This window comes from Angelakisella massiliensis, assembly GCF_900104675.1.
GTDB lineage: Bacteria > Bacillota > Clostridia > Oscillospirales > Ruminococcaceae > Angelakisella > Angelakisella massiliensis.
On record NZ_LT629944.1, the window covers coordinates 391,913 to 449,583 of the forward strand.

General features: G+C 53.3%; 48 protein-coding genes, 2 tRNA genes and 1 other annotated feature (2 of these 51 running past the window's edge). Of the genes, 34 read left to right on the top strand and 16 right to left on the bottom strand.

Features of this window, described 5'->3' with window-relative positions; all coding sequences use genetic code 11:
* The 4 genes from BQ5383_RS02370 to BQ5383_RS02385 all read left to right on the top strand — a co-directional run.
* On the top strand, positions 1 to 576 hold the end of the coding sequence (locus tag BQ5383_RS02370) for an ABC transporter ATP-binding protein (RefSeq protein WP_071429171.1). Its footprint begins 591 nt before the window's first position; the window shows 576 of its 1,167 coding nt (coding positions 592-1,167); its start codon lies off the left edge, out of view; the stop codon is at positions 574 to 576.
* The gene (locus BQ5383_RS02375) at positions 573 to 1,427 is read left to right on the top strand and encodes an ABC transporter permease (protein ID WP_235821921.1); all 855 of its coding nucleotides are present in this window, start codon (positions 573 to 575) and stop codon (positions 1,425 to 1,427) included. The genes BQ5383_RS02370 and BQ5383_RS02375 overlap by 4 nt, the downstream gene beginning before the upstream one ends.
* Before the next feature lie 12 nt (positions 1,428 to 1,439).
* A complete protein-coding gene (locus tag BQ5383_RS02380) occupies positions 1,440 to 2,240 on the top strand; it encodes an ABC transporter permease (RefSeq protein ID WP_071429172.1) in 801 nt (266 codons plus the stop codon).
* Between the two features lie 365 nt (positions 2,241 to 2,605).
* Positions 2,606 to 3,673, top strand: a complete 1,068-nt coding sequence (locus tag BQ5383_RS02385; protein ID WP_071429173.1) for a glycoside hydrolase family 25 protein — start codon at positions 2,606 to 2,608, stop codon at positions 3,671 to 3,673.
* 145 nt (positions 3,674 to 3,818) lie between these two features.
* On the opposite strand, the gene BQ5383_RS02390 is transcribed toward BQ5383_RS02385, so the two are convergent.
* From BQ5383_RS02390 to BQ5383_RS02410, 5 genes are all read right to left on the bottom strand, one after another.
* Positions 3,819 to 4,688: an AraC family transcriptional regulator gene (locus BQ5383_RS02390; RefSeq protein WP_071429174.1), complete on the bottom strand. Its 870-nt coding sequence runs from the start codon at positions 4,686 to 4,688 to the stop codon at positions 3,819 to 3,821.
* A 38-nt stretch (positions 4,689 to 4,726) separates the two neighbouring features.
* A complete protein-coding gene (locus BQ5383_RS02395) occupies positions 4,727 to 6,913 on the bottom strand; it encodes an alpha-galactosidase (protein ID WP_338061399.1) in 2,187 nt (728 codons plus the stop codon).
* A 296-nt stretch (positions 6,914 to 7,209) separates the two neighbouring features.
* On the bottom strand, positions 7,210 to 8,052 hold the full coding sequence (locus BQ5383_RS02400; RefSeq protein ID WP_071429176.1) for a carbohydrate ABC transporter permease: 843 nt from the start codon (positions 8,050 to 8,052) through the stop codon (positions 7,210 to 7,212).
* A gap of 12 nt (positions 8,053 to 8,064) precedes the next feature.
* A complete protein-coding gene (locus tag BQ5383_RS02405; protein WP_071429177.1) occupies positions 8,065 to 8,952 on the bottom strand; it encodes a carbohydrate ABC transporter permease in 888 nt (295 codons plus the stop codon).
* Positions 8,953 to 9,037: 85 nt separating this feature from the next.
* A complete protein-coding gene (locus BQ5383_RS02410) occupies positions 9,038 to 10,336 on the bottom strand; it encodes an ABC transporter substrate-binding protein (protein ID WP_071429178.1) in 1,299 nt (432 codons plus the stop codon).
* Positions 10,337 to 11,010: 674 nt separating this feature from the next.
* Between BQ5383_RS02410 and BQ5383_RS02415 the strand changes: the two genes are divergently transcribed.
* The 9 genes from BQ5383_RS02415 (at position 11,011) to BQ5383_RS02455 (ending at position 24,116) form a co-directional block, all read left to right on the top strand.
* On the top strand, positions 11,011 to 11,943 hold the full coding sequence (locus tag BQ5383_RS02415) for an alpha/beta hydrolase (protein ID WP_071429179.1): 933 nt from the start codon (positions 11,011 to 11,013) through the stop codon (positions 11,941 to 11,943).
* Positions 11,940 to 13,214, top strand: a complete 1,275-nt coding sequence (locus BQ5383_RS02420) for a condensation domain-containing protein (protein ID WP_071429180.1) — start codon at positions 11,940 to 11,942, stop codon at positions 13,212 to 13,214. Before BQ5383_RS02415 ends, BQ5383_RS02420 begins: the two co-directional genes overlap by 4 nt.
* A 13-nt stretch (positions 13,215 to 13,227) precedes the next feature.
* Entirely contained in the window at positions 13,228 to 13,908 is a 681-nt protein-coding gene (locus BQ5383_RS02425) for a DUF6320 domain-containing protein (RefSeq protein ID WP_071429181.1), read from the top strand.
* A 44-nt stretch (positions 13,909 to 13,952) separates the two neighbouring features.
* Entirely contained in the window at positions 13,953 to 14,624 is a 672-nt protein-coding gene (locus tag BQ5383_RS02430; protein WP_071429182.1) for a histidine phosphatase family protein, read from the top strand.
* Positions 14,625 to 15,058: 434 nt separating this feature from the next.
* Complete coding sequence (locus BQ5383_RS02435; protein ID WP_083389789.1) at positions 15,059 to 17,338, top strand: amylosucrase; 2,280 nt, start codon at positions 15,059 to 15,061, stop codon at positions 17,336 to 17,338.
* A 410-nt stretch (positions 17,339 to 17,748) separates the two neighbouring features.
* Entirely contained in the window at positions 17,749 to 18,318 is a 570-nt protein-coding gene (locus tag BQ5383_RS02440) for a TetR/AcrR family transcriptional regulator C-terminal domain-containing protein (RefSeq protein ID WP_071429183.1), read from the top strand.
* A gap of 844 nt (positions 18,319 to 19,162) precedes the next feature.
* Entirely contained in the window at positions 19,163 to 20,308 is a 1,146-nt protein-coding gene (gene fucO / locus BQ5383_RS02445; RefSeq protein WP_071429184.1) for a lactaldehyde reductase, read from the top strand.
* A 207-nt stretch (positions 20,309 to 20,515) separates the two neighbouring features.
* Positions 20,516 to 20,752, top strand: a binding site (T-box leader).
* Positions 20,753 to 20,809: 57 nt separating this feature from the next.
* Entirely contained in the window at positions 20,810 to 22,447 is a 1,638-nt protein-coding gene (locus tag BQ5383_RS02450) for a class I adenylate-forming enzyme family protein (protein ID WP_071429185.1), read from the top strand.
* Between the two features lie 115 nt (positions 22,448 to 22,562).
* Positions 22,563 to 24,116, top strand: a complete 1,554-nt coding sequence (locus tag BQ5383_RS02455) for a sodium:solute symporter family protein (RefSeq protein WP_071429901.1) — start codon at positions 22,563 to 22,565, stop codon at positions 24,114 to 24,116.
* Positions 24,117 to 24,501: 385 nt separating this feature from the next.
* Here BQ5383_RS02455 and rsmA read toward each other — a convergent pair whose 3' ends face one another.
* Together rsmA and BQ5383_RS02465 are read right to left on the bottom strand one after the other, a co-directional pair.
* Positions 24,502 to 25,371 carry a 16S rRNA (adenine(1518)-N(6)/adenine(1519)-N(6))-dimethyltransferase RsmA gene (gene rsmA, locus BQ5383_RS02460; RefSeq protein WP_139193323.1) on the bottom strand — a complete coding sequence of 290 codons (870 nt, stop codon included), beginning with the start codon at positions 25,369 to 25,371 and terminating at the stop codon, positions 24,502 to 24,504.
* 162 nt (positions 25,372 to 25,533) lie between these two features.
* Positions 25,534 to 25,610 (bottom strand) — tRNA-Arg (locus tag BQ5383_RS02465).
* 153 nt (positions 25,611 to 25,763) lie between these two features.
* On the opposite strand from BQ5383_RS02465, the gene BQ5383_RS02470 reads away from it, so the two are divergent.
* The 3 genes from BQ5383_RS02470 (at position 25,764) to BQ5383_RS02480 (ending at position 27,465) form a co-directional block, all read left to right on the top strand.
* Positions 25,764 to 26,819, top strand: a complete 1,056-nt coding sequence (locus BQ5383_RS02470; protein WP_071429187.1) for a transglutaminase domain-containing protein — start codon at positions 25,764 to 25,766, stop codon at positions 26,817 to 26,819.
* A 93-nt stretch (positions 26,820 to 26,912) separates the two neighbouring features.
* Positions 26,913 to 26,999, top strand: a tRNA-Leu gene (locus BQ5383_RS02475).
* Between the two features lie 250 nt (positions 27,000 to 27,249).
* The gene (locus tag BQ5383_RS02480) at positions 27,250 to 27,465 is read left to right on the top strand and encodes a hypothetical protein (RefSeq protein ID WP_071429188.1); all 216 of its coding nucleotides are present in this window, start codon (positions 27,250 to 27,252) and stop codon (positions 27,463 to 27,465) included.
* A 341-nt stretch (positions 27,466 to 27,806) separates the two neighbouring features.
* Here BQ5383_RS02480 and BQ5383_RS02485 read toward each other — a convergent pair whose 3' ends face one another.
* Complete coding sequence (locus BQ5383_RS02485; protein ID WP_071429189.1) at positions 27,807 to 28,670, bottom strand: MurR/RpiR family transcriptional regulator; 864 nt, start codon at positions 28,668 to 28,670, stop codon at positions 27,807 to 27,809.
* Between the two features lie 337 nt (positions 28,671 to 29,007).
* Between BQ5383_RS02485 and BQ5383_RS02490 the strand changes: the two genes are divergently transcribed.
* The 6 genes from BQ5383_RS02490 (at position 29,008) to BQ5383_RS02520 (ending at position 35,051) form a co-directional block, all read left to right on the top strand.
* On the top strand, positions 29,008 to 29,793 hold the full coding sequence (locus BQ5383_RS02490) for a glycerophosphodiester phosphodiesterase (protein WP_071429190.1): 786 nt from the start codon (positions 29,008 to 29,010) through the stop codon (positions 29,791 to 29,793).
* 236 nt (positions 29,794 to 30,029) lie between these two features.
* Positions 30,030 to 31,439: an ABC transporter substrate-binding protein gene (locus BQ5383_RS02500; protein ID WP_071429192.1), complete on the top strand. Its 1,410-nt coding sequence runs from the start codon at positions 30,030 to 30,032 to the stop codon at positions 31,437 to 31,439.
* Between the two features lie 81 nt (positions 31,440 to 31,520).
* The gene (locus BQ5383_RS02505) at positions 31,521 to 32,396 is read left to right on the top strand and encodes a carbohydrate ABC transporter permease (protein WP_071429193.1); all 876 of its coding nucleotides are present in this window, start codon (positions 31,521 to 31,523) and stop codon (positions 32,394 to 32,396) included.
* Entirely contained in the window at positions 32,393 to 33,229 is an 837-nt protein-coding gene (locus tag BQ5383_RS02510) for a carbohydrate ABC transporter permease (protein ID WP_071429194.1), read from the top strand. Before BQ5383_RS02505 ends, BQ5383_RS02510 begins: the two co-directional genes overlap by 4 nt.
* Before the next feature lie 73 nt (positions 33,230 to 33,302).
* A complete protein-coding gene (locus BQ5383_RS02515) occupies positions 33,303 to 33,980 on the top strand; it encodes a PHP-associated domain-containing protein (protein WP_071429195.1) in 678 nt (225 codons plus the stop codon).
* A 42-nt stretch (positions 33,981 to 34,022) separates the two neighbouring features.
* Complete coding sequence (locus BQ5383_RS02520) at positions 34,023 to 35,051, top strand: zinc-dependent alcohol dehydrogenase family protein (RefSeq protein WP_071429196.1); 1,029 nt, start codon at positions 34,023 to 34,025, stop codon at positions 35,049 to 35,051.
* Positions 35,052 to 35,561: 510 nt separating this feature from the next.
* Here BQ5383_RS02520 and BQ5383_RS02525 read toward each other — a convergent pair.
* A complete protein-coding gene (locus BQ5383_RS02525) occupies positions 35,562 to 36,491 on the bottom strand; it encodes a LysR family transcriptional regulator (protein WP_071429197.1) in 930 nt (309 codons plus the stop codon).
* Between the two features lie 148 nt (positions 36,492 to 36,639).
* Here BQ5383_RS02525 and citF point away from each other — a divergent pair, with 148 nt between their 5' ends.
* From citF to BQ5383_RS02550, 5 genes are all read left to right on the top strand, one after another.
* Positions 36,640 to 38,196 carry a citrate lyase subunit alpha gene (citF, locus tag BQ5383_RS02530; protein ID WP_071429198.1) on the top strand — a complete coding sequence of 519 codons (1,557 nt, stop codon included), beginning with the start codon at positions 36,640 to 36,642 and terminating at the stop codon, positions 38,194 to 38,196.
* A gap of 20 nt (positions 38,197 to 38,216) precedes the next feature.
* Positions 38,217 to 38,516, top strand: a complete 300-nt coding sequence (gene citD, locus BQ5383_RS02535) for a citrate lyase acyl carrier protein (RefSeq protein WP_071429903.1) — start codon at positions 38,217 to 38,219, stop codon at positions 38,514 to 38,516.
* A complete protein-coding gene (locus BQ5383_RS02540) occupies positions 38,513 to 39,403 on the top strand; it encodes an aldolase/citrate lyase family protein (protein ID WP_071429199.1) in 891 nt (296 codons plus the stop codon). The genes citD and BQ5383_RS02540 overlap by 4 nt, the downstream gene beginning before the upstream one ends.
* A 599-nt stretch (positions 39,404 to 40,002) precedes the next feature.
* Complete coding sequence (locus BQ5383_RS02545) at positions 40,003 to 41,304, top strand: 2-hydroxycarboxylate transporter family protein (protein ID WP_071429905.1); 1,302 nt, start codon at positions 40,003 to 40,005, stop codon at positions 41,302 to 41,304.
* A 182-nt stretch (positions 41,305 to 41,486) separates the two neighbouring features.
* A complete protein-coding gene (locus BQ5383_RS02550) occupies positions 41,487 to 42,233 on the top strand; it encodes a metallophosphoesterase family protein (RefSeq protein ID WP_071429200.1) in 747 nt (248 codons plus the stop codon).
* A gap of 260 nt (positions 42,234 to 42,493) precedes the next feature.
* Here the strand turns inward: BQ5383_RS02550 and BQ5383_RS02555 are convergent, their stop codons facing one another.
* The 7 genes from BQ5383_RS02555 to BQ5383_RS02590 all read right to left on the bottom strand — a co-directional run bounded on the left by BQ5383_RS02555 (position 42,494) and on the right by BQ5383_RS02590 (position 52,753).
* Complete coding sequence (locus BQ5383_RS02555) at positions 42,494 to 44,149, bottom strand: galactose/methyl galactoside ABC transporter permease MglC (protein ID WP_071429201.1); 1,656 nt, start codon at positions 44,147 to 44,149, stop codon at positions 42,494 to 42,496.
* A 15-nt stretch (positions 44,150 to 44,164) separates the two neighbouring features.
* Positions 44,165 to 45,673: a sugar ABC transporter ATP-binding protein gene (locus tag BQ5383_RS02560; RefSeq protein WP_071429202.1), complete on the bottom strand. Its 1,509-nt coding sequence runs from the start codon at positions 45,671 to 45,673 to the stop codon at positions 44,165 to 44,167.
* A gap of 203 nt (positions 45,674 to 45,876) precedes the next feature.
* Positions 45,877 to 47,193: a substrate-binding domain-containing protein gene (locus BQ5383_RS02565; RefSeq protein ID WP_071429203.1), complete on the bottom strand. Its 1,317-nt coding sequence runs from the start codon at positions 47,191 to 47,193 to the stop codon at positions 45,877 to 45,879.
* 182 nt (positions 47,194 to 47,375) lie between these two features.
* The gene (locus BQ5383_RS02570) at positions 47,376 to 48,356 is read right to left on the bottom strand and encodes a substrate-binding domain-containing protein (protein ID WP_071429204.1); all 981 of its coding nucleotides are present in this window, start codon (positions 48,354 to 48,356) and stop codon (positions 47,376 to 47,378) included.
* On the bottom strand, positions 48,343 to 50,061 hold the full coding sequence (locus BQ5383_RS02575; RefSeq protein WP_071429205.1) for a histidine kinase: 1,719 nt from the start codon (positions 50,059 to 50,061) through the stop codon (positions 48,343 to 48,345). The genes BQ5383_RS02570 and BQ5383_RS02575 overlap by 14 nt, the downstream gene beginning before the upstream one ends.
* The gene (locus BQ5383_RS02580; RefSeq protein ID WP_071429206.1) at positions 50,058 to 51,341 is read right to left on the bottom strand and encodes a response regulator; all 1,284 of its coding nucleotides are present in this window, start codon (positions 51,339 to 51,341) and stop codon (positions 50,058 to 50,060) included. Before BQ5383_RS02580 ends, BQ5383_RS02575 begins: the two co-directional genes overlap by 4 nt.
* An 812-nt stretch (positions 51,342 to 52,153) precedes the next feature.
* On the bottom strand, positions 52,154 to 52,753 hold the full coding sequence (locus BQ5383_RS02590) for a pentapeptide repeat-containing protein (RefSeq protein WP_071429208.1): 600 nt from the start codon (positions 52,751 to 52,753) through the stop codon (positions 52,154 to 52,156).
* Positions 52,754 to 53,138: 385 nt separating this feature from the next.
* On the opposite strand from BQ5383_RS02590, the gene BQ5383_RS02600 reads away from it, so the two are divergent.
* The 7 genes from BQ5383_RS02600 to BQ5383_RS02630 all read left to right on the top strand — a co-directional run.
* Entirely contained in the window at positions 53,139 to 54,077 is a 939-nt protein-coding gene (locus BQ5383_RS02600) for an AEC family transporter (RefSeq protein WP_083389790.1), read from the top strand.
* A 29-nt stretch (positions 54,078 to 54,106) separates the two neighbouring features.
* Positions 54,107 to 54,820, top strand: a complete 714-nt coding sequence (gene deoD / locus BQ5383_RS02605) for a purine-nucleoside phosphorylase (RefSeq protein WP_071429210.1) — start codon at positions 54,107 to 54,109, stop codon at positions 54,818 to 54,820.
* A gap of 151 nt (positions 54,821 to 54,971) precedes the next feature.
* Complete coding sequence (mnmM, locus tag BQ5383_RS02610; RefSeq protein ID WP_071429211.1) at positions 54,972 to 55,577, top strand: tRNA 5-(aminomethyl)-2-thiouridylate-methyltransferase MnmM; 606 nt, start codon at positions 54,972 to 54,974, stop codon at positions 55,575 to 55,577.
* Between the two features lie 383 nt (positions 55,578 to 55,960).
* Positions 55,961 to 56,626: a 3'-5' exonuclease gene (locus BQ5383_RS02615; RefSeq protein WP_139193324.1), complete on the top strand. Its 666-nt coding sequence runs from the start codon at positions 55,961 to 55,963 to the stop codon at positions 56,624 to 56,626.
* 37 nt (positions 56,627 to 56,663) lie between these two features.
* Positions 56,664 to 57,044: a YccF domain-containing protein gene (locus BQ5383_RS02620; RefSeq protein ID WP_071429213.1), complete on the top strand. Its 381-nt coding sequence runs from the start codon at positions 56,664 to 56,666 to the stop codon at positions 57,042 to 57,044.
* A gap of 19 nt (positions 57,045 to 57,063) precedes the next feature.
* Complete coding sequence (locus BQ5383_RS02625; RefSeq protein ID WP_071429908.1) at positions 57,064 to 57,426, top strand: arsenate reductase family protein; 363 nt, start codon at positions 57,064 to 57,066, stop codon at positions 57,424 to 57,426.
* Positions 57,423 to 57,671 carry the beginning of an MBL fold metallo-hydrolase gene (locus BQ5383_RS02630; protein WP_071429214.1) on the top strand. It continues 468 nt past the right edge of the window, so 249 of the gene's 717 nt are visible here — the first part of the coding sequence; the start codon lies at positions 57,423 to 57,425; the stop codon falls past the right edge of the window. Before BQ5383_RS02625 ends, BQ5383_RS02630 begins: the two co-directional genes overlap by 4 nt.

Genomic DNA, 57,671 nt, shown 5'->3' on the forward strand with positions numbered 1-57,671 from the left:
AGCCTGGGTATCACCTTCATCTATGTCACCCACGACCAGGAGGAAGCTCTCACCATGAGCGACCGCATCGCTGTTATGAACGAAGGTGTGCTGGAGCAGGCGGACATTCCCTCCCGGATCTATGAACATCCGGTGAGCAAGTTTGTAGCTGAGTTCATCGGGGAAACCAACATCATCGAGGCCTATCTGGACGCGGTGGACGGAGACTGCCTCCATGCCACCATGGAATGCGGCCATGCCACCATCTATGCCCCCGGCTTTGTGCTGGAGGAGATGGTTTACCTTTCTGTTCGGCCGGAGAATCTGAAATGCTCTCTGACACCGGTACCGGGCTTTGCGGTGCGGGGCATCGTGCGGGAGCACATCTATGTGGGCAATCTGATCAAAACCATCATTGAGCTGCCCACCGGACAGATGCTGCGGATGCTTTCTCTCCCCTTCACTCCCCTGGCTCAGCTGGGTCAGCTGGTTTATGTCTACTGGGACAAGGACAAAGCAGTGCTGATGCATACCAAGGAGGAAAAGCTCTACAACCTCATCGAATCCGGTATGCTGGGAAAGGAGGAGGCCCTGTGAAAACCTCCCTGAAGCAGCGGCTGCCGGCGCTGGTGATGGTGGGACCCATCGTAATATGGCTGGCGCTGTTTATTGTGATACCGCTGATTTATGTCTTTGCCATCAGCTTCATGAACCGGGGGCTGTACAGCGGCGTGGTGATGGAGTTCACCCTTGATAACTATATCCAGCTGCTGGATCTGGAATATCTGAATATTTTCTGGAAGTCCATTCTGCTGGCTGTGGAAACCAGCGTCATCTGCCTGCTGCTGGGCTATCCTTTCGCCATGATCATGGCCCGGGCGGACAAACGGATGAAGCCGGCGATGATGCTGCTGATCATGCTGCCTTTCTGGACCAACTCCCTCATCCGCACCTACGGCTGGAACACCCTGCTGCGCAGCGAGGGCATCATCAACAATCTGCTGCTGCGGCTGGGGCTGATCCAGAAGCCTCTGGAACTGCTGTATACCGACGGTGCTGTGCTGCTGGGTATGGTATATACGCTGTTCCCCTTTATGGTACTGCCCCTGTACAGCTCCATTGAAAAGCTGGATCCCTCCCTGATGGAGGCGGCGGGAGATCTGGGGGCCCGCCGGGTACGTTCCTTTCTGCGGGTGATGCTGCCTCTGACGGCGCCGGGCATTTTCGCTGGTACCATTCAGGTTTTCATCCCCACCCTGGGATACTTTTTCATCTCCGATATGATGGGCGGCGGCAAAACCATGTACATCGGCAATCTCATCAAAAACCAGTTTCTCTCCGCCCGCAACTGGCCGTTGGGCGCGGCCCTGTCCATTCTGCTGATCCTGCTGACACTGCTGCTGATGAAGCTGTACAGCCGGGTGGGCAAAATGGAAGATATGGTTTGAGGAGGTGGGCTGATGAAAAAGCATCAAAGACGCACCCTCTCGCCTGAAGCGGTCATTTATGCCTGCCTGATCTATCTGTTTTTGTATCTGCCTATCTTTGTGGTGGTGGCCTTTTCCTTCAACACCTCCAAGATGAACATCGTTTTTGAAGGCTTTACCTTTGAGTGGTACTGGAAGATGTTTGAGAACCGTTCCCTGATGGACGCTTTGAAAAACACCCTCATTGTCGCCGCCGCCAGCACCGGCCTTTCGGTAGTCATCGGCACCATTGCCGCGGTGGGAATGTACAAATTCCATTTCCGGATGAAGAACGTTGTCAACAACGCCCTCTATATCCCGGTGGTCATTCCGGAAATCGTCCTGGGTATCTCTCTGCTGGCCTTCTTCTCCCTGGTGGGAGTGCAGATGGGGATGGGAACGCTGATCATTTCCCATGTCACCTTTTCCCTGCCCTTTGTGGTCATCACCCTTCGTTCCCGGCTGGCAGGATACGACAAATCCATGGAGGAAGCGGCCATGGACCTGGGAGCCAACCAGTGGCGGACTTTTCGCCGGGTAACGCTGCCCATCCTGGCCCCCGGCATCATGTCCGGCGCGATGCTGGCACTGACCATGTCCCTGGACGATGTCATCGTCAGCTTCTTCACCACTGGTCCCAACAGCACCACCCTGCCCATTAAAATCTTCGGTATGGTGCGCAAGGGGGTATCTCCCGACGTCAATGCCCTTTCCACCCTGATGATTCTGGCAACCGTGCTGATTCTCATCACTTCCAACATCATTGAAAGGCGGATGGAAAAGCGCAACGGCTGACCCGGCTTTTCTTATCTGCGGACTTTGCAGCCTTTTGGATTTTTCTTTGCTCCCTGGGGGATGGCCCAAAACCTTCCCCAGGGGGCATTTATTATGGAGAAAAATTATGGTACTGTTTTTTCCTTTTTTTAACTTTCTAAAGGAATGGCGCTTAAATACTGGCTTTTTCCTTTTATCAGAAGTTATAAAAAAGCTGTATGCAGTCAAAAAGAACCAGATTTCACAGAGAAGCCTGAAATATTAACATATTTTTGATTGAAAACAGTGGCATAATGTGTTATAAAAAATAATATTGGGATAATTTGTCGTTTTAAGGTTTTCTAATACCGGACGTGAATCGCTCCGGAGGAAGAGGAGGTAAGAGAGTGGGTAAAAATTGTTTTTCCAGAAAAAGCGCAGCAGTGGTTTGCGCTCTGGCAGTAGCTTTCAGCGCATTGGCTTCCGGCGCGTCCTCTCCGGTTTCCGGAGAACTGCTGCGACCGCTGAATTCCTATCAGCAGGACGGTTATATCCAAACAGAAGATCTGCTCACAGTAGCGGAAGATTATACAGGAGTTTCCGAAGACTTTCTGGATGCCATCTCCATGCGGGAAGATGTGTCGGTCAGCCGCCTGAAGAAGTATGCGCTGGAATATAATTTGCCCGCCAAATATCTTCAGCGCTTTATTGACGACAGCTTTGTATTCAAGATGGGCGATTCTTATGAGTACATTCCGGTGGATTACTCTCTGTCCACCCATTCTTATGATTGGGACAACCTGTATACAGATCAGTGGGGTAAAGATTACATCGTAGACGGTGAATCTCATGCTCTGCGGATCATCGATGTCTCCTCCCATCAGGGAAAAATCGACTGGGACGCTGTTGCGGCAGACGGCGTGGACGGCGTATTTGTGCGTTTGGGATACAGAGGCTATACCAAAGGCGCCCTGAATATGGACGATTACTTCTATCGGAACCTGGAAGGAGCCCAGGCCGCCGGGCTGGATGTGGGGGTTTATTTCTATTCCCAATCCATCAACAGCAAAGAAGCCCGTGAAGAAGCGGAATTCGTTCTGGACGCTTTGGAGGGCTACGAGCTGCAGCTGCCGGTGGTTTATGACATCGAAGGAGCTCAAACCTCCGCCTATCGTACATACGGCGTGTCGGTCCAGACCAACACCAATATGGTCATGGCCTTCTGCGACACCATCTGGGAAGCGGGCTACGATACCATGTTCTATTCCTACACCAGCTTCCTGGCCAAAAATCTGGATCTCTCTCAGCTCCAGGGGTACGACCTGTGGATGGCCCAGTATTATCCGGTTCCCTTCTGTCCCTATAACTTCCAGATCTGGCAGTATGATTATCAGGCCCGGGTGGACGGCATCGACGCCCCGGTGGATATGAACCTGATGTTTACCGACTATGAGCCCAACTGGTGGAGCGTTTAAGGCAAAAAATCATTTTAAAAAATAGCATACCTCGCCGAAAGAGGCGTTTCCCACAGACCATGTGTCTTGGGAGACGCCTCTTTCTTGTGATTGATATCAAATTTTCCCCAGCAAATCTCTCAGCTGCTGTTTCTGTGCTTTTTCATCACTTCTGCTTTTCCTTGGCCACCACCTGGCTGTCCTCGCTGCGCCAGGCCCGTGGAGAAACACCGTACACCTTTTTGAACACCTTGGAAAAGTGCAGCGGATTGGGATAACCCACCATCTGGGAGATCTGGGTAATGGGATAATCGGTGCCCCGCATCAGCTCCACCCCTTTGGACAGGCGGAACTGGGTGAGATACTCCTGGGGCGTATACCCCATCATCTGTTTGAACAGCCGTCCGAAATAGGTACGGTTGAGCCTGCAAACACCGGCGATCTCCTCCACCGTGATATCCCGCTGATAGTTTTGAGCAATATAATTGATGGCCTCCTGAATGTAAAAGCCCTTCTGGGACTGATTACGCAGCTCCCGCCGGGAGGAGGATGCCTGAATGAGCCCATCCAGCAGCAGGTAAAGATGGCCGATCAGATGCAGAGCGGAACTGTCCTTATGCTCGGATATGTAGCAGATCTCCTGCTGTACCTGCTGATTGAGACGCTGGTTCTTGGGGCGGTAGATGGGGTTTGACAGATCCAGCCCCGCCAATTCCAGACGTTTTTTCGCCTGAATGCCGTCAAACTCCACCCATGCATATTTCCAGGGGTCCTTTTCATCAGCCCAGTAGGTGTTGATCTGACCGGGGCAGATGAGAAATCCGCTGCCGGCGGTGAGATGATATTCCCGGTCCACCCGGTCCGGTCCGGCGGAACGGAGGGTCCCGCTGCCGGAAAGGACCAGATGGAACAGATAATGATTCCGAACAGCCGGCCCATAGGAATGAAGGGGTTCGCACTGCTCCCATCCATATTGGTACATGGTCAAATCCACAAAATTTTCATTGGGAAAAATGGAAAAGGAAAAATTATCCATACCTGCCTCCTATCCGTCAGACCGGCCGGGCCTATACGTCAAACCTTTTTAAGATGGAATTGCCAGGACTGATAATCACCGCCGCCCTGGGGCAGGGGAATACCGCCATACATCAGGGTGTCTCCCCGGAAACATCCCCATCCATCCACCTGATAAATCATATCGGGGTCCAGACCGCGGGGATAAACGGTGCGGAAAGGAGCATTGGAACGGGCCATTCCCGCCACCACACTCACCAGCGCCTCACTGCGGTCCGGGGCAGTATGCTGCCAGGCGGTAAACTCCTGATCCCTGAAGGGATTGGTCAGCCGGGCATAATCGCCGTCCTGCAGCAGGTGATAGAAGCGCTTGAACTCATCGATCTGGGCGCGCATCTGGCTGCGCTCTCCTTCACTGAGTTTCCGGGGGTCCAGCTCATAGCCGAAGGTGCCGGACATGGCCACCACCGCCCGGGTCTGGAGAGACGTCCTCCTGCCGGTCTGCTCGTTGGGGGAGGCTGAAACATGGGAGCCCACGGTGGAGGTGGGATAACAGAAGGAGGTGCCGTACTGGATCAGCAGCCGGTCCATGGCGTCGGTGTTATCGCTGGCCCAGATTTGAGGCGTGTAGTAAAGCATTCCGCAATCGAAGCGGCCTCCCCCTCCGCTGCATCCTTCAATGAGGATTTTGGGAAAATCGGTGATCATCTGCTCCAGCATGGCATATACCCCCAGTACATACCGGTGGTACAGCTCTCCCTGGCGCTGGGCAGGCAGGGCTCCGCTCCAGACATCGGTGAGACTGCGGTTCATATCCCATTTGACATAGGTGATGTTGGCGCTCTCCAGTACCTTCTTGATCTGGGCGTAAACGCTGCGCCATACTTCCTCCCGGGAGAAATCCAGCACCAGCTGGCTCCGTCCCCTGGTGGAGGGCCGTCCGGGAATCTGCAGGGCCCAGTCTGGGTGCTCCTGATACAGCCGGCTTTTTTCGCTGACCATTTCCGGTTCGATCCAAATGCCGAAATCCATCCCCATGGCATTGATCTGCTCCACCAGCGGCGCAAGTCCTCCCGGCAGCTTTTTGAGATTGACAAACCAATCTCCCAAGCCCTCGTAATCGTCGTTTCGTTCCCCGAACCATCCGTCATCCATCACCAGCAGCTCCACCCCGGTTTCGGCGGCGCTGGAGGCGATCTCCAGCAGCTTCTGCTGGTCGAAATCAAAATACGCTGCCTCCCAGGTGTTCAGCAGCACCGGACGGCGGCGGGTCTTCCACCATCCCCGGCACAGATTGTGTCGGATGGCCCGGTGAAAGTTTTGGCTCATGGTTTGAAGGCCGCTGCCGGAACAGGTCATAGCCACCTCGGGAGCGGTAAACACCTCGCCGGGGGCCAGCTGGAACCGGAAATGCCAGGGAGAAATCCCCATGGTCAAACGGACATCTCCAAACTGGCTGCGTTCCACATTGGCCTCAAAATTGCCGCTGTAAACCAAAGCCATGCCATAACACAAGCCATGGGTCTCCCCGGCGTCCTTCTGGCAAAGGACCACAAAGTTATTGTGCTGATGGCTGGTGATGCCCCGGATGGAGCTGATCTGCTGCAAACCGGGACGCACCGCCTGGCGGCAGGGATGGCGTTCCCCCGTGTGATAGCCGTCAAAGGTGATCAGATCCAGATCCATCCGTCCCAAATCCAGACAGGCGCTCATGGCACGGGTCAGCGCTATGGGCTGACTGCCGCCGTTTTGGAAGCGTACCGCCCGGGTGATCAGGTCCAGCTGAGGGAACACGCCATAATACAGAGTAGCTTCCAAACCAGTCCAGGGGTCCCGCAGAAGCACCTCCAGGGTCTCTGCCTCCCCTTCCTCTCCGTAGAAGGCAGGAAGCCCTTCCAGGGCATATTTGCCGGAAGAGATGGTATGGCTGACATAACGCAGATCCGCCGCACAGCTGCCGTCGGCATTTTCCACCTCCAGCACCGGTGTACGGAAATCCCCCACCCCTACCGCCGGGAATTCCTGGGGCTGGGTATCCAGGGAAAAGGTGCGGTCACGACCCGCTTCTCTGGGATTGGGAGAAAAGCCCCGGTCTGCCTGACGCAGCAGATACCCGAAGCTGTCTCCGCCGCATCTTCTTCCGTAATAAGTATGCAGCAAAAATCCATTGGGGTCAATGAGAAACTGGTAGGTGGTGTGATGTGTGTGAAGATTAAACAGACGAGAGGAAGCTACAAATTCGATCATAATGATACACCTTTTAACACTTTTATATTAGGGGCTGTCTGAAAAGTGGAAACGCTTGGCTTTTCCTCCAATGAGCGCCGGCTGATGCGTTAAAAACACAGGAAAGCCATCAGGGATTCCTGTTTTTTCACCTTCGCGCTGCCTTAGGAAAATCCATCAACCTTCTCCTTTTCACAACCCCCTCCAGGTTGGTGGGAATTTCCGGCGGAATTCTTTTTAAAAAGGGCAAAACAGTCCCACAGTGCAAATGCCCCCAGGACTGCCTCGCCATATTATGAAGAAGGGAGAAAGCGCCGTTATTTGCCGCCGGTCATAGAGATGCCTTCCACAAACTGCTTCTGGAAGATCAGATACAGCACCAGCATGGGGATCATGGCCAGCAGGCTGCCTGCCATGAGAACGGGATAGTTGGTGGTGAACTGACCTTTCAGGGTAGCCAGGCCGGAGGAAAGAGTCATCATGTTGATGTCGGTGTTGACCACCAGCGGCCACATCAGGTCGGCGTAAGCGAACACTGCGGTAAATACAGTAAGGGCCGCCACAGAGGTGCCGGTGAGGGGCGCCATCACCTTAATGAAGGTCTGCCAGTGAGTGCAGCCGTCCAGATAGGCGGCCTCTCCGATCTCCTTGGGGATACCCATATAAGCCTGCCGCAGGAAGAAGGTACCGAAGGCACTTACCAGGCCGGGGAATACCAGGGCGAAAATGCTGTTGGTGAGGCTGAATTTGGCCAGGATCTGATACTGGGGAATGATAAAGATCTGGCTGGGCATCATCATCTGCACCAGAATCAAAGCAAACAGCAGGTTTTTGAAGCGGAAGTTCAGCTTGGCAAAGGCATAGCCCGCCATGGAGCTGAATACCACTGCGCACAATACCCGGAAGAAGATCAGCAGCAGGGTGTTGATGTACAGGCTGGTAAAGGGCAGACTGGTCACCGCGTAGCTGAAGTTTTCAAACACCGGCTCGGCAGGAAAGATGGTGGGCGGGATCTGCATACTCTCCGCCAGCGTCTTGAGGCTGGTCAGAATCATCCACAGGAAGGGGAAGATCATTACAACCGAGCCCACAATAAGAAAGAAATAAGTGAGAAACTTCCCCGCGATACGGCTGCGCCGCAGGGACTGTTCTTTACGCATGGGAAAGCCTCCTTACACGTCGTAATTGACCCATTTTTTCTGACCAATGAACTGTACGATGGTCACAATACCAATCAGCAGGATGGTCCAGATACAGATAGCCGCCGCGTAGCCCTTGTTGCCGGCCACGAAGGCTTCCCGATAGAACAGGTACATCAGGCTCTGGACCTCAGGCAGCACAGGGTTTGTGGTATCGATCATCATGTAAATCAGGTCATACACCTTCAGGGAGGCCATCATCCGCATGATGAGGGTAACAAACAGGGTGGGGGAAATCATGGGCAGGGTAATGGCAAAAAACTGCCGCACCTTGCTGGCTCCGTCGATGTCGGCGGCCTCATAATAGCTCTTGGAGATATTTTGCAGACCGGACAGCAGCAGCACCGCGTCATAACCCACAGCGCTCCAGATGGCCACCACCGCACAGGCCAGCAAGGCGGTGGAAGGATCGGTCAGCCAGTTGACCTGACGGCCCAGGATGGTGTTGATGATACCATACTGACCATTGAACATCCAGCGCCATACCATGGCAATAGCGGCAGGAGCCACCACCATGGGCAGAAAGTAGATGGCCCGGAAGCCGGATTTGAATTTTACCTTCGCATTGAGCAGCAGCGCCACCAGCAAAGCGATGGCGATCCCCACCGGCACAGTCAGCACACAGAACCAAATGGTGTTCCAGGTAGCTTTCCAGAACTCAGGGGTGGAAAACATATCGATGTAGTTTTGCAGACCGCAGAAGGTGGATTTGCCAAAGGTCTGGGTTTTGGAAAAGCTCAGGCGAATGGTATCCACCAGGGGATAATAGTTGAGGATCAGCAGGCCGATGATCGTGGGCGCGATCATGATGTATGCCCAGCGCTGTTCCCGCTTCTCCGCCAGGGATTGTTTACGGAACATAGAAACTTTTTCCTCCTCTCACAGCCCTCTGTCCGGACGGGAGCTCTCTGTTTCCCGCCCGGACCCGCGCTCCCCGTCAGGGGATTCAGCCGGCTGCCTCCGCAATGGCATCATTGATGATGGTGTTGATGTTTGCAAGGCCGGTATCCACATCCACGGTACCGCCATAGATCTTCAGCAGCTCATCAGACACCTTGCTCTTCCAGTTGGGCCGGGACTTGTCGTTGACAGACTGAACGCTGTAATCGAACATATCGATGAACACACCTACATTGAGTTTGTAATCAAACTGATCAAAAGCGCTGCACCAGGTATCCTCCAGACCGTTGTAGGCGGGGATAGCCGCGCCGCTCTCGCCCTGGATCCGCTGGCCCTCTTCGCTGCCCAGGAAGCGGAGGAAATCCAGGACCACCTCATTGTCCTGATTCTTGGCGGAGGTGGCATAGCACAGACCGTTGGAGATGGTCGCCCGGCCGTCGCCGCTCTCGGGATCGGGGCAGGCGGGCAGAACCGCCACATCCCATTTGCCCTGCATATCGGGATAGTTTTTCATCTCGCTCATCAGGTTCCAGTTACCCTCCAGGAACATGGCGCCCTGCTGGGAGAAGAAGGCGTTGCCGGGAGCGGTCTCGGCAAAGTAGGTCTGGGTGGGGCACCAGTCGTTGGACTGGAGACCGATATAGAACTTCATCGCCTCGATGGTGGCGGGCTGATCAAAGCCGGCAGCAGTTTTGTCCTCGTTGAGGATATAGCCGCCGTTCTGATAAACAAAGTTCCAGTAACCCAGCTGGTCGTCGGCATAGGCCATGTAACCATATTTGCCGGTTTTTTCATAAATGGTGGCGGAAGCGTTCACCAGATCATCCCAGGTCCAGGTCTCATCAGGATAGGCAACGCCCGCGGCGTCAAACATTTCCTTGTTGTACACCAGGCCCACAGTGTCCTTGTCCTTGGGCACGCCGTAGATTTTACCGTCGCTGCCGGAAGCATTGGACAGGGAAACATCGGAGAAGTGGTCGGTGTAATAGGTGGCACTCTCGCCGCTGTACAGGTCGGTCAGATCCGCCAGCATCCCATTGTCGGCATACTGGAGAATATAGTTGGTATGCATCCAGAACACATCAGGCAATGTGTTGGAGGTGGCTGCAGCCTCCAGCTTGGTCCAATATTCATCCCAGCTGGTCACCTGGATTTCCACGGTGATATCAGGATTCTTCTCATGATAGGCATCGGCCAGAGCCTGCATTCCATCACGCTGAGCGGTATCCCAGATCTGCATGGTCAGCGTACCGGAGGAACCGGCATCACTGCCGCCGCAGGCAGTCAGAGCCAATGTCATGGCCACCGCCAGCAGCAGTGCTGTCAAACGGACAAATTTTTTCATTTCTTGCGCTCTCCCTTCTTACTTTCGGCGGTGCACTCCGCCGTTGAGATGTCCTCTTTCCAATCGGCATCTCCTTTAACCTTATCTTACCGATTTTGAATTATGCAGTAAATGGAGCGGTGCTGTAAAAAACATGGTATTTTTCAACTTTGGTTGCATAAACAGCAAGTCAGGTTGCATTTAAATAGTTTTGCTTTTATTTTTTCTATTTCTTGATGTTTTATGTGCATATTGCACAGCAACATTTCCTCTTTTTTGATCTTTCTTCATTTTGAAATTCAAAAGTTTGGAAATGTAAAAAAATAAACCATGGATTTATGCAACTTGTACATCTGCTTGTACCTGTCTCCATTCAACTTTCCCATTTTTTCTTTGATTTTACCCTCAGGAAAAACTTACCAAATTTCACATAAGAAAAGCTCTTTTACTTCTCTTTTTAAAAAGCCGTTTTATCTTTTGGAAACTGAGCAAACTACACTCCATATTTTCATGCAAAGGGGATGTCCACTTTTCCCGCCTTGGGGTTTGGACAAATCGGCCGGAAGACTTTTTCTCCCTATCAAAACTCCTTTTTCCTTCCCTCATATGCAGAATCCGGTTCTTATGCTATACTGATAAAGAGAACCTTTTCCTTTGTTCAAATCCAAAACCATCATCTTCCATAAGGAGTATTTATGCCTATTCATAACACCATGCGCGCCGCCCTGCGCGCTCTCACCCGTCACGACGTGGACGTCACAACCCAATATGAGCGCAAACGCAAAATGGTCAATGCCATCCATCCTCCCCTGGCCAGCCCCTTCCGCATCTGGGACCATACCATTACATTGGAGGACCACACCATTCCGGTGCGGCTCTTTGCGCCGCCGGAACCGGGTCCTCATCCGGTGCTGCTGTTCTTCCACGGAGGCGGTTGGGTCACCGGAAATATTGACAGTTACACCTCTGTCTGTTCCCGGATGGCCCGCCTGACCGGGCACCTGGTTATTTCGGTGGACTACCGCCTGGCGCCGGAGCATCCTTTTCCCGCCGGGCTGGAGGATTGCTATGCCGCCGCCCGGGAGGTTTTCTGCAACTGCGAAAGCCTGGGAATTTGTCACCGCCAGATCACCCTCATCGGGGACAGCGCCGGAGGCAACCTCACCGCCGCCGTTTCGCTGATGGCACGGGATCGGGGGGAATTTCTGCCCGCCAGACAAATTCTCCTCTATCCCGCTACCTGGAACGATCACTCTCCTGATTCTCCCTTCCCCTCAGTTCGGGAAAACGGAGAGGATTATCTCCTCACCTCCCGGCAGGTCTGCAATTACATGACCCTGTATCTGGGGGACCATCCTGAAAACCGGGAAAATCCTTACTTTGCCCCTCTGCTGGCTCCCCGGCTGGATCATCAGCCGGATACGCTGATTATTACGGCGGAATATTGCCCTTTGCGTGATGAAGGAGAGGCCTATGGGCATAAGCTGATTGAGGCGGGCAACACAGTAGCCATCTATCGTATTCCAAACGCTCTCCACGGCTATATGTCCCTGCCCGCTTCCTTTATACCGGTGCGCCGGAGCTATGAGATCATCAATCATTTTCTGAGAAAGGTGGAACAGCCGTGAAAACCAGGAATCCGGCTCAGTGGAGCCGTCTGGATAACGCCGCTAAAATTTTCCCTGCCAACGCCACCTTACGGGACCCCAAGGTATTTCGTTTCAGCTGCCAGCTGTTGGAGGAAGTGGATGGTTCTCTCCTTCAGCAGGCTCTGGACCGTACCCTCAGGGATTTCCCTCATTACCGCTGCGTGCTGCGGCGGGGCCTATTCTGGTATTTTTTTGAAAGCTCCTCCCTGCCCGCCGTTGTGGAACAGGAACATCTGCCATTGTGCAGCCCCCTGTTTTTGCCTGAAGACCGGGGACTGCTGTTCCGGGTCAGCTGGTTCCGCCGAAGGATCAGTGTGGAGGTGTTCCACGCCCTTGCCGACGGCACAGGAGCGCTTCAATTTATCCGGGCACTGGTGTTTTACTATCTGATGCTGGTTCATGGACAACAGCTGGAAATTCAGCCCCAGCTGGATTATGACGCCTCCATCAGCCAAAAACAGGACGACAGCTTTCAAAAATATTATGCCGGCGCTCAGGGCGGGGAGAAAAAAGCACCGGTACAAAAGGCCTATAAGATTCAGGGGCCCCGTTTAAGCGAATACCGCCTGCGAACCATTGAAGGGGTCATGTCCGCCAGTCAGGTGGTGGCGGAGGCCCGTCGCCGAGGGACCAGTCTGACCGCCTTTCTGGGAGCGGTGCTCATCCAGGCCATCCATGGGGAAATGTCGGTGCTTCAGCAGCGGCGTCCGGTGGTGCTGTCCATTCCGGTCAATCTCCGCAATTACTTTGATTCCCAATCCGCCCGGAATTTCTTTGGTCTTTTCCTCACCGGTTATTCCTTCCAGGACGGGGATGGCAGTCTGGAGGATATCACAGCCACCCTCACACGGGATTTTCGGGAGGAGCTGACAGCGGAGCGCCTGGCTGCCAGAATGAATGAATTGGCCGCTTTGGAGCATAATTTCCTGACACGGGCCGTTCCTCTGGTGCTCAAGGATGTGACGCTGCGGTATTTCGGGCACCGTTCCGAAAGCCAGATGACCGCCGCTTTTTCCAATCTGGGGCGGATTTCCATGCCGGAGCCGCTGGGACAATATATCGATCTGTTTTCAGTCTGTGCCAGCACCAACAAGCTTCAGGTTTGTCTGGCCACCTTCGGCGACCGGCTGACGGTAAATTTCACCGCGCCCTTTGTCAGTACCGAGATTCAAAAGCGCTTTTTCCGCACCTTGTCCGGTTTGGGCATCCAGGTGGAGATCAGCGCCAACCGCATAGACCCAGAGGAATGAAAGGAGCGCAGCTATGAGCAAATGCCATCATTGCGGGGTATCCGTCACCGGTCAGTGGCAGCACTGCCCCCTTTGTCAAAGTCCCCTCACTGCCGACGAAGCTTCCAGCCCGGATCAGTTTCCCCTGCTGCCCTTGGTCAGCCGCCAATACAGCGGCCTTTTAAGGGGACTATTGTTTCTTTCTGTTTGTCTGACGGCCATCAGCGCCGCGGTCAATTTCGCGCTGGTGCGCTCGGGCCGCCATGAACAGTGGTGGTGCCTTTTTGTGGCGGCGGGAGTTGCCTGTACCTGGATCAGCTTGGGCACCATCATCCGCAAAAGGCGCAATTTACACAAGACCATTTTGTGGCAGGTGGCGCTGATGTCCCTGTTTGCCATCGGCTGGGACTGGCTGCTCACCGGCTGGACTAAATGGAGCATCAACTACGCCCTGCCCATCCTGTGCACCGTGGCCATGGCGGCCATGCAAGTCCTGGCCCGTATCCTGCGCCTGCGGGTGGAAGATTATATGGTCTATCTCCTGTTGGACCTGGTGTTTGCCGTCGTACCGGTCCTGGCGCTGGCTCTGGACTGGGTGGATGTGGTGATTCCTTCTCTGATCTGCATCACTGCCGGGGTCATCTCTCTGGCCTGGCTGCTGATTTTCCAGCGGGAAGCCCTGCGCCGGGAATTCAACCGCCGGCTTCATCTGTGAAAAGGTCCGTCAGGCACTGAATTTGAATTTGGAGGAAGATGTGGATGTCCCAACCGGTGATCTTTTTTGTTACCCGCCATGGGGAAACTCTTCTTAACCTGCTGGGACGGGTCCAGGGCTGGAGCGACAGCCCCTTGACGCCCCAGGGGGTACAGGATGCCTGCCTGTTGGCGGAGATGATGGAAAGCATTCCCTTCCATGCCGCTTTTTCCAGCGACAGCGGCCGGGCGGTGGAGACTGCCCGGCTCATTTTATCCCGTGGGAACAGGGAGGGCCTTTCCCTGCGGCAGGACCGCCGCCTGCGGGAATGGTGCTTTGGCAGCCTGGAGGCTTTGCCTATGAAGGAATTGACAGAGGCTATTTCCCGGGGACTGGGAGGATCGCTGACCATGGGGGAGATGAACGCCAGAATGGAAGAACTGCCCGACGCCATCAAACAGGCGGACCGCTCCGGATGGGCGGAGGGATTCGATGGGGTACGCCGGCGGCTCATTTCCTTTTTCCGGCAGACGGCAGAGGAAACGTCAGCTCAGGGAGGAGGCAATATTCTGGTGGTTTCCCATGCCTTTTCCATCAAAACCGTTCTCTATCTGCTGGCTCCCCAGCGGCTCGGTGAGGTGGAAAAAATACAAAACGCCAGTGTCACCACCATTCTTTGGCGGGAGGGCGTATTTGAGGTGCAGGCGGTAAACCAGCGCATCTTATCCAGCCAATGAAAGAACCCATTTGTCAGCAGGCGTGCTTTCACAGATTCTTCTGTGGGCGCGCCTGTTTCTCTTTGCTGGGAACTCCTTCCCGGCCCTGGCTGAATTTCAGTTTTTTCCAGCCCTTTCAGGCTGTCAAGAAAGCACCTGTCATTATACCGCCTCACCTGTCTTTTTGCTGCCGGCAGTGTCAATTGTTCAAGAACAAGTTGCATCCACCCATTCCTCGCGGGGAATGAATATGCTATAAATGAATCAGTATCACCCTCTCAAGGCAGGAAATTTTTGAAAACTCCCAAAAGAACGCCATCCTTTGGCTCTGGAGGGCCCACCCCATCAATCCAGTGGGGCGCCGCTTTTTTCCACCATTGAGCCATCGGTTTTCAGGTATGACTTTTCGGCAGGCACAGCTTCCCGCTTTGAGAGCGTCAGGAGGAGACCGTGTTATGAAAAAGCAAAAGAATCCCCCGCTTCAGTCTCAATTATCGGAACATTCCCCACAGCCCAAGTCCCGGACCAAAGAATCACAGGACAAAAGGGACAACGCTGTGGCCTCAAGCAGCTCCACTGCTATTTCCAAAACCATAGAGGCCCCTGCAGAAAACACCGTCTCATCTCCAGAGGCCCCTTCCTCCCTTTCAAAAGACGCCTCTTCCAAAAAAGCTTCTGCCTCAAAGGGCAAGTCCCCTGTCCGTGAAGGGGGAAAGGTTCAGGCTCAAACTTCTCCCGCCGCCGAAGCTGCGGTATCCGCTGCCCAGGGTGACGAAAAAAAGAAACCCACCAAAACCCGCCGCACTCCCGCCAAAAGGAAAGGCGCCGCTTCTTCCTCCGCCCCCCAAAAGCCGGCCTCACCCGAGGCGAACACCGGAGAGGCAGAGCAGAATTTCCAATCGGATTTTGACCGGCGTTTGGCCCGGTACCATGACGAATTGAAATGGCTCTATTGCGAGCTTTACAACGGCGATACCGCCGCCTTTGATTATTTTGTATCCATGCTCCGCCGCAGCTGGGAAGAGCGGAAGGAGCCTTTGCGGCAGCAGGATCTTCGCCGGGAGGCGGACCCCGATTGGTATCGCCGCCGGGACCTGCTGGGGATGATGCTGTACACCGGCGCTTTTGCCGGAACGCTCCAGGGAGTAAAGGAAAAGCTTCCCTACATTCAGGAGTGTGGGGTCAACTATCTCCATCTGATGCCGCTGCTGCAAAGCCCCAAGGGACGCAGCGACGGCGGCTACGCGGTAGCGGATTTCCGTACTGTGCAGCCGGAGCTGGGCACGATGGAGGACCTGGAGGAGCTGGCTGATTCCTGCCGTGGGGAGGGAATCAGTCTGTGCCTGGATTTTGTGATGAACCACACCAGTGAGGATCACCAGTGGGCCAGAAGAGCCCGGGCTGGAGAAGCGGGTTATCGCCAACGGTACTTTTTCTATGACAACTGGGACATTCCCCGGGAGTTTGAAAAGACGGTACCCCAGGTGTTTCCCACCACAGCGCCAGGCAGCTTTACCTGGCTGCCGGACTGCCATCAGGTGGTGATGACCAATTTCTACCCCTATCAGTGGGATCTGAACTACCGCAATCCCGTGGTGTTCAACGACATGACCGAAAATCTTCTGTATCTGACCAACCGGGGAATCGATATCATTCGTCTTGACGCCGTCCCCTACATTTGGAAAGAGCTGGGCACTACCTGCCGCAACCTTCCCCAGGTCCATACCCTGGTGCGGATGATGCGCATTGCCTGTGAGGTGGTATGCCCCGGTGTACTGCTGCTGGGGGAAGTGGTGATGGAACCGGCCAAGGTGGTTCCCTACTTCGGCACTCCCGACAAGCCTGAGTGCCATATGCTCTACAACGTCACCACCATGGCCACCACCTGGCACACCCTGGCCACGGCGGATGTTTCCCTGCTTCGCCATCAGATGGATGCCGTCTGCGCTCTGCCCCGTGAGTTTGTGTTTCTCAATTATCTGCGGTGTCACGACGATATCGGCTGGGGGCTGGATTATCCCTGGCTGAAATGGCATTTCGGTACCGACGAGGTGGCCCACAAAAAATATCTCAACGACTTCTTTACCGGAAAGTGGCCGGGAAGCAGCGGCCGGGGAGAACTGTATAATGACGATCCCCGATTGGGAGACGCCCGTCTGTGCGGCACTACCGCTTCCTTGTGCGGGGTGGAGGCAGCGGACTACGAGCGGGACCCCTTCAAGCTGGAGCGGGCCATCGCCTGCGATCTCATGCTCCATGCCTGGATGCTGACCCAAAGCGGTATCCCTGTTCTTTACAGCGGCGATGAAGTGGGGCAGCTTAACGACTATTCCTACCACCACGACGATGAAAAGTGGGATGACAGCCGTTACATCCATCGGGGGCGCTTCCAGTGGGATCTGGCTGAAATGCGTCATGACCTCCACACCCGTCAGGGCAAACAGTTTGAAGGACTGCGCCGTTTGGAGCGGCTGCGGGCCGGGGAGCCCTGCTTTGATGGAAGAGCCAATGTCTGGACCTTCCACACCGGCTCCCCCCATGTGCTGGGAGTAGGCCGCTGGTATCAGGGGCGCAAGCTGATTGCGCTGTTCAACTTCAGCGACCAGTACCTGACTGCCGGAGCGCCGGAACCGGGCGCTTTTGACGAGCTGATCTATGAGGAGCATTTTGACCAAATCAATCATCTGGAGCTGTATCCTTACGGCTTCAAATGGCTGCTTCAAATCGAAAAATAAATTTATTTTGGTTCCGTCCCGGCAAGAAAAACCTGCTTTCTTCCCGGGGCGGTCTTTTTTCAGAGGCACCTTTTCCCCAGCCATCCCACTGGTATGGAAATGGTTTGTGTGTTACAATAAAGACAATGTATAGGGGTGTCCCAAAAGTTTCACACCCTTTCAGGAAAGGGCCGGTACTCCTGGAGGTAAGTCTTTCCTCCGGTTCCAGCGGGCGGGGTATGGGTTCAAGCCCATGGTTCACCTTTTACCATTTCAAAGTGAAGCTCTTTTCAGTCAACAGATTTTCGGCAGTCTGAAAGTATAACGGCAGTTGTGTTCTTGGGAAACTCCTGGTTTTCCGGTTCCATCTCTTGGGGAGACTGCGGGAACATGACCACCGGTATAGTAAGTAAACAGGGAGGGATAAAGCCATGACCAGCAGCGCGCAGCCTGGAGAACGAATGAAATACCGTTTGGCGGACGCCATGAAACTGTGCATGAAAAAGGCCCCTGTGGAAAAGATCACGGTCAAGGAGATCACCGAGGCTTGCGGCACCACCCGTCAAACCTTCTATCGAAACTTTCGGGACAAGTATGACCTGATCAACTGGTATTTTGATAAAATTCTGCTGGAATCCTTCGAGCACATGGGAGAGGGACGGACCATTTACGAAGGACTGGTGAACAAATTCCGGTATATTCAGGATGAATCCTTGTTCTTCCGGGCCGCCTTCAAAAATGACGATCAAAATTGTCTGCGGGAACATGATTTTCATTTGATCATGGCCTTTTACACCCAGCGCATTGAAGAAAAGACCGGGCAAAAGCTGCCTGAGCAGCTGGCTTTTTTATTGGAGATGTATTGTCAGGGGTCCATTTACATGACGGTGCAGTGGGTGTTGGGAAAGCGTATCGCCACGCCTGAGGAGCTGGCCCAGTCCCTGGTTGATGCCATGCCTGCCCAACTGGCTGAACTGTTCCATCGTCTGGAGCTGCTTTGAATCAAATTGAACTGATCTTTTTGGACCGATCTTTCACTGAAGTGACAGATCGGTTGAGTGTGCCGAAGGGATTCGGCACACTTCCAGGGGGACCCAGTCCCCCTGGATACGATTCTGGTTCCTGATGAAACCAGAATCGATACCCCCGGTTTCGCGCCCCGGTGGGCGCGGGTCGTGGTATAAAAATCAGGCACATGTCCCTCTGCGTGTGCCGAAGGGATTCGGCACACCTCCAGGGGGACCCAGTCCCCCTAGATACGATTCTGGTTCCTGATGAAACCAGAATCGATACCCCCGGTTTCGCGCCCCGGTGGGCGCGGGTCGTGGTATAAAAATCAGGCACATGTCCCTCTGCGTGTGCCGAAAGGATTCGGCACACCTCCAGGGGGGCCCAGTCCCCCTGGATACGATTCTGGTTCCTGATGAAACCAGAATCGATACCCCCGGTTTCGCGCCCCGGTGGGCGCGGGTCGTGGTATAAAAATCAGGCACATGTCCCTCTGCGTGTGCCGAAGGGATTCGGCACACCTCCAGGGGGACCCAGTCCCCCTAGATACGATTCTGGTTCCTGATGAAACCAGAATCGATACCCCCGGTTTCGCGCCCCGGTGGGCGCGGGTCGTGGTATAAAAATCAGGCACATGTCCTGATTTTTATGATTTTGAAATTTGCTTTTTCACGATTTGGTTTTTGTACAGTCTGGACCGATCTTTCACTGAAGTGACAGATCGGTTTTTTTGTCACTTTCTTTTTGCCCCAAAGATTGTTAAAATGTAGACATGAAGAGCCGGAACCACACCAGGCGGAACCGGCAAACAGCGGTATGAAAAGGAGACTGATGAAAATGGCCAACAGAATCATGCTCAATGAAACCTCTTATCATGGCGCGGGCGCCATCAACGAGATCGCTACCGAAGCCAAAGCCAGAGGCTTCCGGAAAGCCTTTGTCTGCTCCGATCCGGACCTGATCCGTTTCGGCGTCACCGGCAAGGTGACCAAGGTCCTGGAGGACGCGGCTATCGACTATGAAATTTATTCCGATATCAAGGCCAACCCCACCATCGAAAATGTACAGAACGGTGTGGCCGCTTTCAAAGCCGCCAAGGCAGACCACATTGTTGCCATCGGCGGCGGGTCCTCCATGGATACCGCCAAGGCAATCGGCATTATCATCGCCAATCCCGAGTTTGAGGACGTCAGAAGCCTGGAGGGTGTCGCTCCCACCAAGAATCCTTGTGTCCCCATCATTGCTGTTCCCACCACCGCTGGCACTGCCGCTGAGGTGACCATCAACTACGTCATCACCGACGTGGAGCGGAAGAGAAAATTTGTCTGCGTCGATCCTCATGATATGCCGGTGGTAGCCATTGTCGATCCCGATATGATGGCCACCATGCCCAAAGGACTGACCGCCGCCACTGGTATGGACGCTTTGACCCATGCCATTGAAGGATATATCACCAAGGCCGCCTGGGAAATGACCGATATGTTCCATCTCAAAGCCATTGAGATCATCTCCCGTTCCCTCCGGGGCGCTGTAGCCAATGAAAAGGCTGGCCGTGACGGCATGGCTCTGGGCCAGTATATCGCCGGTATGGGCTTCTCCAATGTTGGCCTGGGTATCGCCCATTCCATGGCTCATACTCTGGGCGCCGTCTATGACACTCCCCACGGCGTGGCCTGCGCCATGATGCTCCCCATCGTGATGGCCTATAACGCGGAGTGCACCGGTGAAAAATATCGGGAAATCGCCCGGGCCATGGGTGTTGCCAACGTGGACCAGATGAGCGTGGAGGAATACAGAAAAGCTGCGGTGGACGCGGTACAGCAGCTCTCCATTGACGTAGGCATCCCCACCAAGCTCAGCGCCCTCAAGGAGGAGGACCTTCAGTTCCTGGCGGAGTCCGCCTATGCCGACGCCTGCCGTCCCGGCAATCCCAAGGACACCAGCGTGGAGGACCTTAAGGAGCTGTTCCGCAAGCTGATGTAAGGAAACATATCATTGCGCTGTCCTTTTTCAGGGGATCGCTTCCAGGGTGCGGCCGCATCCCGGGAGCGGTCCCCCGTTTGCTTTCTGAGGCAGCCATGGCTGGGAGAGGGCGCCCCGGCAGGTTCCAAAACTGACCTGGAGCTGTTTTTTTGAAATTCCTCTTGACTTCATCGAGTAAAAGTGGTACAGTATTGCCAACAAATAGCGTTTAACGCGGTGATGGAGACCAATTAAGCCCTGAGAACCTTCCTGCAGAGAGCTGTCGGCTGGTGAAAGACAGCGGAGACTCAACGGCCCAAATACCCTCCTGAGCGGCCTGCCGAACAGCAATCAGTAAGCAGTGACGGGTGCGCCCGATACAGCGCCAGGGTCTGTTGGGACCCGTTGAGGCCGTCCTTTGGGCGGTAAACTGAGGTGGTACCACGGGAAATTCTCGTCCTCTGCAAGATCAAATTGCAGAGGACGTTTTTTATTATCTAGTGAAGCAAAGGAGACAGGATGATGGTCATTACAGACTTTTTGGAGCGCAATGCCCGGCTGTATCGGGATGAAACGGCTTTGGTGGAAATCAACCCCTCTCACGAGCGGGACAAGGCGGTGACCTGGCGGGAGTTCAGCCTCATTGAGCGTACCCGTCCCGACGCCCCCTATCGCCGGGAAATGACCTGGAGCCAGTTTGATAAAAAAGCCAACCGTTTCGCCAATCTGCTGCTGAGCCGGGGGCTGAAAAAGGGCACCAAGGTAGGAATTCTGCTGATGAACTGTCTGGAATGGCTGCCCATCTATTTCGGCATTCTCAAGGCGGGATGTCTGGCAGTACCGCTCAACTTCCGTTATTCTTCCGAGGAGATCCAGTATTGCCTGGGTCTGGCGGATGTGGAAGCCCTTGTGTTCGGTCCTGAGTTTGTGGACCGGCTGGAGCCCATTCTCCCCGCCCTGGACCAAGTCCGTATCCGCTTCTATGTAGGCAAACAGGTTCCCGCCTTCGCGGAAAGCTATCAGGAGCTGGTGCGCTACTGCTCTTTGGAGGCGCCTCCCGTCTGCCTGGAGCAGGAGGACCTGGCGGCCATTTACTTCTCCTCCGGCACCACCGGATTTCCCAAGGCCATCCTCCATAATCACAGGGCCCTTTATTCCGCCTGCCTGACAGAGCAGCATCACCACGGCCAAACCCATGAGGATGTATTTTTGTGCATCCCTCCCCTTTATCACACCGGCGCCAAGATGCATTGGTTCGGCTCTCTGATTTCCGGCGGCAAGGCGGTACTTCTGCGGGGCGTCTCCCCTCAATGGATCCTTCGGGCGGTCACCGAGGAGAAATGTACCATCGTCTGGCTGCTGGTGCCATGGGCTCAGGATATCCTGGACGCCATTGACAACGGTTCCGTCAATCTGGATCATTATCTGCTGGATCAGTGGCGGCTGATGCATATCGGCGCTCAGCCGGTCCCCCCCAGCCTGATCCACCGGTGGCAGAAGATTTTCCCGCACCACGCCTATGATACCAACTATGGTCTGAGCGAATCCATCGGCCCCGGCTGCGTCCATCTGGGAGTGGAGAACATCCACAAGGTGGGCGCCATCGGCAAACCCGGTTATCAGTGGCAGGCCAAGGTGGTGGATGAACTGGGCCGGGAGGTTTCCCAGGGCGAGGTTGGGGAACTAGCGGTCAAAGGCCCCGGCGTAATGCTGTGCTACTACAAAAATCCGGAGGCTACCGCTGAAGTGCTTCGGGACGGCTGGCTGTTCACCGGGGATATGGCCCAGGTGGATGAGGATGGCTTTATCTACCTGGTGGACCGGAAGAAAGATGTGGTCATCTCCGGCGGTGAAAACCTGTATCCTGTCCAGATCGAGGACTTTCTGCGCAGATATGACAAGATCAAGGATGTGGCGGTCATTGGTCTGCCTGATCCCAGACTGGGCGAGATTGCCGCCGCTATTATTGAAGTCAAGGAAGGCATGAGCTGCACCCAGGAGGAAATTGAAGCCTTCTGCCAGGAGCTGCCCCGGTATAAACGTCCCCGCAAAATCATCTTTGATCGTATTCCCCGCAATCCCACCGGCAAGATCGAAAAGCCCGCTTTGCGCAAAAAGTATTACCATGGCCGTTTGGTGGAGGCTCAAACAACCAATTGATCCAGTGTTGAACCGTGTTTTCCCAGAGAGCTGATGCTGCGGACCATAGGGAAAACTCCCCTTTCTTCACTGGTTTTCAAGTCCATTCCAGAGAGGAGTCTTCTTTATGTCCGATATGGCAATCAAGCTTTCCCTGCTGATCTTATTTTTCGCCGTGATGGTAGGCATCGGCCTCTATTGCCGCCGTCATGCATCGGATGTGGCAGGATTTGTGCTGGGCGGCCGGTCTGTGGGACCGTGGCTTACCGCCTTTGCTTATGGTACCAGTTATTTTTCCGCTGTGGTTTTTGTGGGCTACGCCGGGCAATTCGGCTGGCGCTATGGCATCGCCGCCACCTGGGCCGGACTGGGCAACGCTTTTCTGGGCTCCTTGCTGGCGTGGGTGGTGCTGGGACGCCGCACCAGAGTAATGACCCAGCATCTGGACAGCGCCACCATGCCGGAGTTCTTCGGGCGTCGCTTTGAAAGCCGCCGCCTGAAGTTGGCCGCGTCGGTGATCATTTTTCTGTTCCTCATCCCCTACACCGCCAGCCTCTACAACGGCCTCAGCCGCCTGTTCGCCATGGCTTTTGATGTGGATTATGAGCTTTGCGTGGCTGTAATGGCCATCCTTACCGGCGTTTACGTCATTGCGGGAGGATATATGGCTACCGCCATCAACGACTTCATCCAAGGCATCATCATGCTGGTGGGAATCTGTGCTGTCATTGGCGCCGTACTTCAAAGCCAGGGAGGCTTTCTAACCGCTTTGGACAGTCTGGCCCGGGTCTCAGACCCCACGGTTTCCAATACGCCCGGTGTGTTCGCCTCCTTTTTCGGGCCGGACCCTCTCAATCTTCTGGGTGTCGTGCTCCTGACCAGCCTGGGCACCTGGGGTCTGCCTCAGATGGTGCAGAAGTTCTATGCCATTAAAAACGAGGCCTCCATCAGCAAGGGGACGGTGATTTCCACCGCCTTTGCCGCCATCGTGGCCGGAGGCTGCTATTTCCTTGGCGGCTTTGGCCGGCTTTACAGCGATAAAGTGGATGTGGCCTCCCAGGGCTATGACGCCATTATTCCCACCATGCTCTCGGGCCTGCCCACTTTTCTCATTGCTGTAGTGGTCATTCTGGTGCTTTCCGCCTCCATGTCCACCCTCTCCTCTCTGGTGCTTACCTCCAGTTCCACTTTAACGCTGGACTTCATTCAGGGCAACCTCATTAAACACATGGGAGAAAAACAAAAGCTTCGCTGGATGCGGGCTCTGGTGGTGGTCTTTATTGCCATTTCAGTGGTGCTGGCCATCATTCAATACCGTTCCAGCGTCACCTTCATCGCTCAGCTGATGGGCATCTCCTGGGGCGCTTTGGCCGGCGCTTTTCTGGCCCCCTTCCTCTATGGGCTGTATTGGAAGCGGACTACAAGATCCGCCTGTGCCGCCAGCTTTTTCTTCTCCACAACGGTCATGCTGGCCAACATTCTGGTGGGAGAACTGTTTCCTCCCCTTCTGCGTTCCCCCATCAATTGCGGAGCCTTTTGTATGCTGGCCGGTTTGGTGCTGGTGCCTTTGGTCAGCCTCTTTACTTCTCCCCCGGACAGCCGCCAGGTGGAAAAAATCTTTTCCTGCTACGATCAGACCATCACCGTCACCATGCGGGACTCCATCGGCCGCCCGGAACGGAAAAAGTGATTCCTTTCAGCGTCCCCAAAAAGTCCGGCACGCTTCCACGGGGCTCAGTACCCTTTGGATCTGCCTTGGCTTTCCCGCTGAGTGGGGGCTTGGGCACTGGTCGTGGTGTCATCATCCCAGAGTGTCTGTTATATTATTGTCTGGGACGGTAGGCGGACGTTGTTTGCTCCCATCCATGGGGGCAATGGTTCCCTTCATCCCCTGTATTCGGGGTATCAAAATCAAAGCCCTGTCCTGATTTTGATCAGTTTGTATGGTTGTTCCTCAAAACAGATTTTTCGGCAATCCGGTAATTTTCTTTTATTTTTCCTCATCAAAAAGCCCCTGGAATATCGCCATTCATTCAGGCCATATTCCAGGGGCTCTTTTTGGTATTCTCCTTTATTTACCGCTGCTCACGAAAATCCCACAGACAGTTTGCAAGGGCCGCAAAATCTTCCAATGTCAGCTCTTCCGCCCGGGCATTTTCCCGCACTCCGGCTTTTTCCAGCAGTTCCCGCACTTTTTCCTTCTCCATGGCCAAAGCTGAGGACAGGGTATTCAAAATCGTTTTTCGCCTTTGTCCGAAAGCTCCCCGTACCACTGTAAAAAACAGTTTTTCATCCCGCACTTCCACCGGGGGCTTTTGGTTGACATCCAAACGAATCACGGCGGAATCCACATCCGGCGCCGGGAGAAACGATCCCCTGGATACTGGAAAGAGCATTTGAGGGGTACTGTAATAATGGACCGCCGCGGTGATGGCCCCCGCCTGCCTGGAACCGGGCTTGGCGCAGATTCGCTGGGCGGCTTCTTTCTGTACCATGACGGTGATGGAGCGAATAGGCAGCCGCTGCTCCAACAAAGCCATTAAAATAGGCGAGGTAATATAATAAGGGAGATTGGCGCAAACCACTACTTCCATGCCGGAAAATTCCTGCTGGATCAGCTGAGGGAGATTCACTTTCAGCACATCTTCATTGATGATTTTAATGTTGTCAAACTCGGCCAGCGTTTCATCCAAAATCGGCAGCAGCCGGCTGTCGATCTCAATACAGACCACCTTTTTTGCCCGCCGTGCCAGCTCCGCCGTCAGCACGCCCACACCTGCGCCGATTTCGATCACTCCACGCTCCGGGCTTGCTCCCCCCTGCTCTGCGATTCGGGGACAAACGGAGGGATTCACAATAAAATTCTGTCCTAACGCTTTGGAAAAAGTAAAGCCGTTACGTTCCATGATCTCTTTGATCACGGATCTGTTGGTTAACGGTTCCAAAGGTGTTTCCTCCCCTCTCATTGAAACAATGGCTTTCCACGGCTGCCCACCACCGCCTCAAAACCCAATAAGGAAAGGGTGGGATATATGGGTATCAGGCTGTCCGGACCCGATTTACGGAAGATAAAAAAATATCGGAGCAAAGCGAACTTTGCTCCGACGTGGTGCGCGCGGAGGGACTCGAACCCCCGACCTACTGATTCGTAGTCAGTCACTCTATCCAGCTGAGCTACGCACGCATATCCAAAAGACAGCTTAATTATATTAGCACACTTTTCTCGGTTCGTCAACACATTTTGCAAAAAAATATTCCAAAAACTTTCTGCTGGCTGTAAAAAGGAAAAAGTAGTATACTGATCTGGAAAATTTGTACCCAAAATAAGGAGACGGTTATGGAGTATTACTATTATTCTCACCTTGCCAAAGCTGAACAGGCCATTTACCGCGCAATGCTGGATGGCATTTCCTCCCTTTCCCTCTCCTTTGCCGTACCCAAAGCGGAACTGACGGCACTCAACAGCATTTTATTTCGGCTTCGTCTGGATCACCCGGAGATTTTCTATGTCACCGGCTTTTCCTGCCGCATTCATCCCGACGCCTCCTGCGTCACCATGCTGCCGGATTATCTTTTTGACCGCAGCAAAGTCCGGGAGCATCAAAAGGCGCTCTCCACCCGGGTCCGACGGCTGGCTGACGGGGCCAAAAATATGAGTGAGGTTGAAAAGGAGCAATATATCCACGACTTCATCTGCCGCAATGTTCGCTATGACAAACTGAAAAAAGCATATTCTCACGAAATTATCGGTCCTTTGGGCCAGGGAGTAGGGGTATGTGAAGGGATTGCAAAAACTGTCAAAATTCTCTGTGACGCTTTGGGGCTTTGGTGTATCATCGCCATCTCCGAAGCCGCCCCGGACAAAGGGATCAAATATCGCCATGCCTGGAACATCATCCGCCTGAAAGGACAATATTATCATCTGGACGCCACCTTTGACGGTACCCTTACAGGAGAAGATCTCTTGCGGTATGACTATTTCAATCTGGATGACCGGTGGATATTCCGGGATCATCAGCCGGTTCTCTTCCCTGTTCCCGCCTGTGCCGACAGTGCCCAAAGCTATTACCGAAGCCGGAAGCTGTCCTTCACCAAAGAGGAAGAGGTCTGCAAACGTGCTGCCCAGGCAATTCGCAAAGGACTTCCTCTGGCGGTACATTGGAGAGGGGGCTTTCTTACCAGGGAGGTATTGGTTCGGCTCATGGAGCAGCTGGAGCAGGCTGCCCGGCAAAAAGGCCGCCATGTTCAGCTGTCCCTGAACTGGCCCCAGGCTGTGCTTTGTCTGCGCTTTCCTCAGACCGTACCCCAGCAAACCCTTATTACTGAAGAGGCAAACGAGGGTGAGCAGGATGGTGAAGGCTCCTCTTGTGAGCATCAGGTCACAGGCTGCTGATGGACGCTCCGGGAGCAGCTCAATCTTGACTTTTTTCCTCTGGTATTGTAAACTTAGTGACAATGGATTTTACAAATTCATATGGAATCCTATGCCGCTATGGTGGAATTGGCAGACACAAGGGACTTAAAATCCCTCGGAAGAAATTCCGTACCGGTTCGACCCCGGTTAGCGGCACCACCAGGCAAGGGCCTGGAGCCAAGTCGCACTCCAGGTCCTTTCTTTTATCTAAAAATTGCGGCCTGCGTTCAAGCGATCTAAAGTGTTCGCCATCGCCACCAGGCAAGGGCCTGGAGCCACCGGCTAGGGCCGGAGCCAAGTCGCGTTCCAGTCCTTCCTGATATCCAAAGAAGTCAGCCCGCGTCCGGGCAGGCAAAAATCGTTTTCTCCTTCAAAGCCCATTGCAAATATGATGACAGGGGGAAAGATCATGCAAAAGGTAGTTTACATCAGCAATAGCCGTGATTTCACGGAACAAAGGGATATTAATGACAATCGATATCTGGTCCGCATCAACAAGCTGTTGGAGGAAGGCTGGGTCATTTCACAAATGAATACCCAAACCGTTCCTGTTGATCCTAAACTGGAAAACTATCTCCACAAAGAAACCCTTGTATCCTTTGTGATTTTGGAAAAGCCTGAATAACCGGTCAGGTCCTGGAGCCAAGTCGCGCTCCAGGACCTTTCTTTTTATCCAAAACTGCTGCCCGCGTCCAACGTGTTCTAAAATGTCCGCCATAATAAGCCAAGGCCTGGAGCCAAATCACGCTCCAGGCCTTTTCTTTTTGTCCAAAACTGTGCCCACGGCCTGATCAGTTTAAATGCCGACCAAGATGGGGAATCAAATGGTCCCCTGTTTTTTCCAGTATGATTGTTGTGCTTTCTCTCCCAGCAGCTGAGCTTTGAAGGCTTTCATCCAGCTCCTGCCCATCTCCCTCCTGAACGGGAGATAAAACACACCCTTTCCCTGACCGCGCCGCTTTTCTGTCAGTCCCGGATGCTGGGGAAAATGATGGTATTTCTGGCGTAAATTTTGGAGATGGACTCATCATAATCCTGGCAGGCCAGGGTGATGACGAGGGAATCCAAAATACAGTTGTGGGAAGTGCGGGAAGCAACCACAGCATCATCTGTCATATAAGGAATGTCTCCCGGAGGCGCATAGAGAATAATATCCGCCGATTCACAAAGAGGAGAATCGGTATAACTTGTTACCGCGATGGTGGCGGCCCCACTGTGATGGGCAACATACAGCGATTCTACCGTATCATGGGTATGGCCTGAATAAGAAATTCCAATGGCTACATCCTCCGGTCCCAGGTTCAGGGCCATCGTACGCATCATAACGCCGCTGACGGCAGTGGCGACCTGATAACCGAACTGATAAAAATGATAGGCGGCATTGGTCACAACAGATTCCGAGCTGCCCGTTCCCAGCAGCAGAATATGCCGTGCTTTATGGAGGAGGCTGACCGCCTTGTCCACCTGTTCCATATCAATTTGGCGGATGGTCTCATAAAGAGAATTGATATTGCTGGTAAAAGTTTTATTGAAAATATCTTTTGCCTTATCTCCTCTCTTGATAGCAGGGAGCAAAAGGGGCTCCTCTTTCTTGGAGGTTTCTTCCAAAAACTTATATTTGAGTTCCGCATATCCACTCAAACCGATGGCTTTACAGAAGCGCACAACGGCAGAGTTGGCCACCCCGGCGGCAATAGCCAGGTCCTGTATATGCATTTTGGAGATAGAATCACTGTGGGTCAGGATATAGTCTGCAACACGCTTTTCCCCATAGGTAAGATTTTGGTACCGCTGCCGAATCATCAGTAACATGGACGGCTTTTGTTCCACAAGTCTCCCTCCTGCTGTCTTGATTTTACCGGATGGCTTTATTATATCAGAAACCAGCTCGCATTTCAATATAGAAATATTTCTAGAAATAATATTTTCATTTTTTATTTCTCGAAAATTCCGTGTAAAATTTAAGTTTATTTTTAAAATATGAGATTATATCAAGGATTTAAAGCTTATTTAAAGAAAAGAAAAATTTCTAATTTATTTCTTTTTATTATTGACATCAGAATTTTTATATGCTAATATCCAGTCACAGGGAACAAAATTAGAAAATTATCCAAGCAAATACTGTTCAAATCAGATCAAGGGTCGAAATTCTGAAGGAGATGACGATATGGACGGATTATGTCGGACAGGAAATAACAGGGAGCGAAAATATCCCCGTCTCATCGCCCACCGGGGGCTCAGCTGGGCAATGCCGGAAAATACGGTTGCTTCCTTTGCGGCGGCCATTGCTTTGGGAGCTGACGAGATCGAGTTCGATCTGTGGGCCACCAAAGATGATCAGCTGGTGGTTTGCCATGACAGCTCAGTGGACCGCACATCCAACGGCAGCGGAGAAATCTCTTCTTTGAGATGGGATGAAATCAAAGATTTAGATGCCGGCAGCTGGAAGGATGAAATTTGGACCGGTTTACGGTTCAGCACCTTTGAAGATATCCTCCGTTTGTTTGGACGCCGCGTAATCTTCAACATTCACATCAAAGGCGCCAGCGACAACGCCAATGCCGCGGCGCAAGGAGGCCATTCCTTCCAAAAGCGGCATATGGAGCAGGTTGTCTCTCTGATCCGGAAATATGATTGCGAGGACTGGTGTTATATTGCCGGAGACAGCGATATTTTGCAGCTGGCAATCCAGGTGGATGAAAGCATCCAGCGTTGCAGTCTGTGCGGCTGTTTCGACTATACGATTGTGGACGCGGCCATCAAGTACGGCTGCAAAAAGCTCCAGTTTTTAAAGCCCTATTACAATCAGGAAATGATCGAAAAGGCCCACCGCCATGGCATTACCTGCAATATGTTCTGGTCGGATGACCCTGAGGAAGCCAAAAAATTTCTGGAAGAAGGAATTGACTCCATTCTGACCAACCGCTTCAATCTGCTCAAGGATATCATTTAAAGGGCAGCTGTAAAAAGGGATTTTTACCCTCATAAAACAATGGGTGATCTACAGGGCGGAACAAAACAGCGGTCTGCATGGCCTCATTCCTGGCAGGCAGCGTCTTCTTTCTGGATACTGAGGGAAAAATATAATTGTGGGGGAAATCCGATCCTGGAAAACCGTATTGCCTTTTGTCCACTGAGGGTAGTGAAAATGGAAAAGAAACTTGTTGATGAAAAGGAGCTGGAAAGAAAATGAAACCCAAAAAGCTGATTGCAATTTTGGCCGCGCTGAGTATGGTATCAGGGCTGCTGCTTTCTGTGGGATGTTCCTCCGGCACGGAGAGTTCCTCCTCCGGGAGCGCTCCCGCCTCCGGAAGCGTTTCCGCCACAGGCGAAGCCTCCGGGGACGCGGACAAGCCCTATGCAGGCACCACCATCCACGTTCTGCTTAACACCCATGAATACTACGACATTGCCGATACATACATTCCCGAGTTTGAGGAAGCCACCGGTATCGATGTAGTTATGGAGCATGTGGAGCGTGTTTCTCTGGCTACCAAGCAGGAAATGGAACTGGGAGCCCATACCGGCGCCTATGACATCATGCTCATCGACCCCAGCAAGGCCACAAGATATTATGAAGCCGGCTGGGTGGAGCCATTGGGAGAGTGGATCGCTTCTGAGGACCCCGCCATCACCGACCCGGATTTTGACATCAACGACTATATCTCCGCCTATACCGATCTGCTGACCGTGGACGGCAATCTGTGCGGCTTGCCGGCGGTGGGCGAAACAACTATGCTTTTCTATCGGAAAGACCTGTTTGAGCAGGCTGGAATCGACAAGGTCCCTGAGACCTGGGACGAAGTGGAGCAGGCTTGCATCAAGCTGAAGGCTCTGGACGTTGACGCCATCGGTTTGAGAGCAAGAGCGGGCGAAGGTCTTAACTGCTACATCTGGCCTTCTTTCCTCTATGCTTACGGCGGCAGCTATGTGGACGAAAACGGCTATCCTGTTCTCAACAGTCCTGAGGCCGTGGCAGCTACCCAGAAGTTCGCTGATATGATCAATAATTATGGTCCTGTGGGCGGCAGCGACATGACCCACGCTGAGCATATCACCTCTTTCCAGCAAGGAAATCTGGCTATGTTCTATGATGCCTCTGTTTTCAACAACAACTTCTCTGATCCTGAGCTTTCCAAGGTCACCGATGTGTGGATGGCCGCCCCCGCCCCCATGGGTTCCAACGGACAAGGCGCCTCCGCTGCCGCCACCCATGCTCTGATGCTGGTCAAAGACAGCAAAAACAAGGAAGCTGCCTGGCAGTTTATGCAGTGGTACACCGGCAAAGATCTTCAGAGACGGGTTGCCCTGGACAGCAAGACCTTCGGCGCTGTTGTTCATCAGTCTGTAATGGATGATCCCGAGTATCTGGAAATCTTCGGCGGACACAACTGGGTGGAATCTTTCCATAAATCTCTGGAGCGGATGCGTCCCGACTACCGCTTGGTTTCTTATGCTGAATGGCCTTACATCGGCGACCGGATCGGCAGAGCCATCCAGGATACAATCACCGGAATCGGTACAGCCCAGGAAAACATGGATGCCCTCAATGAAGAACTGACACAGTTTTTTATTGAAAACGGCTATGTAAAGCAATAAGCATCCCACAGCTTGTGATCATGACATTTATCCGGCTTGCGTCCCTGTGGCGCAAGCCGGACTGCTTAAAAGGAGGAAACCATGCAAAGTAAGATCGCGCAGAAGCGGACGCTGATACTCATGCTGGTACCATGCCTGGTAATTCTTTGCGTCATCATCATCATTCCCCTGATAAACCTGTTTGTCTACAGCTTTTATGACTACAAGCTGTCCAATCCCAACGGGATGGAGTTTATTGGATGGAAAAATTACAGCAAGGTCATCAAAGACAAGGAGTTTCTCAACTCGCTGATTGTTACGGGAAAATATGTGTTTGGCGTGCTCATCACACAGATTCCCATGGGGCTTTTATTTGTGGAGGTCCTCAGTCACATCAAAAAGGGCTCCGGCCTGATCAAATCACTTATCATGCCTCCTATGGTGGTGCCCGGCGTTGTGGCCGCGGTGATTTGGCGGCTGATGTATCATCCTTCCACAGGTCTGATCAACTATTTTTTAGGAGTTTTCGGCATTGAACACGCATGGCTGGCAGACCCCAAAACCACTTTGGCCAGCCTGATCGTGGTGGATTTCTGGCAAAACACCCCCTTTGTGATTTTGATGATGCTGGCAGGGCGGTCCGCCATATCGGACGACCTGTATGAGGCGGGGAAAATTGACGGCGCCAACGGCTGGCAGCTGTTCCGGCATATCACCCTTCCCCTGCTGCGGGGCAGCCTGATGATCTGCATCCTGTTCCGGATTATCGACTCCCTGAAGGGATTCGCTCATATCAGCCTGATGACAGCCGGCGGCCCGGGAAATGTTTCCACCACCATCAATTACTACGCCTACCGCATGGCCTTCACCTATACAGATATCGGCTACTCCTCCACTCTGGGTGTGTTTATGCTGCTGATGACGACCCTTTTGGCTGTGGTATTGCTGAAGATTTTTAACAAGGGGGCTTCCAATTGAATCGCTCGTTATTCAAACGATATCTTTCCAAAATTGGTTGTTATGCCGTCACTGTCGCGCTGATCATTTTCTTTCTGTTTCCCATCTATTACATCGTCACTATGGCTTTCAAAGTTGATGTGGATGCCATGGCATATCCGCCCAAATGGATTTTTACACCGACATTGAAAAACTTTGTGGAAATTTTTCAGGACGGCGCTCTGATAAAGAGCCTCATCAACAGCGTCATTGTCAGTTCCGCCTGTGTACTGGTGGGGCTGGCGGCAGGTACACCAGCGGCTTATGCCCTGTCCCGTCTTAAATGCAGATGGGTTTCCAGTGTCATGTTTTTTATCCTGGCCGCCCGTTTGATTCCCCCTATGAGCATGCTGCTGCCGATTTTCAGCCTCTTTGTAAAGCTCAATCTGGTCGACACTCACCTGGGACTGATTCTTTTGAACCTCACCTTTGTTCTTCCGCTCAATGTCTGGATGCAGAAAAGCTTTTTTGACGAGGTGCCCAGAGAGATGGAAGAAGCGGCGGAAATCGATGGATGTACGGTGATACAGGCATTTGTTCTGGTCGTTCTTCCTCTGATCGCCCAAGCACTGGTAGCAACCGCCATTTTCTCATGGATACAGGCATGGAACGAGTATCTCTTCGCGCTGACAGTAACCCGCTCCAACGCCAGAACAATCATTGTCGCGGTCAATAACTACATCAATTTTGAGCAGATGCAATGGGGAAAGATCGCCGCTACCTCTGTGATCATCAGTTTGCCGGTGATGGTGTTCAGCTTCTTTGTCAGAAAATACCTGATCAGCGGACTTTCCGCCGGCGGCGTGAAGGCCTGAGACGAAAATCGACATGGGGCAAGGTCAAATGGCCCCCCATCATCAAGGAAGATTGCTTGCACAAGGAGAAAATATGAACACATACAAGTTCGATACTCATGTCCACACCTGTGACACCAGCCGCTGTGGAGTCCTTTCCGCTGTGGAGGTCGCCAGGCTGTACAAAAATGCCGGATATGACGGTATCATCATTACCGATCACTATCACCAGGAATATTTTGACTCTCTGGGAGAAGTGGATTGGGAAACAAAAGCGGAGGCCTTTCTGAAAGGATACCGTGCCGCCCGGGATGAGGGAGCAAGGGTTGGTCTCAAAGTCCTGCTGGGAATGGAAATACGGTTTCCTGAAAGCAACAACGACTACCTGATTTTCGGCATTGATGAATCCTACATACAGCGGCAAGAGGCGCTATACCGGCTGGACCTGTCCGATTTCCGGAAAAAGACCAAGGCGGACGGCGTCACCATTGTCCAGGCTCACCCCTGCAGAGAAGGGCTCACCCTGGCCGATCCATTGCTTCTTGATGGAGTAGAGGTATATAATGGAAACGCCCGACATGATTCTCACAACTCCCTGGCCCGGGCTTTTGCCGAAAAGTACGGCTTGAAGATGACGTCCGGTTCCGACCTGCATGAACGGGAGGACCTGGGCAGGGGCGGCGTTTTGCTGCCTCAAATGCCGGAAACCTCCGCAGACTTTGCCGCCATGCTGCAAAGCGGAAGCATCCTTCAGCTGTTCCAAACCCAGTAAGTACCCGATGAAAAGTGTGATAAAGAAAGGAATGGTCCTTTTATGAAAAAAATGTTTTTTATGGGGGAAGAAAAGTTTCAGCTTCAACAGGTGCCTATGCCGGTACCTGGTCCTGATGAGCTGTTGGTACGCAATGCCGCCTGCGGTGTATGCGGTACGGATATACACATCTTTCATGGAGAACCAGGATCGGCCGAGGTGGTTCCTCCGGTGGTACTGGGCCACGAATACTCCGGTGTGGTGGAAGAAACGGGCAAAAATGTCACCGGTTTCAAAAAAGGGGATCACATTACCGTTGACCCCAACATCTACTGTGGTGTGTGCCGTTTTTGCAGAGGCGGCAAAAAGCAGATGTGCGAAAGCATGGAGGCTATCGGCGTCACCAGAGACGGAGGCTTTGCTGAATACAGCGTGATTCCCGCCTCCCAGGCTTTTCTGCTGAACAAAGACCTTGATCTGGAAGCCGGAGCAATGGCAGAACCTCTGGCCTGCTGCATCCACGGCATCGACCTGGCAAACATCCGCGCCGGCGACACGGTTCTGGTCATTGGCGGCGGAGCCATCGGCTTGCTGATGGTACAGCTGGCAAAACTGTCGGGCGCATCAAAGGTCCTTCTCAGCGAGCCGGTGGCTTTTCGCCGTCAGTTGGGAGAACAACTGGGAGCGGACGCCAGCTTTGATCCTATTTCAAAGAATCCGGCGGAGGAGATTCAGCGTCTTACCGGTTTGCAGGGTGCAGATGTTGTTATTGAGTGCGTAGGAAAAACAGCCGCCACCAAACAAGCTTTTGAAACTGCGGCAAAGGGCGCCACTGTGCTGCTGTTCAGTGTCCCTTCTGTGGAAGCCACCTACCAGCTGCCTCTTTTTGAGGTCTTTAAAAAAGAACTGGTTATTAAAGGCTCCTTTGTCAATCCTGATACACACGCCCGGGCAGTGGAACTGCTTAACAGCGGAAAGGTCCAGGTAAAGCCCCTGTTCACCCACCGCTTCCCTCTGGAAGAAGTGGAAAAAGCCATTGAGATGCAGCAAAGCGCCGAGTCTGTAAAAGTGCTGGTTATCCCCCACTGCTGAGCCGCCGCTCAAAGGAAAGGAGCTGTCTTTCTGTCTCTGCCGGCGCAGGAAACCGTACCAGGAGGGAAAGCTTTACCTGGAGCCCTGGCTTTCAGACAGCTGGCGCAGCTCACCAAAGATGCCTGGATATCTGCATGATCCTTTTGTCTCAAAATTACTGAATCCCAAGCCTGTGACCGCTGTGATTCAGGCTTGAAGGCGGATACAAGTTTAAAGGGCGCTCCCATATGCCAGTGGGAGTGCCCTTTAAGTTTGTTCAGCCCTGAATCTTGCGCCGGAACCTCAGCTTTTGTATGAAACCTGGCTGACGGTCCTTTGAAATTTTTTCTTCATACCCACGTCTCCCCTTCCCGTACTTTCTCCTCAGACATGGGTAATGCTTTTACTCCTGTGCAGGGAAGGATATCCCAACATACTCCTTCAAAACCGGGAAAACGCAGCTGGTCAAAGAGACACTGAGCCTTTGTCAGTGGGAAAGCCCCTGTGATGTCGAGAGATTTCCCGTTCCCATCACAGATTCACAAAAAGCTTTTCGTCCAGAGCATGATGGGCGGGCAGCTGATGAACGATCTCCAAAAAACGCTTCATATATCCTGTCAGGTAGATGCCCTTTTTGTAGCAGACAAAAAAGTTCCGGTATATATCCACATTTTTCAGCGGATATACGTTGTAAAAATACACACCGTTGAGGTCCGCGTAGTCATCGGGACACAGCATGACCGTCCTGCTGTAAGCAACGGTGTTTTTACACACCTCAATATTATCGATCTCAAAGGCCACTTTTGGGGCCAGCCCCTTGGACAAAAAGATGGCGTCCTGTGTGGCACGGATTCCATGGCCCTTTTTGCAGCTGACAAAAACCTCGTTTTGGGCTTCTTCGATGTCAACAGGGGTGCCGAAGGCAAATCTCTTTGCGATCTCACATTCTTTGTTGGCCAGCAGCACTACCCGCTCCTCCTTGATCAGCTCATAGGTCAGGGCGGGATTTTGGGGCGTGGTGGCCAGAAAAGCGAAGTCAATATTATTTTCCAAAATGCTTTTTTCCAGGTCTCCGGAACCACACTCGTGGAAATCCAGCTGCACCTGAGGATATTCCCTGGAAAAAGCGCCGTACAAGTAGGGAACGATTTTAGCCGCCCGCTGTATGGGGATGCCGATATGGATGCATCCCCGCTTTTTTTCCTGAAGCTCCTGGATCTCCCGGTCCAGATTTTCGGTGATCTGGGCGATTTGCTGGGCTGCCCTGATGTACAGCTCCCCCGCAGGAGTCAGGGTCAGCGGCACGGTGGTACGGTCAAAAATGGGCATTCCCAGGCTGTGCTCCGCTGATTTTACGATCTGGCTGAGAGAAGGCTGACTGAGGTACAGCTTTTTTGCCGCGGCTGTAAAGCTGCCTTCCTTCAGGATGGTCATAATATATTCCGCGTGTCTGCTGTTCATAATCACCCATCCTTTTTCTATAATAAAATGCCTATCTGCCCATAGGAAATTATGTAATTGCGAACATATTTTGCTTTATGATACCATAGATTTATAAGATTTGCATACTTTTCTTTACCGGAAACGACAAAAAGGAGGAATGCGTTTTATGATCAATCGCGCAGGCAGGGAAATTCCAGATGAACTGCTGGAAAAGTACGGCAAAGAAGGCTATCAGGGTATGAACTACAGGGACAGCAGCTCTTACAAAAAAGCAGCTCCTGTGGTGCGGGCTACCGTTGACCCCAAGCGTTCCAAGATGGTTTCTTCCATTCGGGAAGCGTTGGAAAAGTGCGGTATCCGGGACGGCATGACACTGTCGTTCCATCATCATTTCCGGGACGGGGACTATATCGTAAACATGGTGATGGAGGAGGTTGCCGCCATGGGCATCCAGGATATCACCATCTGCGCCAGTTCCCTGGGGGCTGCTCATGACCCGGTAGCGGATATGATCGAGGAAGGAATTGTCACCGGTATCCAGTCCTCCGGCGTTCGGGGACGGATCGGAGAGGCTATTTCCTATGGCAAGCTGAAAACACCCGCTATCATCCGCTCCCATGGCGGCCGTGTCCGGGCCATTGAGGAGGGAGACGTTCATATTGATATCGCTTTTATCGGCGCTCCCACCAGCGATGAGTACGGCAATGCCAGAGGAGTGGGGGGAAAGAGCGACTGCGGTGTTCTCTCCTACTCCATGGTGGATGCCCAGTACGCGGATAAAGTGGTGGTGATCACCGACTGTCTGGTGCCCTTCCCCAATATGCCCGCCAGCATCTCCATGGTGGATGTGGATTATGTCTGCGTGGTGGACGCCATTGGCAATCCCGCCAAAATCGTCAGCAACGTCATCCGGATGACCAAGGACGTTCGAGAGCAGATGATGGCGGAGTACTGCACTCAATTGATTGCTGAGTCTCCTTATTTCAAGGACGGCTTTTCCTTCCAGACCGGCGCTGGAGGCGCTTCCCTGGCTGTGAACATGATGCTCCGCCCCATCCTGGAAGAAAAGGGAATCACCATGAGCTTTGCCATCGGCGGCATCACAAAGCCTATGTGTGATCTGCTGGATGACGGCTTTGTCAAGTGCATCGTGGATGCCCAGGCCTTTGATATGGGCTCTATCGAATCCATCAAGCACAATCCCAATCACTATGAAATTTCCACCTCCCAGTACGCCAACCCCATGAACAAGGGCGCTTTTGTCAACAAACTGGATTTTGTAATCCTGGGCGCGTTGGAAGTGGATGTGGACTTTAACTGCAATGTAGTGGTGGGCTCCGATGGAATCGTTCGGGGCGCCCCGGGCGGACATCCTGATACGGCTGCCGGTTCCAAATGCTCCATTATCGTAGCGCCACTGGTTCGGGGCAGAATTCCCACCATCTGCACCAGATGCACCTCCGTAACCACCCCTGGCGAGGCAGTGGACATCGTGGTGACCGAATACGGCATCGCCATCAATCCCCTCCGCGCCGATCTGCTGGAAGCCTACAAGGACTCCAGTCTCCCCATCCGCACCATTGAAGAGCTGAGGGACGAGGCATACAGAATCACCGGCGCTCCCCGTCCCATTGAATTTGAGGACCAGATCGTAGGGATCATTGAGAGCAGAGACGGAACGATCATGGACGTCATCCGCAAGATCAAAGAAGTTACCATATAAGGTACCAGGGGGGAATGAAAATGGAAATTAAAAAATCAGCCATTGCCGGAACTCTGGAATCCAGCGATGCCCAGGTTGTTGTGGACCCCGGCGAAAACGGCATTGAGCTTACCATTCAAAGCAGCGTAATCAATCAGTTCGGGCCCCAGATCAAGGCGGTGGTCCTGGAGACACTCCAGCGCCTTGGGGTCACTTCCGGAAAAATCGCCATTGTGGATCGGGGCGCTCTGGACTGCACCATCAAGGCCAGGGTGGAATGTGCCGTCTATCGTTCCAATGACCAGGTGGACAATCTTCCGTGGGGAGGTGCGATTCAATGATGCATCCCAACAAAAAGCGGCTGCGCCGCTCCATGATGTTTCTCAACTGCCAGAAACCCAGCCTGATCAAAGATCCCTATATCTATAAGCCGGATTCCATCATGCTGGACCTGGAGGACGCTGTGGCGGAAAACCAAAAGGATTCTGCCAGATATTCCCTTTATCACGCCTTGAAGGAAATTGATTACCGGGGCGTAGAGCGGGTGGTGCGTATCAATGGTTTGGATACGCCTCATTGGAAGGAAGATATTCGGGTCTGTGTGGCAGGGGGAGCGGATGTAATCCGTATCGCCAAGACGGAATCCGCCCGTGATGTACACACAGTGGAAGAGGCCGTACTGGCGGCGGAAAAGGAATTCGGCCGTCCTGAGGGCAGCACCCTGCTGATGGCGGCTCTGGAATCCTGCCGCGGCGTGCTCCGGGCTTTGGAGGTTTGTGAATCTTCTCCCCGGCTGATTGGTATCGCTCTTTCAGGGGGAGATTACACCAAGGATCTGCAAACATCTATTTCCGGTACCGGAGTGGAACTGATGGGCGCCCGGCAGCAGATTGTCATGGCCGCCAGAGCAGCGGGCGTGCAGTGCTGGGACACTGTATTTACCAACCTGGATGATATGGAGGGCTTCCGGAAGGAGACCCAGATGATCAAAATCATGGGCTTTGATGGTAAATCACTGGTCAATCCCCGTCAGATCCGGGTGGTGCATGAGATCTTCACCCCCACGGAAAAGGAGATCATCTTTGCCGAGAAGGTGGTTCGGGAGATCGACGAGAAAAAAGCCATGGGCATTGGCGTCTTTACTGTAGACGGTAAAATGATCGATATCGCCTTTTACGATGGAGCCAAGCGCACCCTGGATTTGGCCAAAGCAGCCGGCCTGAGATAAAGAGCCCATACTGTTTGGGGATTCTATTGCGTTTTGAAATCTGATTAACAGCAAAAAGTTTGTGCCGCCGGGCAGCCCTTTTTGGGAGAACCGGCGGCACAAACTCTTTTTTTATACGGCAGAAAAAGCAGCCCGCATCTTTGGGGTGGATTGCGGCAATACTAGGTAAGTGCAAAACGTCCGCCGGACAAATCGGCCCAGGGGGATACATCCCAAAGGACCGGTTCTATGGAGGCTCGCTTCCTGGCAGCAACCATATCACAGGAGGTTGCCTGTCATTGTTCCGATAACCTCCTGGAGATCGTTTTTTCCATTGTGCTCTTATTTTCTCTGGTTCTGTCGCTTTTGCTTTGCTGTGCCGCCTCTTCTTCCTTTTGAAAAAAGAGTTGGCTGCTGCCCTTCTATGGGCGGCTGGGCATTCTCAGCAGATGAGCTCTTTTAAAAAAAATAGAATGGGCCTTCACCATGGGAGATATCGCTGGCAGGACTGGCGTTTCATTTTCATCCAATATCCGCTTTATGAAATCATGGTTTTCGTTTATACGGATCATTCTTTTATAAACAAGGCGCTTCCGAAGAGGAATGTGGGAGGATCTTTTATGTTCGATCAGAAATTTGAAGTAAAAACCTTTGGATTACCATTATGGCTGGCCTGTATCGTTACCGCTGTGGCAATCATCGCGGCGACAACCGGCGCTCTCTCCGCGGACCTGGCGGGAAGCTTCGTACTGATGCTCTCTATTGGTTTTATCTGTAATGAAATCGGCGAGCGGATTCCTTTCTGGAACAGCTATATTGGCGGCGGTCTGGTGCTGACTTTTCTGGTTTCCGCTTTTCTGTTTACCTACAACATCATCCCGCAAAAATACGCGGACGCAGTCGGTATGGTGATGGATGACGCCGATTTTCTGACCTTTTTTATCATTTTCCTCATCACCGGCTCCATCCTTTCTCTGGACAGAAAGCTGCTGCTCAGGTCCTTTGCCGGCTACATCCCCACCATTTTAGGAGGACTTGTGGGCGCTGGTGTTCTTGGCATCGCTGCCGGATTACTATTTGGGGTCAATCCTGTAAACATTCTGCTGAAATATGTACTGCCTATTATGGGTGGCGGCAATGGCGCCGGAGCTGTTCCCCTGAGCCAGATCTATGAGACTGTTACCGGCGATCCCGCGGCAAATTATTACTCCTTCGCCATTACCATCCTGACCATTGCCAATATTTTCGCCATTCTGACCGCTGCGGTTCTCCACAAAATCGGAACCAAAAAGCCTTGCTGGACCGGTGACGGCACCAACTTGATCCGTTCCGGCGGAGAACTGGCCAGTGAAGGCGCTGCCGTCAAAGTGACCATGAAGGACTTGGGGGGCGCTTTCTTCCTGTCCATCGGCTTCTACGCTTTGGGAATGTTATTTGCCAAAACCATTCTGCCTGCTGTTTTCGGCACCCCCATCCATCAGTTCGCTTATATGATTATCTTTGTCGCTTTGGCAGCGGGCTTGGGCATCATCCCGGACAATGTGCGGGCAGGCGCCAAAAAGCTGCAATCCTTCTTTTCCAGCAATCTGATCCTTATCATCATGGTGGGAGTGGGTGTGGATACCAATATCATTGAGCTGGTAAACGCCATTACTCCCGGCAATATGGTCATCGCTCTGGCCATTGTGGTTGGCGCTGTGCTGGGCGCCGCTGTGGTGGGCTATCTGGTTGGGTTCTATCCCATTGATCCCGCCATCACTGCCGGCCTGTGTATGGCCAACCGGGGCGGTTCCGGCGATCTGGCGGTGCTTGGGGCTTCCAAGAGGATGCCCCTGATGGCTTACGCCCAGCTCTCTTCCCGCTTGGGCGGCGGCATCGTGCTGATTATCGGTTCCGCATTGCTTGGGGCTTTTCTCAAATAACGCATCCTTTTTCATACCATATACACAGGGCACGTCTTTCGGGAGAAAAGGCGTGCCCTGTGCTGATCAGAAATATCCTGGAAAGAGCTTTTCTCAAAAGGTCTGCCCGCTGTTCCAATTCCACTCCAAAGTCATCGGATTCATGGTATAATGGCCAAAAGAAGCCACTGGAGGGAACGGCCATGATCTACGTCACCGGAGATACCCATGGGGATTTTGAACGATTTCAGGAGGAATACTTCCCGGAACAAAAGAATATGACCAAGGATGATTTTGTCATCATCTGCGGCGATTTCGGCGGGGTCTGGGACGGCAGCAAACGGGAACGCCGCCAGCTGGACCGGCTGGAGCAGCTGCCCTTCACCCTCCTGTTTGTTTCCGGCAACCATGAGAATTTTGACCGGCTGGCAAAATATCCGGTGGAAGAGTGGAACGGCGGAAAGATCCAGCGTATCCGTCCTCACGTGATCCATCTCCTCCGTGGACAGGTATTCCAGCTGGAGGGACGTCTTTTTTTCACCATGGGCGGCGGGAAGAGCCATGACATTGAGGATGGCATCCTTAACCCTTTCGCCCAGGACTTTCAGGAGCAATATGTTTTATATCGGGGGATGGGGGCCCGATTCCGGGTCAATCACCGCACCTGGTGGAAGGAGGAACTGCCCTCACCACAGGAATACCAGCAGGCCAGAGAGACACTGGAACATATCAATTGGTCGGTGGACTATATCATTACCCACTGCGCCCCCAACAGCATTTTGGACCAGCTGGGGGATCGTTCCTATGAGCATGACCAACTGACGGACTTTTTAGAGGAAGTCATCTCCAAAGCTCAGTTTCGTTACTGGCTTTTCGGCCATTACCATGACAATCGGATTTTGGATAAACGCTATGTTCTCCTTTGGGAGCAGATCGTCAGGGTGCTGTAGGTTCTTGAAATCCATAGCCTGGTATCTTTTGGAATGATGCCTCTGCCACAGTTTTCCCCTTTTTCCAGGGCAGGACACTTCATAGCTCTTTCATACAACCATGTACCAGGGCTCTTGATGGCAAACCTTTCCCCTATTCTGTCCAACTTTTACATCGGTATCATGAATGGGGACGCGGCAATCCTTTTTCAGACAACACTGATCTATAAAAGCAAAAAACCACCGGCTGAACCGGTGGTTTTTTATTTCGCAAAGAAATATTACTTTTTCTGAACGTACTTTAGGCAGTCCAGCATAACCGCAACGAGGATGATGATACCGGAGAAAACGAACTGGAGGTTGGTATCAATACCCAGGGTGGTCAGGGAGTATGTAAGAGCGGTGAAGATAAAGACACCCACAACAACGCCGGAGATCTTACCGATACCACCGGTGAAGGAGATACCGCCCACGACGCAGGCAGCGATGGCGTCCATTTCCCAGCCCTGGCCATAAGCGGCGGAACCGGAACCCACCATACGGATGCACTCCAGCCAGGAGCCGAAGCCGTACAGGATACCTGCCAGAATGAAAGCGCCTACAGTAACGCGGAACACGGAGATACCGGAAACCGCGGCAGCCTCGGCGTTTCCGCCCACAGCGTACAGATTCTTACCAAAGGTGGTCTTGTTCCAGATGAACCATACAATGACCACAGCGGCCACGGCCCACAGAATGATGGTGGGGAATTTGCCGATTCTGGGGATGATCATGCCGGGAATGGAAGGATCAATGGCACCGAAGGAAACGCCCTTGGTGGAATAAGTGACCAAACCGAAGATTACCAGCATGTTGGCCATGGTGGAGATGAAGGGGTGCATCTTGAACTTGGCGGTAAAGAAACCGGCAATGGTGGTAAAGATGGTGCACAGCACGATGCAGACGATCAGGGACAGGAAGACCCGGGCCATCACAGGCAGTGTGCTGAAGTCAAACACATGACCGAACACAGAACCGGTGTTGGGGCCATTGTGCATCACAATGGTGGCGGCTGTCATACCCATACCTACCATACGTCCAATGGACAGGTCGGTACCGGCCAGCAGGATCAGTCCCGCAACACCCAAAGCCAGGAACATTCTGGGAGAAGCCTGCTGGAGGATGTTGAGAATATTATTGACTGTCAGCAGGGGTACATTCTTGACAATGGGGGTGATGATGCACAGGGCGATAAAGATGACGATAATGGCGATGTACAGACCGTTTTTCAGGAAGAAGTCCCGACGGTTGAAGGTGTATTGATAATTTTCCCACCGCTGAGCCATCATCTCGGGGAAGGTGAATTTGGACATCCGCAGCATATCGATCAGGTGATACTTGTAATCGAAAGCGGCGTGACGGCGATCCTTGATCTGCTGCAGATCCTTGGCCAGCTGCATCTTGGCGTCAAACAGCTGGTTTTTGTAGACGTATTTCTCGTCTTTGATCTCCTTTTGATCGGTCAGCTTGGCAATGGTCGCCTGATGCTCTTTCTCCAGCTGCGCCACAGCGCTCTGGTATTTCTGCCGGGCGACTACCTTTTCCTCCTGGCAGCTGGCCAGCACAGGCTGATAGTACTCGGTGTCGAAATGAGCCTTGATATAGCCCTCAGCATCAGCAATCAGCTTGGAAACCTCGTCCTTGTTCTTGGCTTCCACCGCTTTGGCGGCTTCCAGCTCCTTGTTCATCTTTTCCCGCAGAGCGGTCTTTTCCTCCTGGGTATAGATGCGGTCCCGCTTGAGGTTGTCCAGGTTGTTCTGGAGCTCTACCACCTTATCGGTACCGTTTTCCCGCAGGGCATCGATCTTTGATTGGATATTGCCGACATACTCGTCAATAGGCTGGCGAAGCTGTGCTTCCTGCTCAGCCGTGAGGATTTTTGTCTTTTCTGCTACCATAAGCTTTTTCTCCTACTATAGGTATTTTGCACTCAATCTCAAAAGCTCTTCCTGATTGGTCTCCTTGGTATTGACAATGCCGGACAGATGTCCGTTGGACATTACACCGATCCGGTTGGTGATACCGAGGATCTCAGGCATTTCGGAAGAGACAACGATAATGGTCTTTCCCTGCTTGGCCATGTTGATGATCAGCTCATAGATCTCATACTTGGCGCCAACGTCGATACCTCTTGTAGGTTCGTCCATCATGAAGATCTGGGGTTCCCGCTCCAGCCATTTACCAAAAATGACCTTCTGCTGGTTGCCGCCGGAGAGGCTGGAGATCATGTCATCGGGGCCCATGCACTTGGTATGCATGGTCTTAATCTCTTTATTGGTAGCCTTTACCATCTTTTGGGTGGAAAGGGCCATGCCCGTTTTGTACTGATCCAGGTTGGCAATAGTGGTATTAAAGGTCAAATCGCATTTGAGGAACAGGCCGTTTGCCTTACGTTCCTCGGTGATCATGGCAAATCCATGATCAATGGCCTCCTTCGCGCTGCTGAAATTCATCAACCTGTTTTTGAAGTAGACCCGGCCCGCCGCTCTGGTACGGACGCCGAAGATGGTTTCCAGCAGCTCAGTACGGCCGGCGCCCACCAGACCGTACAGGCCGAAAATTTCTCCTTCCTTCACATCGAAGGTGACGTCCTGCAAATAGGGGGCATACTTTGTGGAAAGGTGCTGGACAGACAAAATGGTGTCGCCGGGCTTATTGTACACCGGCGGGAAACGGCTCTCCAGAGAACGGCCCACCATGGCGGTGATCAGCTCGTTCATATTGGTGTCCTCGGCTTTCTTGGTCATAACCAGGTTGCCGTCCCGCAGCACCGAGATCTCATCGCAAATCTCGAAGATCTCATCCATCTTGTGAGAGATGTAGATCAAAGAAATTCCCTGCTCTTTGAGCATTCTCATCATTTCAAAGAGCTTGTCTACCTCCTGTACCGTCAGGGAGGAGGTGGGCTCGTCCAAAACGATAACCTTGGAGTTATAGGAAATCGCCTTGGCGATTTCGCACATCTGCCGCTGGGAAACAGACATGTTCCGCATCGGCTGAGTCAAATTGACGGTCATTCCAAGCTTACGAAACAGCTCGGAAGCCTTTTTCTTCATTCTTCCCTCGTCAACAACGCCCATGGAGTTGATCGGATAACGTCCCAGGAACAGGTTGTCGATGACGTTTCTTTCCAGACACTGGTTCAATTCCTGATGAACCATGGCAATGCCGTTTTCAAGGGCATCCTTAGGGCCGGAAAAGCTGATTTCCTTGCCGTTTAAGAAGATCTTTCCCTCGTCCTTCTGGTAGGTGCCGAAAAGACACTTCATCATCGTTGACTTACCGGCGCCGTTCTCACCCATAAGTCCCATGACAGTTCCGCGCTTTAAGTCCAGGTTAATATGATCAAGCACCCGGTTACGGCCGAAGGACTTGCTCATACCGCGTATTGACAGGACAATCTCATCTTTCGCATCTGCCATTCTAGTTTCTCCCGTTATGCTTATTCACAGTTTCAGCAAAAAAGTCTGATCCTGCCGGATTTTCGTTGACAAGTGCAGTTGGGGAGAATTCCTTCTCCCGTACGGAGGATTTCCTTCTCCCGAACGGAGAATTCCTTCTCCCCAACAGCATACTGTCACTTATTCGTTAGTCAATTGGAGCGTACCGTCACGGTAACGCTGAATCACTGGCTGAGCAGAGCAGTGTAGGAAGCCGCGTTGTCGGTCTTCACCATGTTGATGGCGAAAGCGTCGAACTGATCGGGGTTGCTCAGACGGTTGGTGATGTTGGCCTCGGTCTGGCCGTCGCCGCCGATGTACTCGACCTTCAGGTTGAGCAGATCGTCGTAGTTCTGCAGCAGGGGCTGATAGGTAGCGCTGAGGAAGTTATCAGCAGCGTTGTAGATGTTCAGCCAAACGTTCTTGGTGGGATGAGCAGCAGCATCCAGCTGGTTGGAAACAGGGGCATAAACCTTGGTGGAATCGGTGAACTCCTGATAGTTGTCAGCGGTGACAGCCACGTTCAGAGCGTAGTAGGAGCGCTGATCAGCGTTGTAGTAGTAAACCTCATCGCTCAGCACGTTGCCGGCCTCGTCAGCGGTGCCGATACCGGTGTCGATGTCCACGCCGTCCAGAGCGTTGCGCAGTACGCGGAGGGTCAGGTAAGCCTGAACGTCAGCGTGCTGGCTGATGGTGCCGCCGTAGCCCTCTGCGATAGCAGCAACAGCGTCAGCGTTGGCGTCATAGCCGAAGGTGGGAACGCCGTTGGCCTTGGACCAGGCGTTGAACATGGACATACCCATACCATCGTTGTTGGAGGCGACGATATCGATCTGATCGCCGAAGGAGGAAGCCCAGGTGCCGATGGCGTTACCAGCGGTAGCGGCATCCCAAGTGGCGCCGGCGGAGTTCTTCATCTCCTGAGAAGCCAGCTCACGGACGATGTAGGTCTTGCCGTTTACTTCCAGAGAACCGTCCTTAACAGCGGTAGCGGTGCCGTCAGCGTTGGTACCAACGGGATCGCTGTTGATGACGCCGTCAACCTCAACGGCAGTGCCCAGAGCACGGCGGACGCCGCGGGTACGGGCGATGGAGTCGTTGTGGCCGATATCGCCGATGGCCAGAACATAACCGATCACGCCGTCGCCATTTCTGTCGATCTCATCAGCGTGGGCCTTGATGTAATCCACGATCATGGTGCCCTGGAGCTCAGCGCCCTGGTTGGCGTCGAAGCCCACATAGTAGGTGTTGTCGTTGAAGGTCAGAGCGCTCATGTCCAGCTCACCGGTGGAGCTGTTGGAGGGCTGACGGTTGAACCAGACAAGGGGCTTGTCCTTGTTGGCAACATCTTCAGCGGGAGCAGCGGTGGAAGTGCTGGCGGAAGCGCTTTCGGAACCGCTCTGAGCCGCCTGAGAGGAGGAAGCGGTGGACTCCCCGGAGGAGCAAGCCGCCATGCTCAAAGCCATCATGGCTACCAAAGCTAATGCAAGTGCCTTCTTCATAATAATTCTCCTTTTGCCTGCAATTTGAACGGGACCTTATCTCTGCCGGTCCCATCTGGCACTATTAATGCTAGAGGAAAATCAACGGAAAAACAAGGTGAAAATTCACCGATGGAGGGGTAAAAAATTATGTGAATAAAATAATGTTCTCAAACTTGGAGGATAACATTTGTGCAAAATATTCAATCCCACTGTTGTTCAAAGGCGAATAACGCCTTTTGGCTGTCCATGGTAAAAATATTGCTTTTGTCAACAATCTGTGTGGAAGTATCCACTGTCCGCTCCAAATTTCCCCCCTGTCCCGTGAGCAGTTTATAGGCGCTCTCCACCCCCAGATAGCCCATGGCATAAGGATTCTGCACAATCAGAGCATCCACCGATCCTTCCTGCAGAGCGTCGATGGTCACCACATTGGAATCAAAGCCCACCAGGAATATCTCCTCCGAAAGGCCCATCTTCTCCACCGCCTTTGCCGCACCCACACTGGTGGGTTCATTGAAGGCAAGCAGCACATTGATGTCCGGAAAATTCTCCAGCAGGGTGGAGGTATCCTCTTGGGCATAGGAAGCCTCCGCCAGGGTATTGATAACTCCTGCGATCTCAGCGCGGCCGCTTTGGGTAAAGGCATCCACAGCACCCTGCTCCCGTTCCTGCCCGTTGGCGCTGCTGATGTCGTAGTTGACAATTCCTACTTTCAGCGGTCCTTCCACCCGCTCCAGGGCAGCCTGAGCCGCCATCTGACCGGCAGCGTAATTGTTAGTGCCGATATAGGTGCTCACCGCTTCAGAGGCCACGTTGCTGTCGATGGCCACGATCTTGACCCCGGCTTTGGCGGCGGAATCAATAGCCGCGGCGTTATTCTCATAATCAATGGCGGAAAAGACCAGCGCTTCCGCCCCCGCCGCTACAGCGTCGGCTACCATCTGATTCTGGGTCTCATAGTCCTCTTCTGTTTCCGGACCGATAATACTGAGTTTGATGTTGTATTCTGTAGCGGCCGCTTCCGCTCCCGCAAAAACCGACAGCCAAAATTCCGTTTCCGTAGATTTGGCCACCAGCGCCACCCTATGCTGTGTGGAGGAGACCGCAGCTGTTCCGCAGCCCCAAAGGCAGCTAAAAAGGAGCAGCACAGCGCAAAGGATCAATCTCCTATTTTGCTTCATAGTCTCCCTCCCGTACCTTGGGCATCCGTATTTCAACACAGGTACCCACATCCAGCTCGCTGGTAATATGCAGTCCATATTTTTTGCCGAAATAGATTTTCAGCCGGTCGTTCACATTTTTGATGCCGATACCGGTACGGTCCTTGGGACCCCGCTCCATAATGGCCTGAATTTGTTCCTCGCTCATGCCGACACCGTTATCTTCCACACGAAACACAATATCGTCCCCATCCTGGTGGACACTGACATGGATATTTCCTTCATCCACCAGCAGGTCCAGACCATGATTGATGGCGTTCTCGATAATGGGCTGGAGCGTGATCTTGTTGCACAAATATTCCAGACACTCCGGGTCCACATCAAAATCATAGGTAAACTGGTTTTTATAGCGGTATTTCTGGATCTGCAGATAGCTTTCCGCGTGTTCGATCTCCTTGGCGATGGGAATGAGCTCATGGCCCTTGCTGATGCTGATGCGGAACAGCCGTGCCAGGGCGTGCACCATTTTGACAGCATCAGCGTTGCGCCCCCGTTCGCACATCCAGGCGATGGAATCCAGGGTATTATAGAGAAAATGGGGATTGATCTGTGCCTGCAAAGCCTTCAGCTCCGTCTTGCGCAGGTTGATCTCCTCCTGGCGCACAGTGGACATCAGCTCCTGTATCCGCAGCACCATATGGCCGAAGGAACTGGACAGCTCCTGCACCTCCCGGGTGCCCCCCACCGGCCGGTAGGTAAAGTGATCGGCATCCTCCTCAAAGCTTTCCATTGCCGCCGCCAGTCCCCTCAGGGGCCGCCCCAGCAGGCGGGACAGCAGCCAGCTGGTCAGCAGTGCCGCCGCCAGCACAACAATGGCAAGGACAATGGACAGATGGATCATCTCCGTCACATTGCGGTTGACCAGCTCATCCACATAGCTGACGCCTACCACCCGCCAGTCGCTGCCTTCCACACTGGTGACGCAATAGATGACCGTGTCATCCACATAGACATTATCCTCCAGCTGGGCCAGTACCTGGGTATTTTCAGATTTCAGCCCCGAGTACAGCAGCTGCTGCTGAGGATGGTAGACGATATTGCCGTTATTGTCCACCAAAAAGCAATAGCCCCGCTGACCGATGCTGACGTTGTTGATATAACTGGAAATGCGGGAAAAACTGAGATCCAGCGATGCCCAAGCGGCTCTGCCTCCCGGAGAAAGGGGGGCGGTCATGGTGACCACCCAGGGGTAATATCCCTCAAAAATACTTTCCACATGGGGGGCGGTCATATAGGCAGAGGAGGAGGAGCGGGCCCGTTCGATACTGAAAGAAAGATTTTCAAAAATCTCTTCCCGGGGCTGGCGTCCCAGGGACCAGCAATCCAGCAGTACGCCGCTGGGGGAATAGGTCGTCACCGCCACCACATCGGGCCGAAATCTCAAAAAAGCGGACAGCAGCTCATTGCGGCTGTCCTCACTTTCCTGCATGGACTGTTCCACCAGATCCATGGCCTGTTCCATATCCCGCAGATAATTGCCCACTGTGTTGGACACCTGAGAAACGGCCTGGGCACTGCTGGTCCGGGCACTCTGTACCATGGCGCTGCGGTATCGGTTGAGAAAGAGCATGATACAGCAGCACAGGATGATCGCCACGACCCCCACCACCATGGATACCAGAATGGTGGTGATCCGCAGGCCGGTGCGGGCGCCTCCGCCTTTCAATTCTTCTCACCCGCCCTTTCCTGATCCAGCCTGCGGCGCATGGCGTTGGGTGATTCGCCGCAGTATTTTTTAAAGCAATAGCTGAAATAGTGCTGATCGGTATAGCCGCACCGCTGGGAGATTTCCTGGATCTTCAGCGGTGAGCCTACCAGCAGCTCCCGTGCTGCCTCCATCCGTTTGCGGATGAGGATGTTGATAAAGGTTTCCCCAGCGTATTTTTTGATACAGGCGCTCAAATGGTTGGGGCTGACATCCAGCATCCCGCTGAGGGACACCAAGGAAAGATCCGCGTCCATATAGTGCTGATCCAGCGTTTCCAGCGCCCTCTTGCAAAGGGAGGGGCCGCCCTTGACTGCCGGAGCGATACCTCCGATAAACTGTGCCCCGCTTTCAGCGGTATCCCCCTGCCGCATTGCCTCCATCGCTTCCCGGTAAGCCCCATGGAGCTGGGTCAGAGAACTCACCTCACGGCTGACGCCGATGCGGCAGCGCTTGTGGAGCACACGGGAAGCCATCTGAGGCAGCTCGTCGGCCAAAATGTGGAGGTAGTCGTTAAAATCCCATGGATTCCCCAGCAGCACGGAAATCACCTTGCCGGAGGCCAAAAAGCTGACACTGCGCAAATACTTCGCCGCCAGTGTATTCACCGAAGCGGCAAAGGCCGGGGTTGTGCAGTTGACGCCCTTTTCATTGAAAAGGGTGGAAACCATCACCGTATAGGAGGGCTTATAATCCAGGTCCCGGAGCAGACCACATTGCTCGGCATAGGCCTCCGCCTGGGAATTATCTGCCGGTTCAGCATAATCATCCAGCACCAGAGGCATCAGCATGGCGGCACACCGGTCCTGCTCGCCGGTTTTCGGCGCTGTTTGACGGAACATGGCGAATTGGTCGTCGATCTTCTGCCGGATGATTTTCAGCTCCGCCGCAAGGCCCTCCATGGTCAGGGGCTTGAGCATATAGCTGATGATATTATAGCGGATCGCCTGTTTGGCATATTCAAAATTGTCATAGCCGCTGAGAAAAGCGATATTGGTGGCAGGGCAGATTTCCCGCACCTGCCGTGCCAGCTCGATACCGGAAATAAAAGGCATCCGGATATCGGTCAGCAGCAGATCCGGTTCATGCTTCTCCACCAGCTGAAGGGCATCCAACCCGTTGCTGGCGTCGCCCACCAGGCAGAAGCCCAGCTCCCGCCAGGGGATCATCGCGCACACGGCCTCTCTGAGTTCATCCTCATCATCGGCAACAATCACGGTGTACAATGTCTTTGCAGCCATCACGGTACCTATCCTTTCTTTGCTGGATAACAGATCAAAAAGCAAAGGCGCCAGCCTTTTCTCAAAACAAAAGCATCCCCGCTTGCGCAGCCCCTCTCTTCTGCCCAACGGACCGAAAGCAAGTGGGACAATGTCACTTTTCCCGGATTTTTCTCAAAAAGCTTGTCCCCACCTGACCGAAACCACCCCGGTGCTCAGACAATTCTCTGAAAACCACGGAATATCTGCGATGACAAAAGCTCTGACGGGTTTCCCAAAAGGGCCCGCGAAAAGTCTTTCCGCCCTGCAGAAGAAACACCGGTACGGCAAACGCTGATAAAAGCCCGTTCCCAAAGGCGGTATGGAGAGGTTGCATCAGTCCATATTTCCACCTCCTGCTCATCCCCGCGGCGGAGGAAACAGCAGTCCCTTTTTCTTCTGTGGATGTTCTTTTTAATTTTAGCCTTCTGTTTTTTAATTATAACAGATTTATAATTATTATACAAATATTTCTTTTCATTTATCGAAAACTTAGTCACGCTTCCATAGGAATTCTCACTTTTGGCAAACAATATCTCCCTGCCTATACCTGAAGAAAAATGTTGAGCGCTGTTATTGGCTGTTTAAAATCAACTTTTTAAACTGCTCAATTTCATACATTTCTCGTCTCTATACAAGCAGCTTACTGTCCCTGTTTCCGGCCCCAGACTTTTTGGGAAATCATGCTCCTCTGTCTGAACTGAAGCGGCAGTCTCTCAGGAAAGTAAAACACGGTTCACCGTACACCAAGGGCAAAACGTGCCCTTCCCTGCTGTCGGCTCTCCCATCATTTTTCATTCCAAAACGCACCCCATGGACCGGGCGATCTCCACCGCTTGTTCCAATCCTATGCGGGTATTTTTCATTTTGATCTGACGGAAGTCTACTCCCTCCACCTTCGCTTCCCTCAAATCCGCTCCGGTCAAATCTGTTTGCTGGAGCAGCGCCGAAGTGAGATCAGCGCCGGTGAGATCCGCCTGACGCAGATCGCTTTGCCGCAGGTCTGCGCAGCGGAAAATCACACCGGACAAATCAGCCTTGCGAAAAACACTTTGCTCCAGGGAGCAATAGGAATAATCGCCGCCCTGAAAGGTAAGAGCGGTTCGTTTGGCCCCGGAGAAATTACTTCCGGTACATTTGCAGCGGATGAGGGTGGTATTGAAAAAGACGCTGTTTTCAAACACACAGTTGAGCAGCCCGCACTGCTCCAGCACACCTCCCCTGAACCGGGTGAAAGGAAAAAGGCAGCTGTCAAAGACGCAATTTTTCCACTGTATCTCCTCCAGCTCCAGCCCCCGGAAGACACAATGATAAAAACGGGCCCCTTCCATGGTTTCAGGCACCGGATGCTCCGGTGAAAAAGTGCTGTATTCCTCCCGAATCAAATCGGCCATCTGTTTGATTCCTCCCTTTTCATATGGCTTTGAACGGCATATGTCCTCACCAAAGGAGCCCCAAAGCCACAGCGGAGAAAAGCAAGGGCCGGGCGCCTGCTCCTTCTCTGCTGTCCATGTAATTTTTCATCTGAGCAGACCCCCAAATTTTATTCCTTCCGCCGCCGGATGCTTTGCCATTTTTCCCAACTATTTCCTGACGGTAAATCACTTCTCTGAACCTATCATATCTTTTTTGCCTTTTTCCCGCAATGGTCAAAGGGATTTTTTTGTCATCCTGACTAAATAGTGGTAGCGAAGGAGAGAAAAAAATGCTACAATAGGTTCAAGATACGGCCTCGCGGTTTTCGAAATGTCTCCGCCGCCCGACATGGGAGATGATTGATTGAACACCTTTATCACAACCTTCAACATTGTTATGCCGGTTTTTCTCATCATCGCCCTGGGCTGTGGACTGCGGGTCATCGGGATCGTGGACGAATCCGGCTGCAAAAAGATGAATAAGCTGGCCTTCGATGTGCTGGTGCCGGCCCTGGTATTTTATAACATCTATACCACCGATCCCCATCAGGTGCTGGATCTGCGGATTTTGGGGTTCGGCGCGGTGTCCATTGCGGCTATTTTCCTGCTGCTGGTGCTGATCATCCCCCGTATCGAGCCGGACCCCGCCAAACGGGGAGTGATGATCCAGGGAACATTTCGTTCCAGCTTTGTGGTGCTGGGCATGGGGCTGGCTGCTTCCATGTATCCCGGCCAGAGCCTTGGCATCACCGCCATGCTCTCCACAGTGGTGGCCCCCATGTTCAACGCCCTGTCGGTCATCGCGCTGGAGATCTATTCCGACAAAAAACCGGATATCCGCCGGATCATCCGGGGCATTGTCACCAATCCTTTGATCCTGGCCTCTGTGCTGGCGCTGCTGATGCTTCTCACCGGCATTCGCCTGCCTGCTCTGGTGGAAACGGTGGTGGATGATGTAGCCGCTACCGCCACTACCCTGTCCCTGCTGGTGCTGGGGGGAAGCTTCCGCTTTGAGGCCCTGCGCCGCAGCCGCCGGCAGCTGTTTATCTGCTGTCTGGGCAAGCTGGTGCTGCTGCCGCTGATCTTTATTCCCATAGCGGTGGCTCTGGGCTTCCGGCAGCTGGAGCTTCTTTCGCTGCTGATCCTTTTCGGTTCTCCCACCACAGTCACCTCCCACATCATGGCCTATAACGCCGGGGCGGACGACCAGCTGGCGGGACAGATCGTGGTCTTTTCCACCTGTTTCTCGGTTTTCTCCCTGTTTGTTTTCATCTATATTCTGCTGACCCTGGGGCTGCTGTGACCGCCCCTGAGATAGAAAGGAGTTTTTTCATGTCTACACCTCACAACAACGCGGAAAAGGGGCAGATCGCCTCCACCGTTCTGATGCCTGGCGATCCTCTCCGGGCTAAATTTATCGCGGAAAATTATCTGGAAAATCCCGTCTGCTTCAATCAGGTTCGGGGAATGCTGGGGTATACCGGCACCTGGCAGGGACAGCCGGTATCGGTCATGGGCCACGGCATGGGGATGCCCTCCATCGGCATCTACAGCTATGAGCTGTTTGCTTTCTATGATGTGGAAAAGATCATCCGGGTAGGCTCCGCCGGAGCCCTCCAGCCTCAGCTGGATCTGGGAGACATCGTCCTGGCTCAGGGCGCCTGCACCGATTCCAATTATGCCGCCCAGTATGGTCTTCCCGGAGCCTTTGCCCCCATCGGAGACTTCCGCCTGCTGCGGAAAGCCGCTGCTGTGGCCGACAGCAAGGGGCTCCGCTGCCAGATCGGCAACGTCTGCTCCTCCGATGTATTCTATGACGCCAACCCCGACAGTGCGGAAAAATGGCGTTCCATGGGGGTACTGTGCACCGAAATGGAATGCGCCGCCCTGTATATGAACGCTGCCCGGCTGGGCAAGCGGGCGCTGGGCATCCTCACCATCTCCGACATTATCGGGGATGAGCACCGGGCTCTGACCGCTGAGGAGCGGCAGACCAGCTTCGGCAATATGATCCAGCTGGCATTGGATACGGCGCTGTCGGAATGACAGCTTCGGCCTTTCCACCTGACGGAAAAGAAAGGGCCAAAGCCGAAATTACTTGGCGGGCACTTCCGGCGGACATCCCCGGAGGCCCGCTATTTTCTTACCCAGCCCTTTTGAATGAGGAGCTGGGCCCTTTTGCAGAAAGGAGCATATCATGGATTTTCCTCTCAACACCCTGGGCCTTGCCCATCGTTTTCTGGCCGCTCATATTCGTCCCGGCGCCTTTTGTGTGGACGCCACTGCCGGTAAGGGACGGGACACCGTTTTCCTGGCTAAGCTGGCGGGGCCCCAAGGCCGGGTACTGGCCATGGACATTCAGCCTCAGGCGGTGGAAGCGACCAAAGCGCTCATCCAGACAGAAGGTGTGGCAGACCGGGTGGAGGTGGTACTGGACAGCCACAGCAATCTTTCCCGGTACGCCTCCCCCGGCACCGCCGATGCCGTGGTGTTCAATTTTGGCTGGCTCCCCGGCGGCAGCCATCAGATCTTTACCCGGGCACAGACCAGTATCCCCGCCATCACCCAGGGGCTGGAGCTGCTCAAACCCGACGGCGTCATGAGTCTGTGCATCTACTATGGCCGGGACTGCGGCTATGAGGAACGGGATGCTTTGCTGGAATTTCTGGAAACCATTGACGACCGCCGCTTTACCGTCCTTGTCTCCTGCTTCGCCAACCGGCCCAATGACCCACCCATCCCTGTTTTTATCTGGGGCCCCCAGGCCAAAGCCGGGGGTAAGGAGGGGCTGCCGCTGCTGTAACAGGAAAAAAAGGGAAACAACGACTTTTTTTGACGCTTTTCTCCTGTCCCACTTTATGGTACAATAGGCCCGAAAGGCACAAGATCAGGGACGGCTCCTCCTGTCCCCCTCAGGGAACGGCAGCCCGCTTTCCTGTCTTGTCCTGAACGCTGTAAAGTTATCTGCCAGAACAGCCGTAAACCGTTTTTGTTTGTAAACTGAACATCATCCCTGCCTGCATAGAATGGTAACACAGGAAAGCCGGTGCAGGAAAACAGAACGGATTATCCCTCACCAGGGGATCGTATCGGAAAGACTTTGCTCCGGCGAGAATTCCTTTGGTGGCGGCTTTTTCCTATCTCCCGCCACAATCCGGGGAAAAGCACAGAAAGGACATCAGCACCATGCAGCATATTTTTGTGGACTTTGAAATGAACCCCATTCCCAAAAAGAATACAGAAGCCAGGGCGGTATATCGCAGCGAGATCATTGAGATCGGCGCTGTAAAACTCAACGAGCAATATCAGCAGGTGGGCAAATATTCCCGCTACGTTCATCCTGTCCTTGCGGACATCACCCCCCGCACCACCGAGATCACCGGCATCACCGGGGAGGATGTGCAGGGGGCCAAAGACCTGCCGGAAGCCCTGGCGGAATTTATTGAGTGGATCGGGGAGGAGCCCTGCCGGATCTATGCCTGGAGCGACAGTGACCGTCGGCAGCTGGTGGGAGAATGCACCGCCAAGGGGATCTATCCCGACGGCCTGCCCAAGCAGTTCCGCCGCTGGATGGACTTTCAGCGGATCTACACCCGGCTGATGGGCCTGTCCAAGCGTTCCCGCCTGTCCCTGAAAAACGCTATCGGCTCGGTGGAGCAGGACTTTTCCGGCAAGGAACACAGCGCTGCCGACGATGCGGAAAACTCCGCTTCCCTGCTCACTCTGGTTCATGACAAGGAGGCTTTTGCGCAGCGCACCAAACTGGTCAAACAGCTGATGGGGGTGGAAAAGGCCCCTGTCACCACCCTGGGAGACCTGTTTGGGGACGCTTTTGCCACCCTGAGCGAATAAAATGAATCAAATAAACGCTTTATGAGAGGAGAAAAATATGGGTTGCCTTGGAAACGCTCTGTGGTTCGTGTTTGGAGGGCTCTGGATGGGGCTGGGCTGGCTGCTGGCCGGCTGTCTGTGGTGCATCACCATTGTGGGCATCCCCATCGGGCTGCAATGCTTCAAATTTGCCAAGCTGGCCTTTTTCCCCTTCGGTAAGGAAGTGGTTTACGGCGGCGGCGTGGGCTCCCTGCTGCTGAACATCCTGTGGCTGATTATCAGCGGCATCCCCCTGGCGCTGGGAGCCGCCATCAACGGTGTTGTCTTCTGCATCACGATCATCGGCATCCCCTTCGGCCTGCAATGCTTCAAGATGGCTAAGCTGGCCCTGATGCCCTTCGGCGCGTCGGTGGTGGAAGGCTGCGTTGGATTCCACTGAAATGGAGGAAATTTTTACTATGGTACTGATTTGGCACCCTAACTGCAGCACCTGCAAAAAAGCAAAACAGTGGCTGGACGCCCGGGGCGTCGCCTGTACCCTGCGGGATATCCGCACCGAGAATCCCACAGTGGAAGAACTGCGGGATTTTTGGAACCGTTCCGGTCTGCCCCTGAAACGGTTTTTTAATACCAGCGGACAGCTGTACCGCTCCATGGAGCTGGGAGCCCGTCTGCCTCAGATGAGCGAGGAGGAACAGCTGGAGCTTCTTTCCACCGATGGAATGCTGGTCCGCCGTCCCCTGCTGGTGGGGGCCCGTGGCGTTTGCGTCGGTTTCCGGGAAGCGGAGTGGCAGTCCCTGCTGGAACAGGAGGCCCCATGACCATCTGGTATTTGCAGCACAGCGGCTTTGCGGTGGACACGGGAAACCATTTGCTGGTGTTTGACTATTACATAGACCTGCCCCGGGGCGGAACTCTGGAGCAAGGGGCGGTGACCCCGGCGCTGCTTCGGGACAAGCCCATGGCGGTGTTTGCTTCCCACAACCATCATGACCATTTTAATCCCATCATTCTGGAGTGGAAACGGCAGTATCCTGATATTTCCCTCTATCTGGGAGACGATATT

Excerpts from the sequence above, each read along its gene's own strand:
- BQ5383_RS02555 (WP_071429201.1), bottom strand. The coding sequence starts at position 44,149 with ATGGTAGCAGAAAAGACAAAAATCCTCACGGCTGAGCAGGAAGCACAG.
- BQ5383_RS02615 (WP_139193324.1), top strand. The coding sequence starts at position 55,961 with ATGCAGCATATTTTTGTGGACTTTGAAATGAACCCCATTCCCAAAAAG.
- BQ5383_RS02415 (WP_071429179.1), top strand. The coding sequence starts at position 11,011 with ATGCCTATTCATAACACCATGCGCGCCGCCCTGCGCGCTCTCACCCGT.
- BQ5383_RS02505 (WP_071429193.1), top strand. The coding sequence starts at position 31,521 with ATGCAAAGTAAGATCGCGCAGAAGCGGACGCTGATACTCATGCTGGTA.
- mnmM (WP_071429211.1), top strand. The coding sequence starts at position 54,972 with ATGGATTTTCCTCTCAACACCCTGGGCCTTGCCCATCGTTTTCTGGCC.
- BQ5383_RS02440 (WP_071429183.1), top strand. The coding sequence starts at position 17,749 with ATGACCAGCAGCGCGCAGCCTGGAGAACGAATGAAATACCGTTTGGCG.
- BQ5383_RS02450 (WP_071429185.1), top strand. The coding sequence starts at position 20,810 with ATGGTCATTACAGACTTTTTGGAGCGCAATGCCCGGCTGTATCGGGAT.
- citF (WP_071429198.1), top strand. The coding sequence starts at position 36,640 with ATGATCAATCGCGCAGGCAGGGAAATTCCAGATGAACTGCTGGAAAAG.
- BQ5383_RS02490 (WP_071429190.1), top strand. The coding sequence starts at position 29,008 with ATGGACGGATTATGTCGGACAGGAAATAACAGGGAGCGAAAATATCCC.
- BQ5383_RS02390 (WP_071429174.1), bottom strand. The coding sequence starts at position 4,688 with ATGGATAATTTTTCCTTTTCCATTTTTCCCAATGAAAATTTTGTGGAT.
- BQ5383_RS02590 (WP_071429208.1), bottom strand. The coding sequence starts at position 52,753 with ATGGCCGATTTGATTCGGGAGGAATACAGCACTTTTTCACCGGAGCAT.
- BQ5383_RS02400 (WP_071429176.1), bottom strand. The coding sequence starts at position 8,052 with ATGCGTAAAGAACAGTCCCTGCGGCGCAGCCGTATCGCGGGGAAGTTT.
- BQ5383_RS02625 (WP_071429908.1), top strand. The coding sequence starts at position 57,064 with ATGGTACTGATTTGGCACCCTAACTGCAGCACCTGCAAAAAAGCAAAA.
- BQ5383_RS02570 (WP_071429204.1), bottom strand. The coding sequence starts at position 48,356 with ATGAAGCAAAATAGGAGATTGATCCTTTGCGCTGTGCTGCTCCTTTTT.
- BQ5383_RS02470 (WP_071429187.1), top strand. The coding sequence starts at position 25,764 with ATGGAGTATTACTATTATTCTCACCTTGCCAAAGCTGAACAGGCCATT.
- BQ5383_RS02425 (WP_071429181.1), top strand. The coding sequence starts at position 13,228 with ATGAGCAAATGCCATCATTGCGGGGTATCCGTCACCGGTCAGTGGCAG.
- BQ5383_RS02620 (WP_071429213.1), top strand. The coding sequence starts at position 56,664 with ATGGGTTGCCTTGGAAACGCTCTGTGGTTCGTGTTTGGAGGGCTCTGG.
- BQ5383_RS02560 (WP_071429202.1), bottom strand. The coding sequence starts at position 45,673 with ATGGCAGATGCGAAAGATGAGATTGTCCTGTCAATACGCGGTATGAGC.
- BQ5383_RS02500 (WP_071429192.1), top strand. The coding sequence starts at position 30,030 with ATGAAACCCAAAAAGCTGATTGCAATTTTGGCCGCGCTGAGTATGGTA.
- citD (WP_071429903.1), top strand. The coding sequence starts at position 38,217 with ATGGAAATTAAAAAATCAGCCATTGCCGGAACTCTGGAATCCAGCGAT.
- BQ5383_RS02565 (WP_071429203.1), bottom strand. The coding sequence starts at position 47,193 with ATGAAGAAGGCACTTGCATTAGCTTTGGTAGCCATGATGGCTTTGAGC.
- BQ5383_RS02545 (WP_071429905.1), top strand. The coding sequence starts at position 40,003 with ATGTTCGATCAGAAATTTGAAGTAAAAACCTTTGGATTACCATTATGG.
- BQ5383_RS02410 (WP_071429178.1), bottom strand. The coding sequence starts at position 10,336 with ATGAAAAAATTTGTCCGTTTGACAGCACTGCTGCTGGCGGTGGCCATG.
- deoD (WP_071429210.1), top strand. The coding sequence starts at position 54,107 with ATGTCTACACCTCACAACAACGCGGAAAAGGGGCAGATCGCCTCCACC.
- BQ5383_RS02540 (WP_071429199.1), top strand. The coding sequence starts at position 38,513 with ATGATGCATCCCAACAAAAAGCGGCTGCGCCGCTCCATGATGTTTCTC.
- BQ5383_RS02515 (WP_071429195.1), top strand. The coding sequence starts at position 33,303 with ATGAACACATACAAGTTCGATACTCATGTCCACACCTGTGACACCAGC.
- BQ5383_RS02525 (WP_071429197.1), bottom strand. The coding sequence starts at position 36,491 with ATGAACAGCAGACACGCGGAATATATTATGACCATCCTGAAGGAAGGC.
- BQ5383_RS02435 (WP_083389789.1), top strand. The coding sequence starts at position 15,059 with ATGAAAAAGCAAAAGAATCCCCCGCTTCAGTCTCAATTATCGGAACAT.
- BQ5383_RS02395 (WP_338061399.1), bottom strand. The coding sequence starts at position 6,913 with ATGATCGAATTTGTAGCTTCCTCTCGTCTGTTTAATCTTCACACACAT.
- fucO (WP_071429184.1), top strand. The coding sequence starts at position 19,163 with ATGGCCAACAGAATCATGCTCAATGAAACCTCTTATCATGGCGCGGGC.
- BQ5383_RS02580 (WP_071429206.1), bottom strand. The coding sequence starts at position 51,341 with ATGGCTGCAAAGACATTGTACACCGTGATTGTTGCCGATGATGAGGAT.
- BQ5383_RS02430 (WP_071429182.1), top strand. The coding sequence starts at position 13,953 with ATGTCCCAACCGGTGATCTTTTTTGTTACCCGCCATGGGGAAACTCTT.
- BQ5383_RS02405 (WP_071429177.1), bottom strand. The coding sequence starts at position 8,952 with ATGTTCCGTAAACAATCCCTGGCGGAGAAGCGGGAACAGCGCTGGGCA.
- BQ5383_RS02455 (WP_071429901.1), top strand. The coding sequence starts at position 22,563 with ATGGCAATCAAGCTTTCCCTGCTGATCTTATTTTTCGCCGTGATGGTA.
- BQ5383_RS02480 (WP_071429188.1), top strand. The coding sequence starts at position 27,250 with ATGCAAAAGGTAGTTTACATCAGCAATAGCCGTGATTTCACGGAACAA.
- BQ5383_RS02520 (WP_071429196.1), top strand. The coding sequence starts at position 34,023 with ATGAAAAAAATGTTTTTTATGGGGGAAGAAAAGTTTCAGCTTCAACAG.
- BQ5383_RS02550 (WP_071429200.1), top strand. The coding sequence starts at position 41,487 with ATGATCTACGTCACCGGAGATACCCATGGGGATTTTGAACGATTTCAG.
- BQ5383_RS02380 (WP_071429172.1), top strand. The coding sequence starts at position 1,440 with ATGAAAAAGCATCAAAGACGCACCCTCTCGCCTGAAGCGGTCATTTAT.